This window comes from Ruegeria sp. BE3, assembly GCF_056538865.1.
The window spans coordinates 1-53,527 of sequence record NZ_JBQFTW010000016.1 but is presented as its reverse complement, the minus strand read 5'-3'; the positions used below and the strand labels follow the sequence as shown (position 1 = coordinate 53,527).

At 57.1% G+C, this 53,527-nt stretch carries 69 protein-coding genes, 1 tRNA gene and 2 pseudogenes (1 of these 72 cut by a window edge); 54 read left to right on the top strand and 18 right to left on the bottom strand.

The genetic code is table 11. From position 1 onward, the window contains the following. The 6 genes from rpsS to ACR0AZ_RS20845 all read left to right on the top strand — a co-directional run. Positions 1-185 carry the 3' portion of a 30S ribosomal protein S19 gene (gene rpsS, locus ACR0AZ_RS20870; RefSeq protein ID WP_005980699.1) on the top strand. It extends 94 nt beyond the left edge of the window, so only the last 185 of its 279 coding nucleotides appear in the window; the start codon falls outside the window, past its left edge; its stop codon occupies positions 183-185. Between the two features lie 3 nt (positions 186-188). Then, positions 189-569, top strand: a complete 381-nt coding sequence (gene rplV, locus ACR0AZ_RS20865) for a 50S ribosomal protein L22 (RefSeq protein WP_039538267.1) — start codon at positions 189-191, stop codon at positions 567-569. Further along, positions 569-1,279, top strand: coding sequence for a 30S ribosomal protein S3 (gene rpsC, locus ACR0AZ_RS20860; RefSeq protein ID WP_008758042.1), 711 nt, complete (start codon positions 569-571; stop codon positions 1,277-1,279). Before rplV ends, rpsC begins: the two co-directional genes overlap by 1 nt. 12 nt (positions 1,280-1,291) lie before the next feature. Further along, entirely contained in the window at positions 1,292-1,705 is a 414-nt protein-coding gene (rplP, locus tag ACR0AZ_RS20855) for a 50S ribosomal protein L16 (protein WP_480471830.1), read from the top strand. A gap of 159 nt (positions 1,706-1,864) precedes the next feature. After that, complete coding sequence (locus ACR0AZ_RS20850; protein ID WP_480668167.1) at positions 1,865-2,413, top strand: amino acid synthesis family protein; 549 nt, start codon at positions 1,865-1,867, stop codon at positions 2,411-2,413. 40 nt (positions 2,414-2,453) lie between these two features. Continuing rightward, positions 2,454-3,074, top strand: coding sequence for a 2OG-Fe(II) oxygenase family protein (locus ACR0AZ_RS20845; protein ID WP_480471832.1), 621 nt, complete (start codon positions 2,454-2,456; stop codon positions 3,072-3,074). A 105-nt stretch (positions 3,075-3,179) separates the two neighbouring features. On the opposite strand, the gene ACR0AZ_RS20840 is transcribed toward ACR0AZ_RS20845, so the two are convergent. Next, a complete protein-coding gene (locus ACR0AZ_RS20840; protein WP_480471833.1) occupies positions 3,180-3,500 on the bottom strand; it encodes a hypothetical protein in 321 nt (106 codons plus the stop codon). A gap of 291 nt (positions 3,501-3,791) precedes the next feature. Between ACR0AZ_RS20840 and rpmC the strand changes: the two genes are divergently transcribed. The 30 genes from rpmC to ACR0AZ_RS20690 all read left to right on the top strand — a co-directional run bounded on the left by rpmC (position 3,792) and on the right by ACR0AZ_RS20690 (position 26,813). Continuing rightward, complete coding sequence (rpmC, locus tag ACR0AZ_RS20835; protein WP_037311745.1) at positions 3,792-3,998, top strand: 50S ribosomal protein L29; 207 nt, start codon at positions 3,792-3,794, stop codon at positions 3,996-3,998. A 4-nt stretch (positions 3,999-4,002) separates the two neighbouring features. Next, positions 4,003-4,233 carry a 30S ribosomal protein S17 gene (rpsQ, locus tag ACR0AZ_RS20830; protein WP_008757253.1) on the top strand — a complete coding sequence of 77 codons (231 nt, stop codon included), beginning with the start codon at positions 4,003-4,005 and terminating at the stop codon, positions 4,231-4,233. A gap of 76 nt (positions 4,234-4,309) precedes the next feature. After that, a complete protein-coding gene (rplN, locus tag ACR0AZ_RS20825; RefSeq protein WP_025045929.1) occupies positions 4,310-4,678 on the top strand; it encodes a 50S ribosomal protein L14 in 369 nt (122 codons plus the stop codon). Between the two features lie 2 nt (positions 4,679-4,680). After that, positions 4,681-4,992 (top strand): 50S ribosomal protein L24, encoded by a 312-nt coding sequence (gene rplX / locus ACR0AZ_RS20820; RefSeq protein ID WP_010437096.1) that lies wholly within the window; start codon positions 4,681-4,683, stop codon positions 4,990-4,992. Beyond that, on the top strand, positions 4,985-5,545 hold the full coding sequence (gene rplE, locus ACR0AZ_RS20815) for a 50S ribosomal protein L5 (RefSeq protein ID WP_480661057.1): 561 nt from the start codon (positions 4,985-4,987) through the stop codon (positions 5,543-5,545). Before rplX ends, rplE begins: the two co-directional genes overlap by 8 nt. A 19-nt stretch (positions 5,546-5,564) precedes the next feature. Next, the gene (rpsN, locus tag ACR0AZ_RS20810; RefSeq protein WP_068340744.1) at positions 5,565-5,870 is read left to right on the top strand and encodes a 30S ribosomal protein S14; all 306 of its coding nucleotides are present in this window, start codon (positions 5,565-5,567) and stop codon (positions 5,868-5,870) included. 13 nt (positions 5,871-5,883) lie between these two features. Then, positions 5,884-6,276, top strand: a complete 393-nt coding sequence (gene rpsH / locus ACR0AZ_RS20805; protein WP_068340741.1) for a 30S ribosomal protein S8 — start codon at positions 5,884-5,886, stop codon at positions 6,274-6,276. An 11-nt stretch (positions 6,277-6,287) separates the two neighbouring features. Further along, a complete protein-coding gene (gene rplF / locus ACR0AZ_RS20800; RefSeq protein ID WP_480668166.1) occupies positions 6,288-6,821 on the top strand; it encodes a 50S ribosomal protein L6 in 534 nt (177 codons plus the stop codon). An 11-nt stretch (positions 6,822-6,832) separates the two neighbouring features. Then, positions 6,833-7,192, top strand: coding sequence for a 50S ribosomal protein L18 (gene rplR / locus ACR0AZ_RS20795; protein ID WP_039523386.1), 360 nt, complete (start codon positions 6,833-6,835; stop codon positions 7,190-7,192). A gap of 116 nt (positions 7,193-7,308) precedes the next feature. After that, complete coding sequence (rpsE, locus tag ACR0AZ_RS20790) at positions 7,309-7,878, top strand: 30S ribosomal protein S5 (RefSeq protein WP_155148691.1); 570 nt, start codon at positions 7,309-7,311, stop codon at positions 7,876-7,878. Positions 7,879-7,890: 12 nt separating this feature from the next. Beyond that, complete coding sequence (gene rpmD / locus ACR0AZ_RS20785; protein WP_170402795.1) at positions 7,891-8,079, top strand: 50S ribosomal protein L30; 189 nt, start codon at positions 7,891-7,893, stop codon at positions 8,077-8,079. A gap of 166 nt (positions 8,080-8,245) precedes the next feature. Further along, positions 8,246-9,751, top strand: a complete 1,506-nt coding sequence (locus tag ACR0AZ_RS20780) for an ArnT family glycosyltransferase (protein WP_480668165.1) — start codon at positions 8,246-8,248, stop codon at positions 9,749-9,751. A 150-nt stretch (positions 9,752-9,901) separates the two neighbouring features. After that, on the top strand, positions 9,902-10,117 hold the full coding sequence (locus ACR0AZ_RS20775; RefSeq protein ID WP_480471837.1) for a DUF1127 domain-containing protein: 216 nt from the start codon (positions 9,902-9,904) through the stop codon (positions 10,115-10,117). Between the two features lie 200 nt (positions 10,118-10,317). Continuing rightward, on the top strand, positions 10,318-10,791 hold the full coding sequence (gene rplO / locus ACR0AZ_RS20770; RefSeq protein ID WP_170592313.1) for a 50S ribosomal protein L15: 474 nt from the start codon (positions 10,318-10,320) through the stop codon (positions 10,789-10,791). Positions 10,792-10,900: 109 nt separating this feature from the next. After that, on the top strand, positions 10,901-12,265 hold the full coding sequence (secY, locus tag ACR0AZ_RS20765; protein ID WP_480471838.1) for a preprotein translocase subunit SecY: 1,365 nt from the start codon (positions 10,901-10,903) through the stop codon (positions 12,263-12,265). Next, entirely contained in the window at positions 12,262-12,906 is a 645-nt protein-coding gene (locus tag ACR0AZ_RS20760) for an adenylate kinase (protein ID WP_480471839.1), read from the top strand. Before secY ends, ACR0AZ_RS20760 begins: the two co-directional genes overlap by 4 nt. 200 nt (positions 12,907-13,106) lie before the next feature. Then, positions 13,107-13,475, top strand: a complete 369-nt coding sequence (gene rpsM / locus ACR0AZ_RS20755; protein WP_008757392.1) for a 30S ribosomal protein S13 — start codon at positions 13,107-13,109, stop codon at positions 13,473-13,475. 15 nt (positions 13,476-13,490) lie between these two features. Next, the gene (gene rpsK, locus ACR0AZ_RS20750) at positions 13,491-13,880 is read left to right on the top strand and encodes a 30S ribosomal protein S11 (protein WP_008757289.1); all 390 of its coding nucleotides are present in this window, start codon (positions 13,491-13,493) and stop codon (positions 13,878-13,880) included. 114 nt (positions 13,881-13,994) lie between these two features. Further along, the gene (locus tag ACR0AZ_RS20745; RefSeq protein WP_010437127.1) at positions 13,995-15,011 is read left to right on the top strand and encodes a DNA-directed RNA polymerase subunit alpha; all 1,017 of its coding nucleotides are present in this window, start codon (positions 13,995-13,997) and stop codon (positions 15,009-15,011) included. Between the two features lie 163 nt (positions 15,012-15,174). Continuing rightward, positions 15,175-15,597: a 50S ribosomal protein L17 gene (rplQ, locus tag ACR0AZ_RS20740; RefSeq protein WP_480668164.1), complete on the top strand. Its 423-nt coding sequence runs from the start codon at positions 15,175-15,177 to the stop codon at positions 15,595-15,597. Positions 15,598-15,755: 158 nt separating this feature from the next. Then, positions 15,756-16,811, top strand: a complete 1,056-nt coding sequence (locus ACR0AZ_RS20735) for a TauD/TfdA family dioxygenase (protein WP_480471840.1) — start codon at positions 15,756-15,758, stop codon at positions 16,809-16,811. Positions 16,812-16,890: 79 nt separating this feature from the next. Then, positions 16,891-18,276, top strand: coding sequence for a trypsin-like peptidase domain-containing protein (locus ACR0AZ_RS20730; RefSeq protein ID WP_480471841.1), 1,386 nt, complete (start codon positions 16,891-16,893; stop codon positions 18,274-18,276). 3 nt (positions 18,277-18,279) lie between these two features. After that, positions 18,280-19,590, top strand: a complete 1,311-nt coding sequence (locus ACR0AZ_RS20725; protein WP_480471842.1) for a replication-associated recombination protein A — start codon at positions 18,280-18,282, stop codon at positions 19,588-19,590. Between the two features lie 112 nt (positions 19,591-19,702). After that, positions 19,703-20,746, top strand: coding sequence for an RluA family pseudouridine synthase (locus tag ACR0AZ_RS20720; protein ID WP_480471843.1), 1,044 nt, complete (start codon positions 19,703-19,705; stop codon positions 20,744-20,746). Next, on the top strand, positions 20,743-21,417 hold the full coding sequence (locus ACR0AZ_RS20715; RefSeq protein WP_480471844.1) for an HAD-IA family hydrolase: 675 nt from the start codon (positions 20,743-20,745) through the stop codon (positions 21,415-21,417). The genes ACR0AZ_RS20720 and ACR0AZ_RS20715 overlap by 4 nt, the downstream gene beginning before the upstream one ends. Before the next feature lies 1 nt (position 21,418). Then, positions 21,419-22,126: an ATP12 family chaperone protein gene (locus tag ACR0AZ_RS20710; protein ID WP_480668163.1), complete on the top strand. Its 708-nt coding sequence runs from the start codon at positions 21,419-21,421 to the stop codon at positions 22,124-22,126. Positions 22,127-22,332: 206 nt separating this feature from the next. After that, entirely contained in the window at positions 22,333-23,349 is a 1,017-nt protein-coding gene (locus ACR0AZ_RS20705) for an amino acid ABC transporter substrate-binding protein (RefSeq protein ID WP_480471846.1), read from the top strand. A gap of 125 nt (positions 23,350-23,474) precedes the next feature. Beyond that, positions 23,475-24,707, top strand: coding sequence for an amino acid ABC transporter permease (locus ACR0AZ_RS20700; protein ID WP_480471847.1), 1,233 nt, complete (start codon positions 23,475-23,477; stop codon positions 24,705-24,707). 3 nt (positions 24,708-24,710) lie between these two features. Continuing rightward, positions 24,711-26,009, top strand: coding sequence for an amino acid ABC transporter permease (locus ACR0AZ_RS20695; RefSeq protein ID WP_480471848.1), 1,299 nt, complete (start codon positions 24,711-24,713; stop codon positions 26,007-26,009). A gap of 12 nt (positions 26,010-26,021) precedes the next feature. Continuing rightward, the gene (locus ACR0AZ_RS20690) at positions 26,022-26,813 is read left to right on the top strand and encodes an amino acid ABC transporter ATP-binding protein (protein ID WP_269149813.1); all 792 of its coding nucleotides are present in this window, start codon (positions 26,022-26,024) and stop codon (positions 26,811-26,813) included. Between the two features lie 45 nt (positions 26,814-26,858). On the opposite strand, the gene ACR0AZ_RS20685 is transcribed toward ACR0AZ_RS20690, so the two are convergent. From ACR0AZ_RS20685 to rpmH, 11 genes are all read right to left on the bottom strand, one after another. Beyond that, positions 26,859-27,356: a SixA phosphatase family protein gene (locus ACR0AZ_RS20685; protein WP_480668162.1), complete on the bottom strand. Its 498-nt coding sequence runs from the start codon at positions 27,354-27,356 to the stop codon at positions 26,859-26,861. Next, a complete protein-coding gene (locus tag ACR0AZ_RS20680; RefSeq protein WP_480668161.1) occupies positions 27,353-28,036 on the bottom strand; it encodes a ferredoxin in 684 nt (227 codons plus the stop codon). The genes ACR0AZ_RS20685 and ACR0AZ_RS20680 overlap by 4 nt, the downstream gene beginning before the upstream one ends. 20 nt (positions 28,037-28,056) lie before the next feature. Then, entirely contained in the window at positions 28,057-28,920 is an 864-nt protein-coding gene (gene argB, locus ACR0AZ_RS20675; RefSeq protein ID WP_480471851.1) for an acetylglutamate kinase, read from the bottom strand. 60 nt (positions 28,921-28,980) lie between these two features. Further along, the gene (gene yihA, locus ACR0AZ_RS20670) at positions 28,981-29,634 is read right to left on the bottom strand and encodes a ribosome biogenesis GTP-binding protein YihA/YsxC (RefSeq protein WP_480471852.1); all 654 of its coding nucleotides are present in this window, start codon (positions 29,632-29,634) and stop codon (positions 28,981-28,983) included. Next, positions 29,631-30,368, bottom strand: a complete 738-nt coding sequence (locus ACR0AZ_RS20665) for an MOSC domain-containing protein (RefSeq protein ID WP_480471853.1) — start codon at positions 30,366-30,368, stop codon at positions 29,631-29,633. The genes yihA and ACR0AZ_RS20665 overlap by 4 nt, the downstream gene beginning before the upstream one ends. Then, on the bottom strand, positions 30,365-32,188 hold the full coding sequence (yidC, locus tag ACR0AZ_RS20660; protein ID WP_480471854.1) for a membrane protein insertase YidC: 1,824 nt from the start codon (positions 32,186-32,188) through the stop codon (positions 30,365-30,367). Before yidC ends, ACR0AZ_RS20665 begins: the two co-directional genes overlap by 4 nt. Before the next feature lie 126 nt (positions 32,189-32,314). After that, entirely contained in the window at positions 32,315-33,853 is a 1,539-nt protein-coding gene (locus ACR0AZ_RS20655) for a putative bifunctional diguanylate cyclase/phosphodiesterase (RefSeq protein ID WP_480668160.1), read from the bottom strand. Positions 33,854-33,924: 71 nt separating this feature from the next. Further along, positions 33,925-34,818, bottom strand: coding sequence for a tRNA 2-thiocytidine(32) synthetase TtcA (ttcA, locus tag ACR0AZ_RS20650; RefSeq protein WP_480661125.1), 894 nt, complete (start codon positions 34,816-34,818; stop codon positions 33,925-33,927). Between the two features lie 38 nt (positions 34,819-34,856). Continuing rightward, entirely contained in the window at positions 34,857-35,087 is a 231-nt protein-coding gene (gene yidD / locus ACR0AZ_RS20645; RefSeq protein ID WP_480661123.1) for a membrane protein insertion efficiency factor YidD, read from the bottom strand. Next, the gene (gene rnpA, locus ACR0AZ_RS20640) at positions 35,084-35,506 is read right to left on the bottom strand and encodes a ribonuclease P protein component (protein ID WP_480668159.1); all 423 of its coding nucleotides are present in this window, start codon (positions 35,504-35,506) and stop codon (positions 35,084-35,086) included. The genes yidD and rnpA overlap by 4 nt, the downstream gene beginning before the upstream one ends. A gap of 25 nt (positions 35,507-35,531) precedes the next feature. Beyond that, entirely contained in the window at positions 35,532-35,666 is a 135-nt protein-coding gene (rpmH, locus tag ACR0AZ_RS20635; RefSeq protein ID WP_005980833.1) for a 50S ribosomal protein L34, read from the bottom strand. A 269-nt stretch (positions 35,667-35,935) separates the two neighbouring features. Between rpmH and ACR0AZ_RS20630 the strand changes: the two genes are divergently transcribed. The 4 genes from ACR0AZ_RS20630 to ACR0AZ_RS20615 all read left to right on the top strand — a co-directional run bounded on the left by ACR0AZ_RS20630 (position 35,936) and on the right by ACR0AZ_RS20615 (position 39,659). Beyond that, on the top strand, positions 35,936-36,694 hold the full coding sequence (locus ACR0AZ_RS20630) for a TVP38/TMEM64 family protein (protein WP_480668158.1): 759 nt from the start codon (positions 35,936-35,938) through the stop codon (positions 36,692-36,694). Between the two features lie 3 nt (positions 36,695-36,697). Next, entirely contained in the window at positions 36,698-38,116 is a 1,419-nt protein-coding gene (locus tag ACR0AZ_RS20625) for a dihydrolipoyl dehydrogenase family protein (protein WP_480668157.1), read from the top strand. An 18-nt stretch (positions 38,117-38,134) separates the two neighbouring features. Beyond that, positions 38,135-39,517 (top strand): ATP-binding protein, encoded by a 1,383-nt coding sequence (locus tag ACR0AZ_RS20620; protein WP_480471861.1) that lies wholly within the window; start codon positions 38,135-38,137, stop codon positions 39,515-39,517. A gap of 65 nt (positions 39,518-39,582) precedes the next feature. After that, positions 39,583-39,659: transfer RNA gene (locus ACR0AZ_RS20615), tRNA-Arg, on the top strand. Between the two features lie 670 nt (positions 39,660-40,329). Here ACR0AZ_RS20615 and ACR0AZ_RS20610 read toward each other — a convergent pair. Beyond that, positions 40,330-40,707 (bottom strand): hypothetical protein, encoded by a 378-nt coding sequence (locus ACR0AZ_RS20610; RefSeq protein WP_480471870.1) that lies wholly within the window; start codon positions 40,705-40,707, stop codon positions 40,330-40,332. An 82-nt stretch (positions 40,708-40,789) separates the two neighbouring features. Between ACR0AZ_RS20610 and ACR0AZ_RS20605 the strand changes: the two are divergent. The 4 genes and pseudogenes from ACR0AZ_RS20605 to ACR0AZ_RS20590 form a co-directional block, all read left to right on the top strand. Beyond that, a pseudogene (locus ACR0AZ_RS20605) lies at positions 40,790-40,963 on the top strand (helix-turn-helix domain-containing protein); the annotation flags it as partial. 301 nt (positions 40,964-41,264) lie between these two features. Then, positions 41,265-41,513, top strand: a complete 249-nt coding sequence (locus ACR0AZ_RS20600) for an EF-hand domain-containing protein (protein ID WP_480668156.1) — start codon at positions 41,265-41,267, stop codon at positions 41,511-41,513. A 26-nt stretch (positions 41,514-41,539) separates the two neighbouring features. Continuing rightward, on the top strand, positions 41,540-42,061 hold the full coding sequence (locus tag ACR0AZ_RS20595) for a hypothetical protein (protein ID WP_480668155.1): 522 nt from the start codon (positions 41,540-41,542) through the stop codon (positions 42,059-42,061). Positions 42,062-42,598: 537 nt separating this feature from the next. Continuing rightward, positions 42,599-42,760, top strand: coding sequence for a hypothetical protein (locus ACR0AZ_RS20590; RefSeq protein ID WP_480468790.1), 162 nt, complete (start codon positions 42,599-42,601; stop codon positions 42,758-42,760). Positions 42,761-43,077: 317 nt separating this feature from the next. Here ACR0AZ_RS20590 and ACR0AZ_RS20585 read toward each other — a convergent pair whose 3' ends face one another. Next, the gene (locus ACR0AZ_RS20585; protein WP_480468792.1) at positions 43,078-43,941 is read right to left on the bottom strand and encodes a LysR family transcriptional regulator; all 864 of its coding nucleotides are present in this window, start codon (positions 43,939-43,941) and stop codon (positions 43,078-43,080) included. Positions 43,942-44,302: 361 nt separating this feature from the next. Here ACR0AZ_RS20585 and ACR0AZ_RS20580 point away from each other — a divergent pair, with 361 nt between their 5' ends. The 6 genes and pseudogenes from ACR0AZ_RS20580 to ACR0AZ_RS20555 all read left to right on the top strand — a co-directional run bounded on the left by ACR0AZ_RS20580 (position 44,303) and on the right by ACR0AZ_RS20555 (position 47,407). Then, positions 44,303-44,491: an EF-hand domain-containing protein gene (locus tag ACR0AZ_RS20580; protein ID WP_480468793.1), complete on the top strand. Its 189-nt coding sequence runs from the start codon at positions 44,303-44,305 to the stop codon at positions 44,489-44,491. A gap of 455 nt (positions 44,492-44,946) precedes the next feature. Further along, on the top strand, positions 44,947-45,825 hold the full coding sequence (locus ACR0AZ_RS20575) for a LysR family transcriptional regulator (protein ID WP_480668154.1): 879 nt from the start codon (positions 44,947-44,949) through the stop codon (positions 45,823-45,825). Between the two features lie 53 nt (positions 45,826-45,878). Then, the gene (locus ACR0AZ_RS20570) at positions 45,879-46,088 is read left to right on the top strand and encodes a hypothetical protein (protein WP_480468795.1); all 210 of its coding nucleotides are present in this window, start codon (positions 45,879-45,881) and stop codon (positions 46,086-46,088) included. Between the two features lie 79 nt (positions 46,089-46,167). After that, a pseudogene (gene groEL / locus ACR0AZ_RS20565) lies at positions 46,168-46,385 on the top strand (chaperonin GroEL); the annotation flags it as partial. 389 nt (positions 46,386-46,774) lie between these two features. Continuing rightward, on the top strand, positions 46,775-47,023 hold the full coding sequence (locus ACR0AZ_RS20560) for an EF-hand domain-containing protein (RefSeq protein ID WP_480468796.1): 249 nt from the start codon (positions 46,775-46,777) through the stop codon (positions 47,021-47,023). An 18-nt stretch (positions 47,024-47,041) separates the two neighbouring features. Further along, complete coding sequence (locus ACR0AZ_RS20555) at positions 47,042-47,407, top strand: hypothetical protein (RefSeq protein ID WP_480468797.1); 366 nt, start codon at positions 47,042-47,044, stop codon at positions 47,405-47,407. Positions 47,408-47,454: 47 nt separating this feature from the next. On the opposite strand, the gene ACR0AZ_RS20550 is transcribed toward ACR0AZ_RS20555, so the two are convergent. From ACR0AZ_RS20550 to ACR0AZ_RS20535, 4 genes are read right to left on the bottom strand one after another with little or no spacing between them, the layout of a single operon-like run. Continuing rightward, entirely contained in the window at positions 47,455-48,489 is a 1,035-nt protein-coding gene (locus tag ACR0AZ_RS20550) for a succinylglutamate desuccinylase/aspartoacylase family protein (protein ID WP_480468798.1), read from the bottom strand. Positions 48,490-48,494: 5 nt separating this feature from the next. Continuing rightward, positions 48,495-49,400, bottom strand: a complete 906-nt coding sequence (rimK, locus tag ACR0AZ_RS20545) for a 30S ribosomal protein S6--L-glutamate ligase (RefSeq protein WP_480468799.1) — start codon at positions 49,398-49,400, stop codon at positions 48,495-48,497. Further along, positions 49,397-49,897 (bottom strand): ATP-dependent zinc protease family protein, encoded by a 501-nt coding sequence (locus ACR0AZ_RS20540; RefSeq protein ID WP_480468800.1) that lies wholly within the window; start codon positions 49,895-49,897, stop codon positions 49,397-49,399. The genes rimK and ACR0AZ_RS20540 overlap by 4 nt, the downstream gene beginning before the upstream one ends. Before the next feature lie 5 nt (positions 49,898-49,902). Continuing rightward, positions 49,903-50,181: a hypothetical protein gene (locus ACR0AZ_RS20535; protein ID WP_480468801.1), complete on the bottom strand. Its 279-nt coding sequence runs from the start codon at positions 50,179-50,181 to the stop codon at positions 49,903-49,905. A 95-nt stretch (positions 50,182-50,276) separates the two neighbouring features. On the opposite strand from ACR0AZ_RS20535, the gene mgtE reads away from it, so the two are divergent. The 4 genes from mgtE to ACR0AZ_RS20515 form a co-directional block, all read left to right on the top strand. Then, positions 50,277-51,641: a magnesium transporter gene (gene mgtE, locus ACR0AZ_RS20530; protein WP_480468802.1), complete on the top strand. Its 1,365-nt coding sequence runs from the start codon at positions 50,277-50,279 to the stop codon at positions 51,639-51,641. A gap of 356 nt (positions 51,642-51,997) precedes the next feature. After that, positions 51,998-52,411 carry a 2OG-Fe(II) oxygenase gene (locus tag ACR0AZ_RS20525; RefSeq protein ID WP_480561677.1) on the top strand — a complete coding sequence of 138 codons (414 nt, stop codon included), beginning with the start codon at positions 51,998-52,000 and terminating at the stop codon, positions 52,409-52,411. Between the two features lie 332 nt (positions 52,412-52,743). Next, on the top strand, positions 52,744-53,055 hold the full coding sequence (groES, locus tag ACR0AZ_RS20520) for a co-chaperone GroES (RefSeq protein ID WP_480468804.1): 312 nt from the start codon (positions 52,744-52,746) through the stop codon (positions 53,053-53,055). Positions 53,056-53,106: 51 nt separating this feature from the next. Then, the coding region (locus ACR0AZ_RS20515; RefSeq protein ID WP_480668153.1) for a TCP-1/cpn60 chaperonin family protein at positions 53,107-53,527 on the top strand (421 nt) is incomplete at its 3' end.

The following is a 53,527-nucleotide window of genomic DNA, read 5'->3' as shown; positions in this document are numbered from 1 at the left end:
AAATCTGGTCGCGTCGTTCCACCATTCTGCCCCAGTTCGTGGGTCTGACCTTTGGTGTGTACAACGGCCAGAAGCATATTCCCGTCAACGTCTCGGAAGACATGATCGGTCAGAAGTTCGGTGAATACTCGCCGACCCGGACCTATTATGGCCACGCCGCAGACAAAAAAGCGAAGCGGAAGTAAGTCATGGGCAAGGAAAAGAACCCCCGCCGCGTGGCTGAAAACGAAGCAATGGCGAAAACCCGCATGCTTCGCACCAGCCCGCAGAAACTGAACCTGGTTGCGCAAATGATCCGCGGCAAGAAAGTTGAGAAGGCTCTGACCGACCTGACTTTCTCGAACAAGCGTGTCGCGCAGGACGTCAAAAAGTGCCTGCAGTCCGCAATCGCCAACGCCGAGAACAACCACAACCTGGACGTTGACGAACTGATCGTCGCCGAAGCATGGGTTGGCAAAAACCTGGTCATGAAGCGCGGTCGTCCGCGTGCCCGTGGCCGTTTCGGCAAGATCATGAAGCCGTTCTCGGAGATCACCATCAAGGTGCGTCAAGTTGAGGAGCAAGCCTAATGGGTCATAAAGTAAATCCGATCGGCATGCGCCTGCAGGTCAACCGCACCTGGGACAGCCGCTGGTACGCCGACACCAAGGACTACGGTGATCTTCTGCTGGAAGACCTCAAGATCCGTGAGTTCATCAACAAAGAGTGCAAGCAGGCCGGTGTTGCCCGTGTGATCATCGAACGTCCGCACAAGAAGTGCCGCGTCACGATCCACACTGCACGTCCCGGTGTCATCATCGGCAAGAAAGGTGCAGACATCGAAGTTCTGCGCAAAAAGCTTGCTCGTATGACCGACAGCGAACTGCACCTGAACATCGTCGAAGTGCGCAAGCCCGAGCTTGACGCGCAGCTGGTTGCCGAGTCCATCGCTCAGCAGCTGGAGCGCCGCGTCTCGTTCCGCCGCGCGATGAAGCGGTCGGTTCAGAACGCCATGCGTATGGGCGCCCTGGGTATCCGGGTGAACGTCGCTGGTCGCCTGGGCGGCGCCGAAATCGCACGGACCGAGTGGTACCGCGAAGGCCGCGTGCCTCTGCACACCCTGCGTGCCGACATCGATTACGCACATGCCGAAGCGATGACCCCCTACGGGATCATCGGGATCAAGGTCTGGATCTTCAAAGGTGAGATCATGGAGCACGATCCGCAGGCACGTGACCGTAAAGCACAGGAACTCCAGGACGGCCCTGCACCTCGTGGTGCTGGTGGCGGTCGTCGCTAAGGAGGGAAAGATATGCTTCAACCAAAGCGTACTAAATTCCGCAAGATGCACAAAGGCCGGATCAAGGGTCTCGCCAAAGGCGGCTCTGATCTGAACTTTGGCACCTACGGCCTGAAAGCCATCGAGCCTGAGCGTGTAACTGCACGCCAGATCGAAGCTGCACGTCGTGCCATGACGCGTCACATGAAGCGTCAGGGTCGTGTCTGGATCCGCATCTTCCCCGACACTCCGGTCACTGCAAAGCCGATCGAAGTTCGTATGGGTAAAGGTAAGGGTTCGGTCGACCGCTGGGTTTGCAAGGTCAAGCCTGGTCGCGTGATGTTCGAGATCGACGGCGTCAATGACGACATCGCCCGCGAGGCCCTGCGCCTGGCCGCGATGAAGCTGCCGGTCAAGACCCGCGTTGTGATCCGCGAAGACTGGTAAGCGATTGGGGGCAACCCCGTTCGTGACAAGATCGACCCCCGTCGGGAAACCGGCGGGGGTTTTCCTTTGGCTGGAGGGTCTGTGATGTTGTGGGTCGTGAAAACCGTCGACCTGCCCCCGTGGCGCGCCTAGGCTGCTGGACAGGAATGGGAGAGTCTTTTGATTCAGCTGCGCAAGAAGATATTCGTCAAAGAAGTCATAACCACCGACCAGTTGGGCCAGCCTTGCGATCCGATCAGTCGGGTCGCGGCGTTGGCAGTGGTACAGAACCCGTTGGCTGGGCGGTTCGCCGACGACCTTTCAGAGCTGTTCGAAATCGGTGGCTCTTTAGGTGCGGAACTTGCAGCCGAAGCGATCTCGCAACTGGACGGACCGCCGATCTCTTACGGCAAAGCGGCGATCGTTGGCATGAACGGCGATCTTGAGCAGGGCGGGGCAGTGATCCACCCCAAGCTCGGCGCTCCCATGCGGGCGGCGGCCGGTGGGGGTGAGGCGGTGATCCCGTCAAACGCCAAGCTGGGCGCGCCGGGTTGCGCAATTGATCTGCCGCTTGGACACAAGGACAATCCTTGGTCGTTTGACCATTTCGACACGATGACGTTGAACATCCCGGACGCACCAAAACCGGATGAGATCGTGCTATGCCTTGCCTATGCAGATGGCGGTCGCCCTATTCCGCGCTGTGGTAAAGGGCCCATCAAGACCTAAGCGTCTGGTCTTGCAGAAAGGGCTAGGGTATGCCCGGCCCATGGCACAGATTGAATCACTCTTCGTTACCCGTCTTTATCGCGCAGCTTTGTCCGAGTTCGATCCCAAGATCGATGCGGGCGAATTGGAAAACTCCTGCCTTATCATCGCTGAGGATGATGAGGCCGGGCAAGATTGGTGTGAGGAGAACGGCTATCCGGGCTATACCAGCTATGCCTCGCTGACCGATCTGCCCTGGCGGTTCCCGATCTTCGCCGATCTGGTCAAAGTGCTGGACCAGCACGTGGCGGCCTTCGCCAAGGATCTGGAATTCGATCTGGGCGAGGGCGAACTGAAGCTTGAAGACCTCTGGATCAACATCCTGCCCGAGGGCGGCATGCACTCCAGCCACCTGCACCCGCACAGCGTGATCTCGGGCACAACCTATGTGGCGATGCCCGAAGGAGCGAGTGCGCTGAAACTGGAAGACCCCCGCTCAGGCCGCATGATGGCGGCACCCACGCGCCTCAAAGGCGGGCGACGTGATTTGCAGCCGTTCATCTATATGAAGCCTCAGGTGGGCGATGTTCTGTTGTGGGAAAGCTGGCTGCGTCACGAGGTGCCGATGAACATGGCTGAGGATGAGCGGATCAGTGTCAGCTTTAACTACAAATGGGAATAGTCTTGTTCGAGTGACCCAATGCAGAGTTTGGGTCACTCACGTGAGGTGGGGTGTGTAGATTAGTGTGACACACCGATGACTTCCAGGTTACCTATCGGCGAAAAGCTAATTTAGGCCGCACTTCTTTTTGGATAACCGCACCGTCTTTTTCATTTGGTTCACGGTTTTCCTTTGAGATTGCTTTAGGGCAAGCATCTCGTTTTCTCGGGACTCGCCTGAGTACATTGCTTCCGTCCATAGAACATAGAGTTCAGGTGACAAGTTTTGCTGAGCAACCGTTGCCATGCAGAGACATTGATCAACAGATGCACTATTCAAGCGGTTGTCTGTGTGGGCCCGGTCGCAGACTTTCTTGCTAGGAATAGCCTGAGCCTGCGCAGAGCCGACAATAAATATCAGTGAAATAGACCAGAGTATTTTCTTCATTATTTTATTCACCTGTGTAGTACATTAGTGATTTCCGGTTACTTTAACCCTGTTTATCGCGCAAGTTATGAGCGAAGATTTGACCGCCCGTTCGCCTTTCCTGTCTGTGTGTCAGTAGTTCTGGGCTCTGTCTGAATCTTTCCCTTGCCACGCACCCCCCGAACCCTTATACGGCGGCATCCTGCGATCTCCCGGCGTTGTCGGGCGATTCGTATGTCTATCATTCATCCACCAGGTCAAAGGTGACCCGTGTACGGGGCCTTCTGGTGTTTTGAGCAAAGGAAAAAGGCGATGAACGCCCAAGAACTGCGTGACAAGACCCCGGACCAGCTCCGTGAGGAACTGGCCAACCTGAAGAAAGAAAGCTTTAACCTGCGCTTTCAACAGGCAACCGGTCAGCTGGAAAGCACCGCCGGCATCAAAGCGGCCCGCCGCAATGCTGCCCGCGTCAAAACCATTCTGAACGAAAAGGCCGCTGCTGCGGCATCCGAGGAGTAATCAGATGCCCAAGCGTATCCTGTCCGGCACCGTAACCAGCGACGCCAACGAACAGACCGTAACCGTATCCGTCGAGCGCCGCTTTACGCATCCGGTTCTGAAGAAAACCATCCGTAAGTCCAAGAAATACCGGGCTCACGATGAAAAGAACGCCTTCAAGGTCGGCGATACAGTCCGCATCATCGAATGCGCGCCGAAATCGAAGACGAAACGTTGGGAGGTTCTGGAGGCGTAAGCCCCCAGGACTTTTCCATTTGTCGAAACCCTGGGGGATTTAACAAGACCAGCCCCCACAGGTCGGGAGAAACCACATGATCCAGATGCAGACCAATCTGGATGTCGCTGACAACTCCGGCGCACGCCGAGTTCAGTGCATCAAGGTCCTGGGTGGTTCCAAGCGTAAATACGCCTCCGTTGGCGACATCATTGTCGTCTCGGTGAAGGAAGCCATCCCGCGCGGCCGCGTAAAGAAAGGTGACGTCCGTAAGGCCGTCGTCGTGCGCACCGCCAAGGAAGTCCGTCGCGACGACGGCACCGCGATCCGTTTCGATCGCAACGCCGCCGTCATCTTGAACAACAACAACGAGCCAGTCGGTACCCGTATCTTTGGCCCCGTTGTTCGTGAACTGCGCGGCAAGAACTTCATGAAAATCATCTCGCTGGCTCCGGAGGTGCTGTAATTATGGCTGCTAAACTCCGCAAAGGCGACAAGGTCGTCGTGCTGGCCGGCAAGGACAAGGGCAAAGAGGGAACGATTACCTCGGTTGACCCCAAAGCCGGTAAAGCTGTTGTCGATGGCATCAACATCGCCATCCGCCACACCCGTCAGTCGCAAACCTCGCAAGGTGGTCGCCTGCCTCAGGCAAACCCGATCGAGCTGTCGAACCTGGCGCTGCTGGACAAAAACGGCAAAGCAACCCGCGTTGGCTTCCGCATGGAAGGCGACAAGAAGGTGCGCTTCGCCAAGACCACAGGGGACGTGATCGATGCTTGATAACGCAACCTACACCCCGCGTCTGAAAGCTCAGTACGTTGAAACCATCCGTGCCGCTCTGAAAGAAGAGTTCGGCTACAAGAACGACATGCAGCTGCCCAAGCTGGACAAAATCGTTCTGAACATCGGTTGTGGTGCTGAAGCCGTCAAAGACTCGAAGAAAGCGAAAGCTGCTGTCGAGGATCTGACTGCGATTGCTGGCCAAAAGGCCGTTTCTACCAAGGCGAAGAAATCGATCGCGGGTTTCCGCGTCCGTGAAGACATGCCGCTGGGTGCGAAAGTGACTCTGCGCGGTGACCGGATGTACGAATTCCTGGATCGTCTGATCACCATCGCGCTGCCGCGCGTTCGTGACTTCCGCGGTGTGAAGCCCTCTTTCGATGGTCAGGGCAACTTTGCCATGGGCATGAAAGAGCACATCGTGTTCCCGGAAATCGACTTCGACAAAGTCGACGAGGTCTGGGGCCTGGACATCGTAATTGCCACCACAGCGAAAACCGACGCTGAAGCAAAGGCATTGTTGAAAGCGTTCAACATGCCGTTCAACGCGTAAGCGCCGGAAGGATAGAGACATGGCTAAAAAAGCAATGATCGAACGCGAGAAGAAGCGCGAACGCCTGGTGGCCAAATATGCCGCAAAGCGTGCCGAGCTGAAAGAAATCGCGAATGACGAGAGCCGCCCGATGGAAGAGCGCTTCAAAGCGCGTCTGAAACTGGCGAAACTGCCGCGCAACAGCTCGGCTACCCGTCTGCACAACCGTTGTCAGCTGACCGGTCGTCCCCACGCTTACTACCGTAAGCTGAAGGTCAGCCGTATCGCGCTGCGCGAGCTGGGTTCTGCTGGTCAGATCCCCGGCATGGTGAAATCGAGCTGGTAAGGGAGACATAGATATGAATGATCCTATCGGCGATATGCTCACCCGTATCCGCAACGCGCAAATGCGCGGCAAGTCCACCGTATCCACCCCGGCTTCCAAGCTGCGCGGTTGGGTTCTGGACGTGCTGGCGGACGAAGGCTACATCCGTGGCTATGAAAAGACGACCGGTGAAAACGGTCATCCGGCCATCGAAATCAGCCTGAAATACTACGAAGGCACCCCTGTTATTCGCGAACTGAAGCGGGTCTCGAAGCCCGGTCGTCGCGTGTACATGGGCGTCAATGACATTCCGCAGGTCCGTCAGGGTCTGGGCGTGTCGATTGTCAGCACTCCGAAAGGTGTGATGTCGGACGCAAACGCTCGCTCCAACAATGTTGGCGGCGAAGTGCTCTGCACCGTCTTCTAAGGAGGTCTGCAATGTCTCGTATTGGTAAAAAACCGGTCGAGCTGCCCAGCGGCGTTTCCGCCTCTGTGTCGGGTCAGACCATCGAAGTGAAAGGTCCGAAAGGCACCCGCAGCTTCACCGCCACCGACGATGTAACCATCGCGGTTGAAGACAACGTGGTCAAAATCGATCCCCGTGGCATGTCCAAGCGTGCCCGCCAGCAGTGGGGCATGAGCCGCACCATGGTTGCCAACCTGGTAACCGGTGTGACCGAAGGCTTCAAAAAAGAGCTGGAGATCCAGGGTGTTGGTTACCGGGCTCAGATGCAGGGCAACACCCTGAAGCTGAACCTGGGCTACAGCCACGATGTCGATTTCACTGCTCCGGAAGGTGTCACCATCACCGCACCGAAGCAGACCGAAATCGTTGTGGAAGGTATCGACCAGCAGCAGGTGGGAGAAGTCGCGGCCAAAATCCGCGAATGGCGCCGTCCCGAGCCGTACAAAGGCAAGGGCATCCGCTATAAGGGCGAGTTCATCTTCCGCAAGGAAGGCAAGAAGAAGTAAGGACGCAAACAATGGCAAACAGCAAAAGAACCCTGTTTCTGAAGCGCCGCCTGCGCGTTCGGAACAAACTTCGCAAAGTCAACGCGGGCCGCGTACGCCTGTCGGTTCACCGTTCGAACAAGAACATCAGCGTTCAGCTGATCGACGACGTTCGTGGCGTGACCCTGGCATCGGCCTCGACCCTGGAAAAAGATCTGGGTGTTGTTGGCAAGAACAACGTCGAAGCGGCCACCAAAGTGGGCGCGGCCATCGCCGAGCGTGCCAAGAAGGCAGGCGTCGAAGAGGCCTATTTCGATCGTGGTGGCTTCCTGTTCCACGGCAAGGTGAAGGCAGTTGCCGACGCCGCGCGTGAAGGTGGTCTGAAGATCTAAGACTTGCGGGCGGGTTTCGATCCGCCCCGATGATCCGGGGGCCTCGGCAATAGTCGGGGCTCACTTGGATTGAAGAAAACGGCGCCGTATGCGCCACATGAGAAAAGGGATGCCAAATGGCAGAACGTGAAAACCGTCGGGGCCGTGGCCGCGACCGTGAAGAAGCACCGGAATTTGCAGATCGCCTGGTCGCAATCAACCGCGTGTCGAAAACCGTAAAAGGTGGTAAGCGCTTTGGCTTCGCCGCTCTGGTGGTTGTCGGCGATCAGAAAGGCCGCGTGGGCTTTGGCAAAGGTAAAGCGAAAGAAGTACCTGAAGCCATCCGTAAGGCGACTGAACAAGCCAAGCGTCAGATGATCCGTGTGCAACTGCGCGAAGGTCGTACTCTGCACCACGATATCGAAGGCCGTCACGGCGCCGGTAAAGTGGTTATGCGCACCGCACCTGAAGGTACTGGTATCATCGCCGGTGGTCCGATGCGTGCTGTGTTCGAAATGCTGGGTGTTAAGGACGTTGTGTCCAAGTCGCTGGGCTCGCAGAACCCGTACAACATGATCCGCGCCACCATCAACGGCCTGCAGAAAGAGCAGAGCCCGCGTTCGGTTGCCGCACGTCGTGGCAAAAAGGTTGCCGACATCCTGCCCAAGCGGGACGAAGCACCAGCTGCTGCTGAAGCAGAAGCATAAGGAGAGCGACCCATGGCAAAAACCATCGTCGTCAAGCAGATCGGCTCCCCGATCCGCCGCCCCGCCGAACAGCGCGCAACCCTGATCGGCCTGGGCCTGAACAAGATGAACAAGACCCGTGAGCTGGAGGACACCCCTTCGGTCCGCGGCATGGTCAACAAGATCCCGCATCTGGTTGAGATCATCGAAGAACGCGGCTAAGCGCCAGCTTCTAAAAGAACAAACGCCTCCGATATTTTCGGAGGCGTTTTCTATTTTGGCGACAGCTTTTGAACAAGAGCGATACCGCGCACATATCGCCGTAAGTGATTGCGGGCCCGTCCAACCAGATATACTGAACGCATGCAGATATATTTATGTTGGCACTATGGCTCAGATTGAACAAAAGACCTTTGGACCTCACTACGCAAGCATTTACGCGGCGCTGATCTGTGTCACTATCGTCGTCGCCGCTATCTTCTGGCACGCGCAGAATCTGGGGGGCGGCGACCTCTGGCGATATGACGAGTTCTATACCCACGACCGGACCCTGGGCTTTGCCGCGTTTCAGGACTGGTTCACCGTCTACAGCCTTGGCAAGCCCACGCTGGAAAAGCCGCCGCTTCAGTACTGGATTTCGGCCGGTCTGATCGAGGCGGGGGTAACAGACCTTGTCGCGCTGCGCATTCCATCCCTGATCTTTGCTGCCGGTGCGATGATCACCACGGCCGCGCTCGCCTGGGTCATGTTTCCGCGTCAGGTGTGGTTGATGCCCGCCTCGGTGCTGCTGTTGTCGACCTCCGACCAGTTCTGGCAGTATTCGACCTCGGCCATGCTAGATGCAGGTGCTGTGTTCTTCACGACGCTGGGTGTGCTGTCGCTGTTTTTGTCTTTCAGGAATCCGCGCTATTGGCCGACCTTCCCGTTGGCCGTCTTTCTGGCGGGGTTGCAGAAAGGTCCGACACCGCTGGCGTTTCTGCTGATCGCCTTGATTGGGGTGGCGCTCACTTCGCGGATTCACGGTGACCGGGTGCGCGACATCTGCAGTGACCGGCGCTTCGCCTATTCGGTTCTGGCGGCGTTCTTTCTGGGGTTCTTCTGGCAGATTTTCCAGCACGTCAAATACTGGGGGCAGGACCGGCTGAGCGGTTCTATAGAAGGTGAGATGCTAAATCGCTTCATCCCTGAAAACATGGAGTTCGTTTCGCGCCTGATCGCCGGTTTCGATGCGCTGATTCTGTATGACGAACCGGTGATCAGGCTTGCCGGTTTGGCGGGGCTGCTGTTGATACCGTTTGTTGCCAGGCGATCGGCCTATTTTGCCATGTCTTCCATCGCGTTCTTTTTTGTGCTGGTCATGATCCTGGCGCAGGAAAACGTGTATGATCGTTATACCCTTACGATTTTGCCGCTGCTGTGCGTCGCGGCTGCGTGGCTGATCTTTTATGTCTGCCGCAAACCGGTGGTCGGCATCGTCGCAACCATCCTGATCGCGGTCATGCTGGGTGGTCCCTTGCGGCCTGCAGATGTTCTGGCACAGTCCAAATCGCGAAACTACGGGATGCCGATTGGCGAAATCCTTGGGCAGTTGAACGCGACATTCCAACCCGGTGAGACGCCTGTTTTCTGCAGGCTTGAAAACAAGCTGTTTCCCCGGGGCGCGGTTCATGTCCATGCGCCAAAAGCGGGGGCCGGGCAGCATATCTATATCAAAAGTACTGACTCGGTCGAACGAGACATGCGTAAATACAAAGGCGGGCCGATACGCGGGCTATGCCTCAAGACCGAGATTGATGCGCTGCGGCCCTATTTTGCGGACGTGACAACCGAACCTGCGGGTGGCGCGTTTCACATCTGGACGGCTTCGGCATTTCGCCCGGCACCTGCTGATTGACGGGCTGCCCGGGCCATTCCCCAAACGCATACCGGCTAGACCAAAACCTTCGTTGTTAGCGGTACCCAACACTCCTATCTGAGCGTTGTCCACAAAGGAACACATGGAAACGCCCGGGGAATACGCCTCGGTACAGAAAGGATTAGAAACATGGCACATACAGCTACTCTGACACATGGCGGCTTCAATCTGCGGGGCCGTATCGCGGCCTTCGTTGAAGGCATGAAAGAAACCCGCGCGCGCGCGATCGAATACAACCGCACCTATTCCGAGCTTCAGCGCCTCAGCAATCGCGAGCTGGACGATATCGGTATTCGTCGGTGCGACATTGCTGATATCGCGCGTGAACACGCGTACTGCTCGTAAGACACCTACCACTCACGAAGAAAGGGGCGCCGGACCGGCGCCTCTTTTGGTTTTGGCAGTTGTAATACAACAAACCTTGCAACCGAAGGCGCGACGCTGTAGAGCGCTCCGGTGGCATCGCGCCACGAGAATCAAAACCAAGAAACGCCGTGGTTGGCCCATCACGCTTCGGGGGTCACATCCGGCATAGGAGAAGCGATATGAAACTGAACGAATTGCGCGACAATCCCGGCGCTGCACCGAAACGCACTCGCGTTGGCCGTGGTCCCGGTTCCGGCAAAGGTAAAATGGGTGGCCGTGGTATCAAAGGCCAGAAATCCCGTTCGGGTGTGGCCATCAATGGCTACGAAGGCGGCCAGATGCCGCTGTACCAGCGTCTGCCTAAGCGTGGCTTCAACAAGCCGAACCGCAAGGAATTCGCCGTTATCAATCTGGGCCTGATCCAGAAATTCGTCGACGCCGGCAAGCTGGATGCCAAAGCTGCGATCACCGAGGACGCGCTGGTTGCATCCGGTCTGGTCCGTCGCAAGCTGGACGGTGTCCGCGTTCTGGCGAAAGGCGAGATCAGCGCGAAAGTGAACCTGGAAGTCACCGGTGCTTCGAAAGCTGCTGTTGAGGCAGTTGAGAAAGCGGGCGGTTCACTGACGGTCACAAAAGCTGCTGCGGCAGAGTAAGCGCTTGTGAGCGGGCCAAGACCCGCTTACATAGACCTCAGAGTTTTCCAAGACGCCGCCCGAGCCGGAAAACGGTTCCGGGCGGTGTTTTCATAAGAGAGACCGATTTATGGTATCAGCAGCAGAACAAATGGCAGCCAACACAAGCTGGGCTGCTTTGGGCAAAGCTACCGATCTGCGCAACCGCATCCTGTTCACGCTGGCCTTGCTGATCGTCTATCGTCTGGGCACCTTCATTCCGGTTCCGGGCATCGACGGGCAGGCTCTGCGCGAGTTCATGGAGCAGGCAGGGCAGGGCATCGGCGGCATGGTTTCGATGTTCACCGGTGGGGCGCTGGGTCGGATGGGTATCTTTGCCCTCGGCATCATGCCCTATATCTCGGCCTCGATCATCGTGCAGCTGCTGACATCGATGGTCCCCGCGCTCGAACAGCTCAAGAAAGAGGGCGAGCAGGGGCGCAAGAAAATCAACCAATACACCCGTTTTGGTACCGTCGCGCTGGCCACCGTTCAGGCTTATGGTCTGGCCGTATCGTTGGAATCCGGTGATCTCGCGACCGATCCGGGCATGTTCTTCCGGATGTCGACCATGATCACTCTGGTCGGTGGTACCATGTTCCTGATGTGGCTGGGTGAGCAGATCACCGCACGCGGCATCGGCAACGGTATCTCTCTGATCATCTTCGTCGGCATCATCGCCGAAGTTCCCGCCGCTCTGGCGCAGTTCTTCGCAAGCGGACGCAGCGGCGCGATCAGCCCTGCCGTGATCGTGGGTGTGATTGTCATGGTCATCGCCGTGATCACCTTTGTGGTGTTCATGGAACGCGCTCTGCGCAAGATCCATATTCAATACCCGCGCCGTCAGGCCGGTATGAAAGTCTATGAAGGCGGCTCCAGCCACCTGCCGGTCAAAGTGAACCCGGCGGGCGTGATCCCGGCGATCTTTGCCAGCTCGCTGCTGCTGCTGCCGGTGACGATCTCGACCTTCTCTTCGGGGGCGACCAATGGACCGATCATGTCATGGCTGCTGGCCAACTTTGGCCCCGGACAGCCGCTCTATCTGCTGTTCTTCGCCTCGATGATCGTGTTCTTTGCCTATTTCTATACGTTCAACGTGTCGTTCAAACCGGATGATGTGGCGGACAACCTGAAAAAGCAGAACGGATTTGTTCCCGGCATTCGTCCCGGCAAGAAAACGTCTGAGTACCTGGAATACGTGGTCAACCGCGTGTTGGTTCTGGGTTCAGCTTATCTGGCAGCCGTCTGTCTGTTGCCGGAAATCCTGCGGAACCAGTTTGCCATTCCGTTCTATTTCGGTGGCACCTCGGTTCTGATTATCGTCTCTGTGACCATGGACACGATCCAACAGGTCCAGAGCCATCTGCTAGCGCATCAATACGAAGGTCTTATCGAAAAGTCCCAGCTGCGTGGTAAGGGGAAGAAACGTAACAGGAAGGGACCTTCTCGTAGATGAACATCATTCTTCTCGGCCCCCCGGGGGCAGGCAAGGGGACGCAGGCACGTCACCTGGTTGAAACACGCGGCATGGTACAGCTGAGCACAGGCGACATGCTGCGCGAAGCAAAAACCTCGGGCACCGAAATGGGCCAGAAGGTTGCGGCCATCATGGACGCAGGCAAGCTGGTCACCGATGAGATCGTGATCGGCCTGATCGAAGAGAAACTGACCTCGGAAACGGGTGCCGGTTTCATCTTTGACGGCTTCCCCCGCACGCTGGCGCAAGCCGACGCGCTGGCGGCGCTTCTGACCAAGCTGGGGCAATCCCTGCACACCGTGATCGAAATGCGCGTGGATGACGATGCATTGGTAGATCGTATCACCGCACGCTCGACCTGCGGCGGATGTGGTGAAGTCTACAACGACATCACCAAACCGATCCCGGCCGATGGCAAGTGCACCAATTGCGGTAAAGAGAATGACTTCCAGCGTCGTGCAGACGACAACGAAGACAGCCTGCGCACGCGTCTGATGGAATACTACAAGAAGACGTCGCCGCTGATTGGCTATTACTATGCCAAAGGCGATCTGCGTCCGGTGAACGGACTGGCGGATATCAAGGAGGTCACGGCGTCGATCGAAGCCATTCTTGGCTGATTTTGATATGGGCTTGACGCCAACGCCAAAAGCCCATATCGACCCCCATCCCTAAAGGGAATCAAGACCGCATGCGGGATTCGTCCCAACTGCCCCGACCACCTCGAATAATGCTGAACCCTCTGGCCACACTGCCACGGTAAAGCGTTGTGAAAAAAGGTTCTGGAGCTACGGAACCGCAACGAAAAGGAAAGTGACACGTGGCACGTATTGCCGGCGTAAACATCCCGACTGCAAAGCGGGTACCAATCGCCCTCACATATATCACCGGTATCGGAAACACCTCGGCCAAAGCGATCTGCGAAGCCGTAGGTATTGAAGCGCACCGTCGCGTCAACGAACTGTCCGACGCCGAAGTTCTGGCCATCCGCGAGCACATCGATGCAAACTTCACCGTTGAAGGTGACCTGCGTCGTGAAGTTCAGATGAACGTCAAGCGCCTGATGGACCTGGGCTGCTATCGCGGTCTGCGTCACCGCCGCAACCTGCCGGTTCGCGGTCAGCGTACCCACACCAATGCTCGTACCCGCAAAGGCCCCGCAAAGGCCATTGCCGGTAAGAAGAAATAAGGGAGGGTCTGACCGATGGCACGTGACAAGACTCGCGTTAAGCGCAAAGAGCGTAAGAACATCGCATCGGGCGTTGCCCATGTGAACTCGACCTTCAACAACACCAAGATCCTGATCTCGGACGTACAGGGCAACGCCATTTCGTGGTCGTCTGCCGGTACCATGGGCTTTAAGGGATCGCGGAAATCGACACCCTACGCCGCTCAGATGGCTGCAGAAGATGCAGGCAAAAAGGCGCAGGAACACGGCGTCAAGACGCTGGAAGTCGAAGTTCAGGGCCCCGGTTCGGGTCGTGAATCGGCTCTGCGTGCGCTGGCTGCAGTGGGCTTCAACATCACGTCGATCCGCGACGTGACACCGATTGCTCACAACGGCTGCCGTCCGCCGAAGCGTCGTCGCGTCTAAGCGATTTTGAATTAGGCTGGGGCTGTGTTTTTGCACGGCCCCAGCACGTCATTTTGAACCTCGGGCGTCTGCACCTTGTTGGTCATGGGGCGCGGACAGGAATGGAGGGATTACATGATCCACAAGAATTGGGCAGAATTGATCAAGCCGACCCAGCTGGACGGCAAGCCGGGCAACGACCCTGCACGTCAGGCAACCCTGGTTGCCGAGCCGCTTGAGCGTGGCTTTGGTCTGACCCTGGGCAACGCGCTGCGTCGCGTTCTGATGAGCTCGCTGCAAGGTGCGGCCATCACCAGCGTTCAGATCGACAACGTCCTGCACGAGTTCTCCTCGGTTGCAGGCGTTCGTGAAGACGTCACCGACATCATCCTGAACCTCAAAGGCGTGTCGCTGCGCATGGAAGTCGAAGGGCCCAAGCGCCTGTCGATCAATGCCAAAGGCCCCGCCGTTGTCACCGCTGGCGACATCAGCGAAAGCGCTGGCATCGAGGTTCTGAACCGCGATCACGTCATCTGCCACCTGGACGATGGCGCGGACCTGTTCATGGAACTGACCGTCAACACCGGCAAAGGTTACGTCTCGGCTGAGAAGAACAAACCCGAAGATGCACCCATTGGCCTGATCCCGATCGACGCGATCTATTCGCCGGTCAAAAAGGTTGCCTATGACGTTCAGCCGACCCGTGAAGGTCAGGTTCTGGACTATGACAAGCTGACCCTCAAGATCGACACCGATGGTTCGATCACGCCGGAAGACGCGCTGGCCTTTGCCGCTCGGATCCTGCAGGATCAGCTGTCGATCTTCGTCAACTTCGACGAGCCGGAATCGGCTGGCCGTCAGGACGAAGACGATGGTCTGGAGTTCAACCCGCTGCTGCTGAAGAAAGTGGACGAGCTGGAGCTGTCGGTCCGTTCGGCAAACTGCCTGAAGAACGACAACATCGTTTACATCGGCGATCTGATCCAGAAGACCGAAGCCGAGATGCTGCGCACCCCGAACTTCGGCCGCAAGTCGCTGAACGAGATCAAGGAAGTGCTGTCCGGCATGGGTCTGCACCTCGGCATGGATGTCGAGGACTGGCCGCCCGACAACATCGAAGATCTGGCGAAGAAGTTCGAAGACGCCTTTTAAGTCAGTGCCGGGCTGAAGCCCGGCCTGCAAGGTTGTACAACACGGACGCTCCGCCCATTGCGGGGCGTACAACACGAAAGACCCGGGCAATCCTGCCCCAAGGAGAGCCGGTGACACGCATCGCCGGCCAGACAAAGCAAAACGCGAAAGAAGGAATTAGAAAATGCGTCACGCACGTGGTTACCGCCGCCTGAACCGTACTCATGAGCACCGTAAAGCTCTGTTTGCAAACATGGCTGGCTCGCTCATCGAACATGAGCAAATCAAAACAACTCTGCCCAAGGCAAAAGAACTGCGCCCGATCATCGAAAAGCTGGTCACTCTGGGCAAGCGTGGCGACCTGCACGCCCGCCGTCAGGCTGCATCGCAGCTGAAAGAAGACAAAGATGTCGCCAAGCTGTTCGAAGTTCTGGGCCCCCGCTACGCCGAGCGTCAGGGCGGTTACGTCCGCATCCTGAAAGCAGGCTTCCGCTATGGCGACATGGCTCCGATGGCGATCATCGAATTCGTTGATCGTGACGTTGACGCCAAAGGCGCGGCTGACAAGGCCCGCGCTGCCGCCGAAGAGGCAGCAGACGAAGAATAAGAAAGTCATTCTTTCTGACTTGAGCCCCTGCGTTTCAGACGCGGGGGCTTTTCTTTTGCGATCAGCCGGTGTCGCAATCAGGTTATTTTCGACGAATTCTGGTGATGAAACCAAGCCTGCCTTGTTCCACTCTGAAAAACAGCTGAGGAGGTTGGATCATGACAGTGCTTTCCGAGATACCCGCGCAATTAACCGGTCCTTCGGTTTGGACTGGGGCCGAGATGCGCGCGCGTCAGGCAGACTGGATTGTGGACCTGACGCCGGATGATGTTGCCGATCTTGAGCAGGCGGCACACCACTACCTGTCTCTTGGGCGTGACATCGGCCAAATGACGAAGGCTGATTTTCCACTAAAGCACTTCGACCAACATCTGGCTTACCTGCGCGACAAGTTGATCAATGGCATTGGGTTCGAAGTCCTGCGCGGTCTGCCAACCGGGACCTATACGCAGGAAATGGCAGCCGCGATTTTCTGTGGCGTCGGGGCGCATCTGGGGTCGGCCCGTTCTCAGAATGCACAGGGACATATCCTCGGGCATGTCCGCGACATTGGCGCGGATGCAAACGATCCTAATACCCGTATCTACCAGACCCATGAGCGCCAGACCTTCCATACTGACAGCGCCGATATCGTTGGCCTGTTATGCCTGCGTGATGCCAAAGAAGGTGGTGACTCGCTGCTGGTGAGTGCAGAAGCGATCTATAACCGGATGCGGGCTGAATGCCCCAACCTGCTGGAATGCTTGTTCGATCCTGTCGCAACCGATCGGCGCGGAGAAGTCCCTGAAGGGATGGAGCCGTTCATGACCATCCCGCCCTTCACATGGCATAATGGCAAGCTGACGGTGTTTTATCAGAGACAGTATATCGACAGCGCGCAGCGCTTTCCGGAAGCAATGCGGTTGAGCGATGATCACGTTGCGGCCTTGGATACATTTGATGCCCTTGCCAATGACCCCGAGATGCATCTGACCATGCGGTTGCAGCCCGGCGATATGCAATTTGTTTATAACCACTCTCAGCTACATGATCGCACAGGGTTTACGGACTGGCCCGATCCCACTCAGCGCCGCCACTTGTTCCGCCTCTGGCTGTCGCCCGAAGGCGACCGGGAACTGCCCGAAGTGTTCACGCAACGCTACGGCACGATTGAGGTTGGAAATCGGGGTGGGATCATAACCAAAGGAACCCAGCTACACGCGCCGTTGGACTGAGACGACACCTGTCAGGGTATGCTTGCATTATCGCCTGCATAGACGCATATCCAACGCAGTCTTGCAGGTAGAGGTAAAGATGGTTCGTGCGTCCCTTCTGGCTTTTTTCATGATCAGCGCGTCGGTCGCGTCCGCTGAGACACGCGTGCCGACATCGCAGGCGGAAATCTCATTGGGGTTTGCGCCGGTTGTGAAGCAAGCATCGCCCGCTGTGGTTAATATTTACGCCAAGATCGTCAGAGAGGGGCGGGTCAATCCGTTGTTTTCTGACCCGTTCTTTCAGGATTTCTTTGGCCGGGGTTTCAACCAGCCGCAGCAGCGTGTGCAGAATTCATTGGGATCGGGGGTGGTCCTGTCTGAAGACGGTTATGTGGTCTCGAACTACCATGTCGTCGGGACCGCCACTGAAATCCGGGTGGTGACGACGGATCGGCGCGAATACTCGGCAGAGGTCGTGCTGGGCGACAAGGAAAGCGATATTGCGATCCTGAGGCTGGAAGAAGCGCAGGACTTGCCATTTCTGAAGCTGCGCGACTCTGATCATGTTGAAGTGGGCGAGCTTGCCCTGGCCATCGGCAACCCTTTTGGAGTTGGGCAGACAGTGTCGTCAGGCATCATCTCGGGGCTGGCGCGCACCGGGACGGCGACGGGTAATGCGCGGGGATATTTCATTCAGACGGATGCGGCGATCAACCCGGGTAATTCCGGGGGCGCCCTCATCGATGTGAATGGGGATTTGATCGGCATCAATACTTCAATCCTGACCCGTTCAGGCGGATCAAACGGGATCGGCTTTGCGATCCCGGCAAATCTGGTGGCCGAGTTTTTGCGGCAAGCGCAGGGCGGTAATGACAGTTTCATCAGCCCCTGGGCCGGGATTTCCGGCCAGCACATGAGCGCAGATATTGCCGAGTCGCTGGGTCTGACATTCCCCATGGGCGTGGTGGTTTCTGATATTCATCCGCTAAGCCCGCTGGGCGAGGCCGGGTTGCGCGTGGGTGATGTGGTGACACATGTGGACGGGGATGAAGTGAACTCACCCGCCGAAATGAAATTCCGCATGTCTGTGGCAGGGGTCGGCGGGACGTCCGTGCTGACCCGTCTGCGCGGCGATCAGAGAGATGACGTCAGCGTGGAGCTGGTCAAGGCGCCGGATACGCCTGCCGCGGACGAAACGACTCTGACCGACCGTACGGTGATGCCGGGTCTGACCGTATCGCGCATCAATCCCGCAGTGATTACGCGGTTGCGGCTGCCCCTGTCTGTGGACGGTGTTGTGGTTGTCGATGCCGGTCGCTATGGCGGACGCTCGGGCCTGCGGGTCGGAGATGTGCTGAGCCGTATCAACGACACCGATATCGCCGCCCCCGATGATGTGATCGAAGCGCTCACCAATCCGGGCCGCCGCCTGCAGTTTGAGCTGCAGCGGGACGGGCGCACCGTGTCCCTGCGGTTCCGGTTGTAAATCTTGGCGGATCTGTTTGATACCGGTTCCTCTGAACCTGCGGCTTCTCCGCACCGTCCGCTGGCCGATCGGCTGCGCCCGCAATCGCTGGCTGAGGTGATAGGACAGGAACAGGTTCTGGGCCCGGATGCTCCGCTGGGGGTCATGCTCGCTTCTGGCAGTTTGTCGAGCCTGATTTTTTGGGGGCCGCCAGGGGTCGGTAAAACCACCATCGCGCGTTTGCTGGCGCAAGAGACGGATCTGCATTTTGTTCAGATCAGTGCCATCTTCACCGGCGTGCCTGATCTGAAGAAAGTCTTTGAGGCCGCGAAAATCCGGCGTCAGAACGGGCAGGGTACGCTGCTGTTCGTCGACGAGATCCACCGGTTCAACAAGGCACAACAGGACGGGTTCCTGCCGCATATGGAAGACGGCACCATCCTGCTGGTGGGTGCCACGACCGAGAACCCCTCGTTCGAGTTGAACGCCGCTGTGCTTAGCCGGGCGCAGGTGTTGGTGCTGGAGCGGCTCAGCCTTGCCGATCTCGAACGGCTGACCCAACGCGCTGAGAAAGAGCTGGGCCGCGCCTTGCCTCTGACCGGACAGGCGCGCGAGGCATTGCAGGAGATGGCGGATGGCGACGGTCGGGCGCTGTTGAACCTGATCGAGCAGGTGGCGGCCTGGACGGTCGATGCGCCTTTGGACCCCGACGCACTGTCGACAAGGCTGATGCGGCGCGCGGCGAAATATGACAAGTCGGGGGATGAGCATTACAACCTGATCTCGGCCCTGCACAAATCGGTGCGCGGTTCGGACCCGGACGCGGCGCTGTACTGGTTCGCGCGGATGCTGACCGGGGGCGAAGACCCACGCTATCTGGCGCGTCGGATCACCCGTATGGCCGTCGAAGATATCGGGCTGGCTGACCCGCAGGCACAGGCGATCTGCCTGCAATCGTGGGAGACCTACGAACGGCTTGGCAGTCCCGAGGGTGAACTGGCACTGGCACAGGCGCTGGTCTATCTGGCCCTGGCCCCAAAATCGAACGGAACCTATGTGGGTTATAAGGCGGCGATGAATCTGGCCAAGCAATCGGGCAGCGAGCCACCGCCCAAACATATCCTGAACGCGCCGACGTCGTTGATGAAGGATCAGGGCTATGGCGCAGGCTATGCCTATGATCATGATGCCGAAGACGGGTTTTCGGGGCAGAACTATTTCCCCGACGGTATGGAACGACCCGCGCTCTATCAGCCAGTCGAACGCGGGTTCGAGCGTGAGTTGAAAAAGCGGTTGGATTATTTCGCGAAGCTACGGGCGCAGCGGAACACGTGATAGGCTCGGCTTGACTCTTCGCGCGAGGCGCGCGACAGACGCGCATGTTTTCTAAGACACTGAAACGGGTAAATTCCGGGCGGATCGACCGCGCGGGGCAAGGGGCAATGGCATGAGTGGCGTGCAGATGATCACAGTCGCAGAGGGCGATGGCGACCAGCGGTTGGATCGTTGGCTGCGCCGCCTGTTCCCGCATGTCAGTCAGGGCCGGATCGAGAAGATGTGCCGCAGGGGCGAGCTGCGGGTTGATGGCGGGCGCGTCAAGGCCTCGACCCGGCTTGAGGTTGGGCAGTCGGTGCGTGTGCCACCGCTGCCGGATGCCGATCATAAGCCGGCCGAGGTGCGGCGCAGCATCTCGGATGCGGATGTGAAGATGATCCAGTCCTGCGTGATCTACAAGGACGACCACGTTCTGGCGCTCAACAAGCCGCATGGCCTGCCGGTGCAGGGTGGAAGTGGTCAAACCCGCCACGTCGATAGTCTGTCCGAGGCGCTGCGCTTTGGCTATGATGAGGACCCGCGCCTTGTGCACCGGCTGGACAAGGACACGTCCGGAGTTCTGCTGATGGCCCGCACGCGTGAGGCCGCCAAGGGGCTGACGGCGGCGTTCCGGCATCGCAACACGCGCAAGATCTATTGGGCGTTGGTGGCCGGCGTGCCGACGCCTTATCTGGGCGAGATCAAGACCGGGCTGGTCAAGGCCCCCGGCCATGGCAAGCAGGGTGAAGGCGAGAAGATGATCGCCGTGCATCCGAGCGAAGTGAACGATACGCCCGGCGCAAAGCGTGCGCATACGCTCTATGCAACGCTTTATCGTGTGGCAGGGCGCGCGGCCTGGGTGGCGATGGAGCCGGTCACAGGCCGTACCCATCAGTTGCGCGCGCATATGGCGGCCATCGGACATCCGATCATCGGCGATGGTAAATATGGCGGCTCGGGGCAGGAGAACCTGGGCGATGGCTGGGGCGCGCAGTTGGGTGGCATCATCAGCAAAAAGCTGCATCTTCACGCCCGCAGCCTGTCCTTTGAACATCCGATGACGCGCAAACCCATCTCGCTTTCGGCGCCGCTGCCTGATCATATGAAGCACAGCTGGGATACGCTGGGCTGGACAGAAGACCTTGCGGCGGATGATCCGTTCGAGGAACTGCGATGAGCGCGCCTCTGCGGCTGGTTCTGTTCGATGTGGATGGCACGCTGGTCGACAGTCAGGGGGCGATCGTTTCGGCGATGACCGCCAGTTTTCAAGCGCTTTCGCTGCCTGTTCCGGATCGGTTGGCAATTCTGTCCATTGTAGGTTTGTCGCTGCCACATGCTATGGCACGCCTTGCACCGGATCAGTCGGTGAATGTGCAAGATCGATTGGTCGAGGGCTACAAGCAAGCCTATCACGCGCAGCGTTTGGAACAGGGTGCTGCCAGCTCACCACTCTATCCCGGTGCCCGCGAGGTGATCGAGGAACTGCATGAGCGTGACGAGATCCTGCTGGGTGTTGCCACTGGCAAATCCCAACGCGGTCTCGATGCGTTGCTAGAGGCGCACGGGCTTGAGCGCTATTTCGTCACGCGGCAGGTGGCAGACCATCACCCTTCAAAGCCGCACCCTTCGATGATTGAAACTGCTCTTGTGGAAACCGGCGTCGCGCAACAACAGGCGGCGATGATTGGCGATACCAGCTTCGATATGGAGATGGCCGCAGTCGCGCAGATCGCGGGTATCGGGGTCAGTTGGGGTTATCACGATCAATCCGCGTTGCGCGCCGCGCACACCGTGATCGACAGTTTTGAGCAATTGCCAGACGCACTGGCCAGAATCTGGGGCATTTAAGATGAGCGACTGGAAACCCAAACGCTTCTGGACTTCAAGCACGGTCGTGGAGGCCGAAGATGGCCATACGGTCGAGTTGGATGGCCGCCGGGTAAAAACACCCGCCAAGGCAGCTCTGGTGCTGCCCACCCGCGCAATGGCTGAGGCCGTTGCCGCCGAATGGGATGCGCAGGAAAACGAGGTCGATCCGAGCACGATGCCATTCACCCGCTCGGCCAACGCGGCCATTGATAAGGTACGTCATCAGCATGCCGAAGTTGCCGACATGCTTGCGGATTACGGCGATTCGGACTTGCTGTGCTATCGCGCAACCCATCCCGAAACGCTCCAGACGCGGCAGGCCGAGGCATGGGATCCAGCGCTTGACTGGGCGGCTGAGGCGCTGGGGGTGCGGCTGGTTCCACTGGCCGGTGTGGTGCATCAACCGCAGAATACCGCTGCTTTGGAGGCACTGCGCGCGCGGGTTCACGGTCTCAATCCGTTCCAGTTGGCTGCGTTTCACGATCTCGTGAGTCTGTCGGGTTCATTGATTCTTGGTTTTGCCGCCGCTCAGAATTGGCGCAAACCGGACGAGATATGGCGCATTTCGGGGCTTGATGAACTGTGGCAGATCGAACAGTGGGGGCATGACGAGGAAGCGGACGCCGCCGCCCGGATCAAAGAGGCCGCCTTTTTGCACGCAAAACACTTCTTTGATCTCTCTTCCTGAGACTTGATTGGCAAAAATAGCCTTTTTGAGCGCAATTTCTGCAACATCGACCTATCGATTTCGCTGATCCGGCCCTTGACGTTTGTTGATGAATACGCCCAAACTTGGGCCACTAAAGGGGAGACACCTTTTGGGTAACCTTTCTGGCGCGCCTGCGCCGGATCGAACCGTCCCTGAAAGGGATGGAAAATCAGGAAGAGGTAAAAATGAAAAAATCCGTAATCTTGGGCGTGGCGACTATTGCCGGCCTGGCCGCTGGCGCAGCTGCGGCAGGGACCGTTGACGATGTCAAAGCACGCGGCAAGCTGAACTGCGGTGTGACCACCGGTCTGGTCGGCTTCGCTGCACCCGACGCAAATGGCGAATGGCAGGGTTTTGACGTCTCGCTGTGCCGTGCCGTTGCCGCTGCTGTTCTGGGCGATGCAAACGCTGTTGAATTCGTTCCGACCACCGGTAAGACCCGCTTTACAGCTCTGGCTTCGGGCGAGATCGATATGCTGGCCCGTAACACCACCTGGACCTTCAGCCGCGACGTCGACCTGAAGTTCGAATTCGTTGGTGTGAACTACTATGACGGTCAGGGCTTCATGGTTCCCAAGGCACTGGGCGTGAGCTCGGCCAAGGAACTGGACGGCGCAACCGTCTGCATCCAGACCGGCACCACCACCGAGCTGAACCTGGCGGATTTCTTCCGCTCGAACAACATCAGCTATGAGCCGGTTCCGATCGAAACCAACGCTGAAGCGCAGCAGCAGTACCTGGCTGGCGCATGTGATGTTTACACCACCGACGCATCGGGCCTGGCCGCAACCCGCGCCACGTTCGAAAACCCCGGTGATCACGTCCTTCTGCCCGAAATCATCTCGAAAGAGCCGCTGGGCCCGCTGGTCCGTCACGGCGATCACGAGTGGGGCGACGTTGTCCGTTGGACCCTGAACGCGCTGGTCTCGGCTGAAGAGCTGGGCGTGACCTCGGCCAATATCGATGAGATGAAAGCCGGCACCGACAACCCCGAAGTGAACCGTCTGCTGGGTACCGAAGGCACCCTGGGCGAGATGCTGGGTCTGGACGCCGACTGGGCGGCCAAGGCAATCAAAGCCGGTGGTAACTACGGCGAAGTCTTTGCCAAGAACATCGGTGAAGAAACCCCGATCGGTCTGGCACGCGGCCTGAACGCACAGTGGACCGACGGCGGCCTGCTGTACTCGCCGCCGTTCCGCTAAGACATTCGAAGGAGAGGGCGCGGGGCAACCTGCGCCCTCTTCTCATCAAAATGCTGCGGACAGCTAATGAGCAGGGAAAACCCTGCCGATAAAGAAGAGTCCGCAAGCCACGGGGATCCCAAAATATGTCGACTATGACTGACCCACCGAAAGCTGATTTTCGGTTGTCAATGCTCATAAACGATACCCGCTATCGCTCTCTTACCTTTCAGGTGATCGCGGCCGTCGTTATTGCGCTTTCCATCTGGTATCTTGGCAACAACCTGATCCAGAACCTCCGGGCCGCAGGGCTCAATATTTCCTACTCATTTCTGGGCGACCCTTCGGGGTACGACATCAACCAGCGCCTGATCGAATATGACAGCCAGTCCTCGCATGGACGCGCCGCTGTTGTCGGTATCCTCAACACTCTGCTGGTTGCATTCCTGGCCTGTATCACTGCCACTGTTTTCGGTGTGATCGCGGGCGTGTTGCGTCTGTCGAATAACTGGCTCGTCTCAAAGCTGATGGCGGTCTATGTCGAGATCTTCCGGAACATTCCGGTCCTGATCTGGATCATCATTATCTTCACCATCATGACGGCTGTGCTGCCGGGGCCCAGGGCGTTCCGTGGTGACAACCCGACCTCCAGCATGTTGTTCGATCTGTTCGCCTTTACCAATCGTGGGGTCTATATTCCGCGACCCGAATTCGCGAATGGCTTGTTCAGCGTTAACATTCTGAACTGGCTTCTGGTCATTGCCGTGTTGGTCGGCTCATGGTTTGCAACGCGTGAAATCGAAAAACGCGCGACCCTGAAACAAGAACAGACTGGTGATCGCCCCAAGACCGGCATGGTGAAGCTGGCCGTCTGGCTGGTTCCGTTGGCCATCCTGATGGTGATCATGGGTCTGACTTGGGATGTGCCCGCGCTGAAAGGTTTCAACTTCAGCGGTGGCATCAAGATCGGTGGGCCACTGATTGCCTTGTGGTTCGCGCTTTCGATCTACACCGGCGCGTTTATCGCGGAAAACGTGCGCGCGGGTATTCAGGCGATCAGCAAAGGTCAGACCGAGGCCGCAGCCGCTTTGGGTCTGCGCCCGGGTCGGATCATGAACCTTGTGATCCTGCCGCAGGCGCTGCGGGTAATCATCCCGCCGCTGATTTCGCAATATCTGAACATCACCAAGAACTCCTCTCTGGCGATTGCCGTGGGTTACGCGGATATCACTGCGACTCTTGGCGGTATCACGCTGAACCAGACCGGGCGTGCGATCGAGTGTGTTCTGCTGTTGATGCTGTTCTACCTGACAGCCTCGCTGCTGATCTCGATGGCGATGAACATCTACAACGCATCCGTCAAGTTGAAGGAGCGCTGAGCCATGGCTGATCAAACAACAAATCCGATCGCCTTCGTGGCCGAGGGCACCATCCCTCCGTCGCCTCCACCGGCTAACCAGACGGGTATCGTAAAATGGCTGCGCGAGAATCTCTTCTCGGGCGTGTCCAACACGATCCTGACGGTTCTGTCGCTGATGCTGATCTATGTGCTTCTGAAGAATACGTTGCCATGGATTATGAACGGTGTTTGGAACGCGAACTCGCTGGCGGAATGCCGCGAGATCCTTGCTGGTAAAACAGGGGCGTGTTTTGCGGTACTGACCGAACGCTGGCCTCAGCTTATCTATGGGTTCAAGTATCCTGACGATGCGTATTGGCGGCCTAATCTGGCTTTCGTATTGATGCTTGCGGCCGTTGCGCCGGTCCTGTTCTTTGACCTTCCGCGCAAGCTACTGATCTTTACAGCCCTCTATCCCTTTATCGCTTTCTGGCTGATTTGGGGTGGCACGATCTTGGTACCCTTCGTGGCCCTACTTGGCTGCGTTGCGGCGGGTGCGGTCTTTCAGAAGCTCGGGAAGAACAGCTTTGCCGCTGGATTCTTCGGGGCCATTATCGTTGCTTTGGTTGTCTGGAAGCTTGGCGGTGCGTTGATCCCAGAAGATGCGTCCGAAGGGGCATGGCTTTCAGCTGTTCCCAGCCGCGATCTGGGGGGCTTCATGCTCAACATGATGCTGGGCTTGGCCTGCGTTTCGTTGTCTGTCCCGTTGGGGATTGCGCTTGCGCTGGGCCGTCAGTCGAACATGCCGCTGATCAAGTGGGTCTGCGTTATCTTCATCGAATTCATCCGTGGCGTGCCTCTGATCACGCTGCTGTTCGTGGCTTCGGTGATGTTGTCGTATTTCTTCCCGCCTGACAGCACGGTCGACCTGTTCTTGCGCGTTGTGATCATGATCACCATGTTCTCCGCCGCCTATATCGCCGAGGTGATCCGCGGTGGTCTGGCCGCGCTTCCACGTGGACAGTATGAGGCAGCAGACAGTCTGGGTCTGGATTACCCGCAGGCGATGCGTTTGATCATCCTGCCGCAGGCTCTGAAGATCTCGATCCCCGGGATCGTGAACGTGGCCGTTGGGCTGTTCAAGGACACCACACTGGTTTCGGTCATTTCGATGTTCGATCTGGTGGGCATGATCCGGGGCCCGATCCTGGCGTCAACCGAATGGAACGGCGTCTATTGGGAGCTTCTGGGCTTTGCCGCGCTTCTGTTCTTCGTCGTCTGTTACGGCATCTCTCAATATTCCCAGTGGCTCGAGCGTCGCCTTGCCACGGATCATCGTTAAGGAGTTCAACACATGTCTGAACTTGCAGTAGAACGCGAAATCGATCGCTCCAAGATGCAGGTGAGCGACGAGGTCGCCATCGAAATCAACGGCATGAACAAGTGGTACGGGTCCTTCCACGTGCTGCGCGACATCAATCTGACCGTCAATCAGGGCGAGCGGATTGTTATCGCTGGGCCGTCAGGGTCGGGCAAATCCACCCTGATCCGCTGCCTGAACGCGCTGGAAGAACACCAGCAGGGTACGATCGTCGTCGATGGGACCGAGCTGTCGAATGACCTCAAGAACATCGACAAAATCCGGTCCGAGGTTGGCATGGTGTTCCAGCACTTCAACCTTTTCCCGCATCTGACCATTCTGGAAAACTGCACGCTGGCCCCGATCTGGGTGCGCAAGACGCCCAAGAAAGAGGCCGAAGAGCGCGCGATGCATTTTCTTGAAAAGGTGAAGATTCCGGATCAGGCGCTGAAATATCCCGGCCAGCTTTCGGGTGGTCAGCAGCAACGTGTGGCGATCGCGCGCTCGCTTTGCATGATGCCGCGGATCATGTTGTTCGATGAACCGACATCGGCGCTGGACCCGGAGATGATCAAAGAGGTGCTCGACACCATGATCGAACTGGCCGAAGAAGGCATGACCATGCTCTGTGTGACCCACGAGATGGGCTTTGCCCGTCAGGTCGCCAACCGCGTGATCTTTATGGATGCCGGTCAGATCGTGGAACAGAACGAACCCGAAGAGTTCTTCAACAACCCGCAAAGCGAGCGGACCAAGCTGTTCCTCAGCCAGATTCTGGGACACTGATCCAAGCGAAGCGATTGAAAAGGCGGGGTTTCAACCTCGCCTTTTTCATTCCAGTAGTTCGCGCGGAATGGCAAATCCTTCTACTGTGCCGCTGTGCCAAGTCACGTTTGGCCAGTTCTGAACTTCAAACCGGATCACGGTCGTCGCACAAGTCGGGTAGTCGTGAAATCTGAGATGATCCGGCGCTTGCCGTACAATCCTTTTAGCAAAATCCCCGATACCGGGATTGTGCCCGATCATCAGAACCTTTCGTCCTCGGGCTCCGTTCAAAACGGAGAGCATATTATCTGACCCAGCATGGTAGAGGCCTTGGGTGAACTCCACACTGGCGGCCTCAAGCCCCATCCTGTCCCAGGTTTCGTGCGTACGCGCAGAACTCGAACTAATCACCTCATCCGGCAACCAGCCATTCTTGCTAAGCCATCCGCCAATTGCTGCGGCTGATTTGCGTCCGCGGTTATTCAGCGGCCGATCATGATCGTTCAGGAACGGGTCGTCCCAACTCGATTTGGCATGGCGTGTTAAGATCAGTGTGCGGGTCATGAGGGATGAAACGCCCTCATATGGTGTGCAGACTGTCCCGGATCGCGCTCTGCGCCCGCGCTGAGCGGGCAAGCCAGTCGTGCAAGGCATCCTCCGGTCATGCAGGTCTGCCCTTCGTCTGTGTTCAGATGATCATGGCAGGCCGTAACATTATAGAAACTATGAGGATTGAGCGCGCCAACCGGGCACGTTGTGGTGCAGGGCGCGGGGCAAGTGGTACAGGGCGAGGCGGAAATAGCTTCAGGGATCGCAAATTCTTCCGGGAAGTGCAGCGCCCCTCGGTACGAGATCAGCATCCCGACTGTATCGTGCACCAGCGCTCCGACCGGGCTGCTGAAGGTGCGACCGGAATTGAGCGCCCAGTCGATGAAAGGCGCATAAGGCGGGCCGCCGAATGGGAAGTGAGCTTCAGCGCCAAGCTCCTGCGCCATCTGGCCAACAACGCGGGTTGACCACCGATCCACCGGATCTGTGTGTTGCCACTCAGGGGCGGCTTTCAGTACTGGCCAGAAGGCACCGGCAGTCCCCAGCATTATCAGTGTGCCGGTCTCCAGCTGTTTGGTTTCAGTCACGCGGGGGTGCAAAGCGCCCATGATGATGAGGCCTGCAGCCTCAGCAGCTTGCGCGACGCGCGTGAATTTTGGGCAGATATCTGAAGAGGTGTCTGATTGGTCAGTCATCGAAACCCTCAACGCATCGATCAGTCAGGTCGGATCAGCGAGCCTGCGCCATGTTCCGTGAACAGCTCCAGCAAAACCGCATTGGGCGCGCGCCCGTCAAGGATGACAACGGCTCGAACACCGCTGTGCAGGGCGTCCAGAGCTGTCTCTGTCTTTGGGATCATACCGCCCGCAATCGTGCCTTCCAGCGTCATTTCACGAATTTGCCCGGCTTTGAGTTCGGTCACGACCTCTCCGGCGGCGTTCTTGACGCCCGAAACATCGGTCAGCAGCAGAAGACGATCCGCCTTGAGCGCTGAGGCGATCGCGCCCGCCGCCGTGTCGCCGTTGACGTTGAATGTCTCACCCTCGCGGCCAGCACCCAAGGGGGCGATTACCGGGATCACGTCATGTGAGAACAGATCGTGCAAAATTTTGGGGTTCATCTCGGATGGTGAACCGACAAACCCGAGCGAAGGGTCCGTTTGGTTGCAGATCATAAGGTTAGCGTCCTTGCCCGACAGACCAACGGCCGAGCCTCCCTGGCCGTTGATCGCCTGCACAATGCGCTTGTTGACGAGACCCGAAAGCACCATCTCAACCACCTCTACGGTGGCTTTGTCGGTCACGCGCTTGCCGCCCACGAATTCAGACTGGATGTCCAACTTGTCCAGCATTGCATTGATCATCGGGCCACCGCCATGAACGATGACCGGGTTCACCCCGACCTGGCGCATCAGAACCACGTCGCGGGCAAAGCTTTCCATTGCTTCGTCACTGCCCATGGCGTGGCCGCCCAGCTTAATGACGACAATCGCGCCGTCATAACGCTGCAGGTAGGGCAGGGCGCTGTTCAAGGTGGCTGCTGTGGCGATCCAGTCCCGATTCATATCTCGTGTCTTCATGGCTAAAGTCCCTCTGACACACCGTGTTAGGGCCTTTGCCCGGCGCTGCCAAGGGCGAAGCTATTCCAGATGCGCGATGATCGAGCGCAAGGTCGGAATCCCGTCGCCTTTCTCGGACGAGGTCAGCACGATTTCAGGGAATGCCGCAGGGTGTTTCGACAATGCGCTGCGCACCTGTTCCAGAACCTTCTCGCGATCTTTGGCCTTGACCTTGTCGGCCTTGGTCAGCACGCATTGAAAGGTTACGGCGCTGGTGTCCAGCAGCTTCATGATCTCGGCATCGACCGGTTTCACCCCATGGCGCGAGTCGATCAGCACAAAGGCACGGCGCAGGGTTTGACGACCGCTCAGGTATTGCTTCAGCAACCGTTGCCACTTCTCAACCACCTTGACCGGTGCGTTGGCATAGCCATAGCCGGGAAGGTCCACCAGATAGAGCTCTGGGCCTTGGGTAAAAAAGTTGATCTCTTGTGTGCGGCCCGGTGTGTTGGAGGCACGTGCGAGACCTTTGGTGCCGGTCAGTGCGTTGATCAGGCTGGACTTGCCCACATTCGAACGCCCGGCGAAGCAGACTTCCAGCCGGTCAGGGGCAGGCAATCCGTCCATAGCGACGACGCCTTTGACAAACTCTGAAGGTCCGGCAAACAGCTTGCGCCCGATTTCCGCTGCAAACTCGTCGGGCGTCTCGGCCAGTGGGAATGGCAGCGCGGTCATAGCAGTTGAACCTTGTCACCGGCGCGGATGATGCCACCTTCCCGCACCTCTGCGTAGACACCGAAATCCTGATGATCCCAGCTGTTCAACGCACCCAGCGTGTCGGCATCCCGCTCGCCCGTTTCAGGGTTGGCGGTGGTCGCCATGCAGCGTGTAATACGCTCGCGGACGTGAAAGACCACCTCACCAATGCGGATATCGCGGTCAATCCAGTCGAACTCTTCCCACAGCGGGAGCCCATCGAACCAGATATTGCCGCGCCAACGGGTGATGGATAGGTCGCGACCCAGCTTCTGTTCGACTGCTCGATGCGAGGCCATGCTGCACAGGCTGATTGATGGATAATCGCTGTCCGTCATGCCGCGACCGGGAACGCGGATAATACGAGCGGATGCAGCGCGATCGGCAGGCATCAACGGCTTGACCCACTCCAGAAACGCTTGCTGTTGCGTATCAGGCTCAAAGCTCAGGTCGGGCCTGTTTGGATGGCGCAGCGTGACGGTGTTGCCGTGCAATTGCGCCGAGATTGCCATCAATTGAGGTGCCTTCGAACCTCGGCTGAAATTGGTGCAGGGCACCCATTCCGACCCGTCTGCCTTGGAAACCTCATGCGCCACTGCCCAAACACGATCCCCGGGCATGGTCTGCCCGGGGGTCATGGTGACTTGATCAAGGCTTTCACGCCCGTGGCTTTTGATCGGATGCCGCCACAGCGCGGTAACTGCGCCGCTCATTTATCGTCCGTTTTTGGCGTGCGCTTGAAGCCGGATTTGATGTTGCCGAACACATCAGGCGTATAGCCCTGGCTGCGCATGATCAGATATTGTTGGGTAAAGGTGATCGTGTTGTTTGCAATCCAGTAGACAACCAGACCGCTTGCAAAGCCACCCAGCATGAACATGAACACCCACGGCATCCAGGCAAAGATCATCGCCTGCGTCGCGTCGGTTGGTGCCGGGTTCAGCTTCTGCTGCAGCCACATCGAGATACCCAGCAACAGCGGCAGGATACCGATGAAGATCAGCGCCATGAAGCTCTCGGGCTGCGGCGCTGCCCAAGGCAGCCAGCCAAAGAAGTTGTAGATCGAGGTTGGATCCGGCGCGCTGAGATCCTGGAACGGGCCAAACCAGGGCGCTTGACGCAGTTCGATGGTGACGAAGATCACCTTATACAGCGAGAAGAAGATCGGGATCTGCAGCAGGATCGGCAAACAGCCCGCGGCGGGGTTCACCTTTTCCTTCTTGTAGAGCTCCATCATGCCCTGTTGCATCTTCTGGCGGTCATCGCCAGCAGCCTCTTTCAGGGCCTCCATCTGTGGCTGGAGTTCTTTCATCTTCGCCATCGAGACATAGGATTTGAATGCCAGCGGGAACAGGATCGCCTTGATGATCAGCGTCAGACCGATGATCGACCAGCCCATATTGCCGATCAGAAGGTTGATATTATGAAGCAACCAGAAGATCGGTTTGGTCAGGAAGAAGAACCAGCCCCAATCGATGCTGTCGATGAATTTCTGCACGCCTTCGGACTGATACTCGCGAATGGCTTCCCATTCCTTGGCACCCGCGAACAGACGCGTGCTGACCTCTTCGGTCGCGCCAGCGGCAACGGTCAGCGTCGGCAATACGGTTTCCGTCTGATAGATCTTGCGGCGCGAGTCGTATTTGGCCGCGGCTTTGAACGCCGATCCGGGGTCGGGGATCAAGGTGGTCATCCAGTAATGGTCGGTAAAGCCGATCCAGCCGTCCTGTTTGACCTGATACACCTCGGCCTGTGCGCGCTCAGTGGAGTCGATGTCAAAATCGCGCACATCGCCATAATCGACCTCGGACAATGTGCCGTCCGCCATGCCGATCACGCCTTCATGTAGGATGAAGAAGTTCTTGAGACCCGGCAGATCGCCATCTTCGCCGATACCGTGACGCGCCAGAATGCCGTAAGGAGCCATGCTGACCTCGGACGCAGTGGCGTTTTCGACCGACTGGGTCACCGAGAACATGTAGTTTTCATCTACCGAAATGGTGCGTCGGAAGGTTAGGCCGTTGCCATTGTCCCAAGCCAGGGTGATCGGAGTGTCCACACCCAGCGCGTCGCCCTGCTCAAGCGTCCAGAGGGTGTTGGGACCGGGAACATCAGTGCCGGATACGCCAGAACCCGGGGCCCAACCGTAGAGGGCGTAGTAGGCGGATTCAGAGCCTACAGGGGACAGCAGCTCGACAATGGGAGCACCTTCGTCGATGGAAACTTTGTAGTCTTTCAGGAACAGCTCATCAATGCGGCCGCCCGACAGTGACAGGCTGCCTTTCAGACGCGGTGTGTCGATCTCTACGCGCGGGGCTTGTTCTTCGGGCAGTGTTTCGTCAGCGGCGGCGCTTGCCTCACCAACAGTGCCGGAGGCACTGGGCGTTTGAACCTCGTCACCTTCAAGAGCAGCGATCGTGGCCTCTTCCTCTGTCGCCGTCGGTTCCGGAGGTGGGAACAGTACGAACCAGACAAGGATCACCAGAAAGCTGAGCGCGGTTGCGAGGATAAGATTCTTATTCTGATCGTCCATCGGGGACAGCCACCTTAAGCAGTGAAACACACCCGGTGGGTTCAACAGAGTGCAGGCCCAAAGGTCAAGCGGAATCGCCAGCCAATTCGCCGCAATGGCGGATTCAATCCACCAGTTACATCGAATTCATCCCATTTTGCGCCCGATCTTGGGGGTGCCCTTGATCTTGGCCCGGTGCGCGGCGATCCACTCTTGCGTCTGTTCATAAGGCATGGGTTTGGCGATGCCGAACCCCTGTACGTGATCACTGCCCAATTGCGCCATCAATGCGTGCTCACCAGCCGTCTCGATACCTTCAGCAAGGGTTTCCAGGTTCAGCCGCTCTGCCATCGTCAGAATGGCGCTGACCAGTTGTTGTTGACTAGGGTCCTGATCTGCCCTGGTCACGAAAGAACGGTCAATCTTGATGCGTGAAACGTCAAAGCGCTTGATGGATGCGATCGAGGCATGGCCGGTTCCGAAATCATCCAGATCGATGCAGCAACCCAGGGCCGCTAAGGCGGTTACATTTCGGGTGATCACGTCGTCGGGACGGCGGGAAAAGACAGTCTCTAACACTTCGACGGCCAGCCTGTCAGGGGTCAGGTCAAACTGATCCAATTCCCATCTCAGCCGATCAACAAGGCTGGGATTGCGCAGCTCGTCTGACGAGAAATTGATGCCGATCCGAGGCACCACGAGGCCGGCGCGATCCCAGTTTCGCATTGCATCAAAAGCGTGATGCCGCAAGACCTGCCCCAGTTGCTCCATCAGGTCGGCCTGCTCGGCGAAAGGTAGAAAGACCTGAGGACCGAGGACTCCTTTGCTTGGGTGTTCCCATCGGGCAAGCGCTTCGAACCCGGTGATGTTGCCCGTATCCGTGGAGATCTGTGGTTGGAACCAAGGGCGTATCTCACCATGGTCCAGCGCGGCCTCGAAATCCCGCCGCAGGTTGGCGCGAACCAGGGACCGCCGCCGAGTCTCGGTAGAATAAGCGCGGATCGTCGAAGGCCCGCTGCGCTGGGCCTCGGTGAGCGCGGAGCAGGCGGCTTCGATCCATTCCCCGGCATCTGCATCCAGCACATCGGAACGCAGACAAAAACCCACTGAACAGGACAGATAAACGCTGGCACCGTTGAGCAGAACAGGATCTTCGATCGCGGTCTGAAGACGACCTGACATCTGAATACAGGCCTCAAGATCGAGGTGGGGCGAGGGTTGCAGCCCGATCAGATACCGATTCTGGTAAATGTGGGTAAAGACATCGTGGCTTCGGATGATGGCAAGGATGCGATCACTGAATTGCAGTGTGATATGGTTCGCTGCGGCCTGACCATGGGCATCCATCAGATCGGCGAAGTCATCCAATGCCACCGCGATACAGGCAGCATTGTCGCCGCTACCTTTTGCGGTGTCGCTCAGAACCTGCATCTCGGCCTGGAACACGTCGTTCGCAACCAATCCGGAGGGGCGAGCCCCCGGGCTTGTTGCCCGATGCAGCTGGTTACCCCAACCGCACGTTGCGCTCAGCAGCGGCAAACCAAGCGCCGTGAGCAGCAAAGCGACCTCGCCACCCAGCCAGAAGGCAGCGAGGCAGGCGGCAGGAACAAATGCAAGCGCCTGCGGCCCGCTGAGGCCGGTGCGCAGCAACTCAAGGATTCGGTCAACAGAGACAATATTCCGCATCGGTTTCGACGGCCTTCGGCTTGTGCATGGGTCGCGCAGGCCGAGCGTAGGAAACCAATCTGAGTCAGTCGTTAACGCAGCTGTGGAATTTCGTCCGAATTTTCGTTTTTTTGAATCGGATCGAGCGAAAGATTTGCAAAATCAAAGAGTTTTGGATCCAGCAGGTGCGACGGACGCGCGTTGGTCAGCGCCCGGAACATCACCTGCCGCCGTCCGGGGCTGTTCTTTTCCCATTGATCCAGAATCTGTTTGACCTGTTGGCGTTGCAAACCATCCTGACTGCCACACAGGTCACAGGGGATGATGGGATAGTTCATCGCCCTGGCGAATTTCTCGCAATCGGCCTCGGCCACATGGGCGAGGGGGCGATAGACGAACAGGTCGCCCTCTTCATTCACCAGCTTGGGCGGCATGGTTGCCAGACGCCCGCCATGGAACAGGTTCATGAAAAAGGTTTCAAGGATATCGTCACGGTGATGGCCCAGAACAACCGCCGAACAGCCTTCCTCTCGTGCAATCCGGTAGAGGTTGCCTCTGCGCAGGCGTGAACACAGCGCGCAATACGTGCGCCCTTGCGGGACCTTGTCCATCACGATGGAATAGGTGTCCTGGTATTCGATGCGATGGGGTACGCCCATGCGGTCCAGAAACTCGGGCAGCACAGTCGCGGGAAATCCAGGCTGTCCTTGATCGAGGTTGCAGGCCAGCAGATCGACAGGCAGCAAGCCCCGCCATTTCAACTCGTATAGCACCGCCAACAGGGTATAGCTGTCCTTGCCTCCGGACAGACAGACCAGCCAGCGTGGGGGCTTGCCGTCCTTGTCATGCGCGGACGGGTCGACCATCCCATAATGTTCGATGGCTTCGCGTGTCTGGCGCACGATGCGTTTGCGCAGTTTCTTGAACTCGGTGGTCGAGGGGGCACCGGCAAAGAGCGGATGGATATCGTCGGCTTCATCAAACATGGGCGGGGCCTATCGCAGAAGGGTGAACCGGGCAAGGGTCAGGGTTTTTCGTCTGGCACTGGGTCATAGCCATCGCCGCCCCATGGATGGCAGCGTCCGATGCGCCGGGCGGCCAGCCATGTGCCCTTGACGGGGCCGTGCTTCTCCAGCGCCTCCAGCGCGTAGGCTGAACAGGTGGGTTGATAGCGGCAGTTGAAACCGACCCACGGGCTGAAGATCAGCCGATACGCCCGGACGGGCAGGGCGAGGAGATGCGCAAGCAGTGTCATTTGCCGCCATGCAATTTGCGCAACGCATAGCGCAGATCGTCTAGTAGCGCGTCGAAGGGGCGGGCAGCTGTGACCTCGGCACGTCCGATGAGAACGTAATCCCAACCCTCGCGGCCCTGAACGGGCAGAACGGCACGCGCAACCTCGCGCAGGCGACGCTTGGCGTGATTGCGGGCCACTGCATTGCCGACTTTCTTGGAACAGGTGAACCCGACGCGAATGCCGGACGCTTCATCGGTACCGCGTTTGCGTGCTTGCACCATCATTGAGGCCGTACCCTGACGTTTCGCCCGCGCGGCCTTCAGAAAATCCGAGCGATTCTGCAATACGATCAACGTTTCGGGCGCGCAAACGGACGCCGCCGGGGGCTTCACCCTCGGCTGGTTGCTACCATCCTCAGGGGCCTCCGGCGGCGTCATGTTCATAACCTGATCAGTGAGCGGTTTACGCGCTCAGCGATTTGCGGCCACGTGCGCGGCGCGCGTTCAGGATTTTGCGGCCGGCTTTGGTGGCCATGCGCGCGCGGAAACCGTGGCGGCGTTTGCGAACCAGGTTCGAAGGCTGATAGGTGCGTTTCATCGCTCCGTCTCCAATCTATAGCGGTGGGTGCGGCGCGGATTCGCCTGGCCCTAATGTTCGAAGCCCGTCCTCTACTGGGTCACGGGTGCTAAGTCAAACCCCTAGGTGGGTGTTTTGCGGCCTTTTGCAACAATTCTGTAACCGGTACCAGCAAAAGGTTTCAAATCGCGGGTTATAGTGCCTGAATCCCTCACATTCCCTGCCATAAACATCAACGCCGCGTGAGGTCTCTGTTGCGGGACCCGCAGGCGTCGCATGTTGTAGCCAGAATGAAACGTACAAAACCGGACAACCTGATGAGTGATGCAACTCAGGCCCCGCGCAGCGGGCTTGCGCGCCATATTCCATTGCTGGTGATTCTCGCCGTAGCTGCGGTGGGGTTTTTCACCTTGGGTGATTACCTGACGTTTGAGACCCTGCGCGACAACCGCGAGGCGTTGTTGGAATGGCGTGACGCCAATTACTGGGCCATGGTTGCTGCATTTGTTGCGATCTACATCGTAATCGTCGCCTTTTCGTTGCCCGGGGCGGCCGTGGCCTCGATGACCGGAGGGTTCCTGTTCGGTCTCTTCGCCGGGACCGCATTCAACGTTGTCGCCGCCACCATCGGCGCATCGGCCATCTTCCTGGCAGCACGCTGGGGGTTGGGCGCATCGCTGACAGCGCGGCTGGAATCCTCGGAAGGGGCGGTCAAGAAGCTCAAGGACGGGCTGCGCGAGAACGAAATCTCAGTTCTGTTCCTGCTGCGTCTGGTTCCCGTCGTGCCGTTCTTTGTGGCCAATCTGGTGCCCGCGCTGGTGGGCGTGAAGTTTCGTAATTTCCTGATCACGACCGCGCTGGGCATCATCCCGGGCGGCATTGTCTACACCTGGATCGGTGTCGGGCTGGGTGGCGTTTTCGACCGGGGCGAGACGCCGGATGTCTCGCTACTGTGGGAACCGTTTGTCATTGGCCCCATCATTGGCTTGTGTGTTCTGGCCGCTTTGCCGATTGTCATCAAATCCCTCCGTGGCCGAAAGGACGCTTGACCCATGCAAGAGTTGAAGACCGATATCCTGGTGATCGGCGCCGGGTCGGGTGGGCTGTCTGTGGCCGCCGGGGCCAGTCAGATGGGGGCGGATGTCGTCCTTCTGGAAGGGCACAAGATGGGCGGCGATTGCTTGAATTTCGGCTGCGTCCCCTCAAAGGCTCTGATCGCCAGTGGCAAGGTAGCCTATGGACAGGCGCATGCGTCCGCTTATGGTATCTCGGATGTGGTGCCGCAGATCGACTATGCCGCTGCCAAGGATCACGTTCATGATGTGATCGCTCAGATCGAGCCGATGGACAGTCAGGAACGTTTCGAAGGCTTTGGCGTCAAAGTGATCCGGGAATATGGCAGCTTTGTCTCGCCTACGCAGGTGCAGGCCGGAGACCATCTGATCACCGCCCGCCGTGTCGTGGTGGCCACCGGCTCTGCGCCTTTGGTGCCGCCTCTGCCCGGGTTGGATCAGGTGCCATATTACACCAACGAGACCTTATTCGACCTGCGCGACAAGCCCGAACACCTGCTGATCATCGGCGGCGGCCCCATCGGCATGGAGATGGCGCAGGCGCATATCCGGCTGGGGTGCAAAGTCACAGTCATCGAGGGCATGAAAGCGCTGGGCAAGGACGACCCCGAGGCAGCTTCAGTTGTGTTGGACAGCCTGAAGGCTGAGGGTGTTGCGATCCACGAAAACGCCATGGTCGCTCAGATTCGTGGCAATGCGGATTCTATCGAGGTCGTCACCGAGAACGGAGAAATCTATGCAGGCTCTCACCTGCTGCTGGCGGTTGGGCGTAAGGCCAATATCGACAGGCTGAACCTTGAAGCTGCCGGGATTGATCGGACACGCACAGGCATCAAGGTCAATGAGTCTCTGCGAACATCCAATCGCAAAGTCTACGCAATCGGTGATGTGGCTGGCGGGCTGCAATTCACTCATGTGGCAGGATATCAGGCCGGGGTCATTATCCGCTCGGCCCTGTTCGGACTGCCGTCAAAGGCGAAAACGGCGCATATTCCTTGGGCCACATATACCGACCCAGAACTGGCGCAGGTCGGTCTGAGCGAGGCGCAGGCCCGCGCACAGCACGGCGACAGGCTGGAAATCGCGCGCTTTGACTTTCATCACAATGATCGCGCCATTTCCGAGCGGAAGACGAAGGGTTTCATTAAGGTGATGGTCGTAAAAGGCCGACCCGTCGGCGCAACAATCGTAGGGCATCAGGCCGGAGAATTGATCAACTTGTGGTCGCTGGCCTTGGCCAATAACCTCAAGATGGGTCAGATTGCTGCAATGGTCTCACCCTATCCGACGATCGGAGAGCTTAACAAACGGGTGGCGGGCGCTTATTTCTCGCCAAGGCTGTTTGAGAATCAAACGGTTAAAAGAGTGGTCAGATTTATCCAGCGCTGGATTCCCTGACCCGAGGAGGAGCGCAAAGTGAACTCGCTGTCGGGCCGATTTCTGATCCTGACGACGGTCTTCGTCATGTTGGCCGAAATCTTGATCTTTGTGCCCTCAATCGCGCGCTTCCGTGAGGATTTCCTGCTCAACCGATTGGAGCGGGCCCAGATAGCATCGCTCGCACTGCTGGCCGATGATATGCTGGCCGATGATCTTGAGGCTGAATTGCTGGCCAATGCCGGCGTCTACAACGTTGTATTGCGTCGCGATGAGGTGCGCCAATTGATGCTGTCGTCGCCCATACCAGACCGGATCACCAAGACCTATGACCTGCGCGATGCCAGTGCCTGGGTATTGATCCGTGACGCCACTTCGCGGCTCTTTACGCCTGAGAATGAGGTCGTCCGTGTGATTGGCGCCCCGGTGAAAGACGCAGGCCTGCTGATCGAAGTGACCATGGACAGCGATCCCCTGCGCATGGCGATGACGGATTACGGCTTGCGCATTCTCGGGCTATCTTTCGTAATTTCGATTATCACGGCATCGCTCTTGTTTCTCGCCGTGCGCGTGGTGCTGGTTCGTCCGATCAAAGGCGTGGTCGGCTATATGCAGCGCTATGCAACCGCACCAGAGGACGCGCGCGGTATCATCTCCCCCAGCTCCAAAGTGACCGAACTGCGTGAGGCGGAAGAGGCGCTCCAGACGCTTCAAACCGATCTAACGCAGGCCCTGAAGCAACGCGAGCGGTTGGCACAACTGGGCGGGGCGGTCGCCAAGGTCAGCCATGATCTTCGCAACATCCTGACATCGGCACAGCTGTTCACTGACCGGATCGAGACCAGTGACGACCCGCTGGTGCGTCGCTTGGCGCCCAAGCTGGTCAACTCAATTACCCGTGCGGTGTCTTTATGCGAAAGCACGCTGGCTTTCGGTCGCGCCGAAGAGCCGGCCCCGACCCTGACCATGGTGCACCTGCAGGACGTTGCCGCTGATGTTGTTGCCAGCGAACAGCTTGCTATCGCCGATGCCTGTGTCGAAATCGTCAATGACGTCCCCAAGGAGTTGGTGATCCGCGCCGATCCCGAACAGATTTACCGCGTTATTCTGAACCTCGTACGCAATGCCCGTCAGGCTCTTATTGCTGCGGGCAAGCCGGGTCGGATCACCGTCTCCGCTGTGGAACAGGACACCGAGTGGTGTATCGAAATCAGCGATACAGGACCTGGCCTACCACCCAAAGCACGTGAGAATTTGTTCACGCCATTTCAGGGTGGGGTTCGAAAGGGTGGATCCGGTCTTGGCCTTGCAATATCGCAGGAATTGGTGCGTGGCCATGGTGGCGATCTATTCCTGAAGGATACCGGAGCGCAGGGAACTGTCTTTGAAATAAGGCTTCCCCGGGGCGGCGTGACTTTTTGAAGATTTTTTTGCAGAATCCGCTTGCACGCGCTCAGCCCCGGGTCTACATAGCGCCTCACCAACGCGGACCGATAGCTCAGCTGGATAGAGTACTTGACTACGAATCAAGGGGTCGGGGGTTCGAATCCTCCTCGGTCCGCCACTTTTACCGTGTGTCAGGCGACACATAGTTCTGCCACCAGCGACAGAACCTTGCCATTTTCGCCACACTTCCTTCATCCAGCACCTAGACCGATTTCAATGATCCTGACTTCCCTTTCGGGAAAATCAGGGCTGATTTGCAGATCAGACGCCGAAGGCGCTTGTTCCTGCTGATCTGCCACGTGGCGAACGCGGATGGGGGCGAGGCAATGCTATTCGACAATAGTGGTGCGGCCCGCAGGCGCAGCCGAGGACACGGTGTTGTCTAATAGGGTTGCCCGAGGGGGAAGGCAGCGTCTTACCCCTGATGGACAGGGGCGTTTGGCTTGTCCAAATCCCACTGTCCCCAAAAGATGTGCGGCGGTGTGGGCTGCGCGAGTACTGTTTGCGCGAGGCAGCCTTTTGTACTCGTTCCACTGAATGGCCACTACTCAACCAGAGATCGCTTCACATAAAACCGCTTCAGTGAGATGCGCGGTTTATTACGACGCTGTCAATCATCCGTTGGTTGCGAAAATCTGCCTTTCGAGGTCCGGATCGACGAAGACTGCAATGCGGACTTTGCTGTCATTCGATCTGTGGCTTTCGCTGACGCAGCATCGTCTCGCAGGAGCAGCACTGAATTAGCCATGTCACAGCAAGTGTTGCCACAGCGGCCGTTCAAACCGCGTTCAACGACCATATTCCAAAACGTACCGTCGCCACGTGGCAGGTTTATGCGAACGACGTGGGACTTTGCCGCCATCGTCCCTGCGGGTATTGGCTGGCGCAGTACTTGCTCGCGTGTGCAACACCTTAGTTTGGGCTTCCCGAAGCATCGGGAGCGCATCGATCAGCAGCTTGTGCCACAAACTCGGTACGGCACCGAATTCCAACAACATGTCACAGACGACCGGCAGAGAGACATCGAGCCGTGCTTGAGACCAGGTTCGCACCAACGCCTGGGCGGGGCGATGAAACTGGCTTCCTGCGGGCGTTAACTTTGCTCCGCTCTTCCCGCGTTCGAAGACAGGCTGACCAAGCTGATCTTCCAGAGGACGAACGCGAATGCTGACCGTTGATTATGTGTAAAACACACGACTTGATCTGACATTTCTGCTCTTTTGGAGCGCAAGCAAGGAGTGTCGATCAATGACAAGCATTCAGGAAAAGATCATCAAGCCGAAGCTGGGGCTGCTGGAATTGGCCAAGCAACTCGGCAGCGTTTCACAGGCCTACAAGGTGATAGGTTATTCGCGGGACAGCTTCTACCGGTTCAAGGAACTGTATGAACAAGGCGGCGAAGAAGCCCTGATGGATCTCAGCCTCCTTGGGGAATGTCCGTGCAAATTCAATGCCCATACTTATCTATTTGTAATTCTGATATCAGCGTCAACATAAATTTGTTTTTCAAACCAAACGATTGACCCCATATTGTCTGTGTAGCGGTCTGGAGCCGTCACATGTTCGGAACACGATCCATGATATTGTGAAAAGTGTCGCTTCCTATCTCTCGTGACGCCGACACCTGAGTGAGGAGTTTTCACGGTCCCGCTCTTGGGCCGCCGCATCAAGAATGAAGATCTCAACCTGGGATCCTATGGATGCCCCATTCATGGAGAAAATCATGAGCCGCGTATCAATAGGTGCACTACTCGCGATGCTGATGGTGACATCGGCTTTTGCAATGCCCGCCGAAATCGACACCGATGGCGATGGAATGGCGTCTTTTGCCGAAATCCAGGCGTTTTATCCTCAAGTGACAGAAGAACTATTCGGAGAGATCGACCTTGATGACGACGGATACGTCAATGATGAAGAATTCCTGCAAGCGGTCGGAGAAGAACTCGTCCCTGACCCGGTAACTGACGCATAATCCGGTCGTCGCGGAGTGATCGACACATGTCTAACAGCACACGGATCAAAAGACTGTTCCTAGGTGCCGCAGGCCTCTCGCTACTCTTGTCCCCCTTCGTCATGCTCAGCCAGGCCAGCCTGTCCATTGGAACCTCGGCCCTGGTGGTTCTTGTTTCGATGTCCATAGGTTTTCAGGCGTTGGTGACCGCAGTATTGAATTCGCAACATTATTGCTGGGTTCGTGGTGCCTTGGGAATAGCATTGGGAATTGAAATACTGGGAGGTACGTCGGCGCTCGGCTACGCCGAACAGTACACGGTCGCGCTAAGTGCCAGAATCGTAGGGGTTGCGCTCATCTCAATCGCAGTTGCCGAGTGTTTTGATAACAATCAACACGGCGGCTCCCAGGCAGGTGAAGGGCGGGAAATTGCCCTGTATTCATTGCGCTACTGGCGCCGGCTGGGTGAGCCTCGGAAGGCTCCAGAGACGATCTTGGCCTTCAGGTCAAGCTGTCAGAGGTCTGGTAAGCCGACAAAATCGATTCACCCTGTGACGATCAGCGGTTGACGTCCCGGCAACTGGTGCTTTGCCGTCATGAGACCTCGTAAGAAAACCACGCCGACAAGTTCACCGAGATCGTTAACTATGTATGGATGCCGGCTGCGATAGCGCTCAAAATCGCCTTCGTCCGAGGCCAGGCCTCGCAGGAATTTGCCAACGGTCTCTGTACACGAACAGTTCCAACTTGCAGCCACCGCACAACCTCAGGAACCTCGTTGAACTGGACCCACAATCAGCACCAAAGGGCTGAAACGAAAAGCTTGACCAATTGACGCGACACCTGTGATCGGCCCAAATCCCGATTTTTTTTAACACTATCCAGGCAAAGAAAACCTTCGCTGCAGTCACGCCAATGGCCGCTTCAGGAATCGGAAACTTTATTTCACCCCGTCAACTTCGGAGCCAGATGTCCGAAAATAGACTGCGTCTAAGGAGGGTGTATTGACAAAACAAATATCAACGCGCAGATAAATTCGCTTCTCAGAATTCCGTGGCGCGCGTAGCTTTGAGCAATGATGAAATCGTTGGTCTGAGGAATCAGAGATGGCTAAGCAGAAACCCGTAGATAAGTATATCCGCGACCAGGATCGCAGCCCTACGAGCATTTTGTCTCGCTTGAAGTCAAAAAAACAGTTGCGCAAGTTTGCCAAGAAACATGCCAAAACCCGGCGTGAAGATTTTAACGATTCACCCGCCCAGAACTAGCTTTCCGGCTACCACTTGAGTCCAACAGCGGGCTTGAGGCCTGCATGTCGCTAAAAAGCGTATGCAGGCATCTTTTGCTGCATTATCCGAAAATTTGGCTTCAGCGATTGACACACTCACCATGAAAGACAGACGTCTATGGATTGCGGGTGTCGCGGCGACCGTTGTTCTTGTCGTCGCTGTCGCTTTCGTCAGCGGCTGCTTCGGCGACGGAGAAACTGAGACACTGATCCCTACCAGCCCTGAGGTTTCGTCACCGGAGGGATGATCGACTAGCTTGGTGATCGGATGCGCTGACGCAGTATGCGTCAACGCATTCACTTTGCACCGACCAGCAAGGATCTTGCGACTTCCTTCAGGTAACTGGCCGCCTGGCCTGGAAAGCTGTCACTTTGTTCTTTGTTAAAAACAGCATGAGCTGCGTAGGCAAACCTAGGTGCATTATTTACGATTCGTAGCGATCCGTCCTTGATCCCTGTTTCAACAATTCGGCGCGGAAAGTAACCCGACGCTGGTGTGGACATCAGGTATTGCAGCCCAAGTGTTCCGATTTCCAGGTGCAAGCCTGGCGTGACAAGGTCAGGAAAATTCAGTAGGTGATCCGCCCGAAATTCGGGTCCCCAATCAACAAAAATGTAACGGCCGCCGAGTGGGTTTCCCAATTCTTCCATGTCGCTACTGACGAGGACAAATTCGTCTTCAAAGAGCTGCAGTGCAACAAGCCCAACCGTATTTCTGGGACGGTACATGACTGCGAGGTCTAGAATACCATCTTCGACTTGCTGGTTCAGATCGACTGCGTTGGCCCAGGACGCTTTGACGGCCACGTTTGGCAACGTGTTCTCCAAGCCTGGCATAGCTGTGGTCAAGAACCCATCCCACAGGCTGGGGAATGCACCGATTTCAAGTGAGGCATAGAGTTCGGCAGGCAATGCGGCATCCAGCTTTGCCTGCGTCCACGTTCGCACAAGCGTGACTGCATGCCGCTGAAAATGCACTCCGGCTGGCGTCAAAGTTGCCCCTGTCTTGCTCCGTTCAAAGACGGGGTGCCCAAGCTGTTGTTCAAGGGTTCTGATGCGCATGCTTACCGTCGATTGGGTAACGTGCACCTTATCTGAGGCTTCGAGAAAGCTACCGGTTTCGACGACAGCAAGAAAGGTTCGGGCGAGTTCGATATCCATTCGGCACCTATTTGCATCTACGATAACATCGTCATGTTAAGTTCGTTATTCAAGTTTGAACGAATGTGAGAATTTGATCCTGCGAGCGACTCTCGCTCGCTGTGATCAGGAGTATTTCACATGAAATCGACATCCAAACCCAAGCCCAAGCCCAAACCCGCGTCGAAACCGGAGTCCAAGGACAAACCAACGGTCGGCGCTGCCAAAGCCGGACACAACTCGGATCGCTAAGCGCCTCCGAGATCGCCCAAAAAACAACAAGGGCTGCTTGAGGGCAGCCCAATCGAGAAAGGAGAATACAATGAATCGCATTTTCTACGCTATTTTCCTCGCTTCTATTCTTGCCACAACGGCAGGCGCAATGACCGCCGATGTTGACACGGATGGCGACGGCTTCGCGTCGATGGCGGAACTTCAGGTGGTCTACCCTGACCTGACAGAAGAGGTGTTTCAGGAAATCGACACTGATGGTGACGGCCTCGTCAATGACGAAGAGATGCTCGTTGCGATCGATGACGACCTGATCGCTGATCCCGAAGGCGATAAGTAAAGCCGACCAGGGAACGCTTGCCATGCAAACGTTTGATCTGTTCCGATGGCTCGATACCACATTTGGGCTCTGGTTGACCCTGTCCCCCTTTTTGATGTTCAACCAGGCGCCCTGTTTCAAGGTGTGGTAACCAATGAAGCGGTGACCTTGATGGTATTCGGCCTGCTTGCCCTTGTTATCGCGGGTTTCTGATACAAGAGGCACCGTGCAATTCAAATTGCCATTGGCAGTATTCTCGGAGCTGGACTGATCACGTCGCCCTGGTTGTTCGGATTTTCCGGCAATGTCGTGGCGGCTTGGTACACCGGACTGATCGGTCTTGGTGTTTTGGTGACAACTCTGTTTGCACTGGTGAAGTCTCAAACCGAGTTGAGTTCTTAGTAAGTTTGTCACCGAGGGGTGGGAAACCGCCCCTCACTCCTTTGGACCATTCCGGAACGCATGGAAGTAGCTAGATGGACATTAAGTTTGCACGAGCATTTGTCGCGATTGTCGAAACCGGCAGTTTCCGTAAGGCCGCGGCAAGACTGAGCCTGGAGGAAGCGACGGTGCGCGATCAAATCGCTGCTATGGAACGTCTGCTGGGCAAGCAGGTTTTCAAGGAAAACGGATCTGCCCCAAACCTCACGCCAGCTGGTCGGCATTTCCTGCCGCATGCTAGGGCGTTGATACGCACCTGGACAAAGGCAAAACTGGAAGTTGCGTTGCCAGAAGACATCGAAGTTGCGCTGGAGATTGGAACGACCTCCTATCTGTGGGAGCATATACTTCTGCCGTCCTTCTTCAGGATCAGAAATGAGCTACCAAAGACTGCGATCAAGACGGTCGTTGGCACCCCGGAAACGCTTGCCCAACAGTTCAAATTTGGAAGCCTGGATGCTGTCATTACGCATGATGCCTCGCTCTTTGATGTGGGTGAACGTGCGCATCTGTTTCGTGATGAATATGTCTTGGTGGGCCATGACAAGAAGCAGTCATCGCCAGACAATTCTTATGTGTTCCTCGACTGGGGTCCGCAGTTCAGGGCCGAGCATCTTCTGTACTTTCCACATCTTGTGACACCGAACCTGCAGTTGGATGCTAGCCCGGCCGTTGTCGATTATGTGGAGGACGTTGGAGCCAGTGGCTATTTTCCGTATCGATTGATCTGCGAACACCTGTCAGATTTGGAGTTCGATGTTGTCACGGACGCACCACGCATTCCCTATTCCGCCTACGCAATTTTTGATCGCGAGATGAGCCAGAATGTGATGGCCGTTCTGAAAGCGATCCTAACCGAGACGTCCAACCCTGCAGTGACAGCAATCCAGCGCAAGATGACACTCGTTCATTAGGGTGCTGAAGACGGCCAGCCACCTTGACCAGTAGATGCTCCCAGGAGGAAACGATGACTGCTTTTGATCGACCAATCCCGATGTTCGCCAAGTATCCATTCGAGGTGATCAGGCGTCTGTATGACCGCCCGCTGCGGAAAGATACAGCTCAGGAAATCGACGATTTCGAGTGCCTCGATGACGCGCCAGACCTGGATTATTGGGAACCTGCAGAGACCTTGCAAAGGGAGGCTGATTGGGGGTCGGAGACTATGCGGCTCTAGTTTCGGCGAAAATTGAGGTGTCCTCAGAATTTTCCCTGAAGGCCTATTGTAGTCGATTTCGGCGATAGCCATTTACCACGTTTTGGCACATGCCATCGTCAAAGAGGGCATGAAAGCCGTGGCTGCGGGCATGAACCCCATGGATATCAAACGCGGGATCGACAAGGCCGTCGCGGCTGTTGTGACCGAAGTGAAATCGATGTCTCGCCCCCGTCGGTGACACAGCCGAGATCGCAATAGTCGGCACAATCTCTGCCAATGGTGAGGCTGCAATTGGTCAGCAGATAGCTGATGCGATAAGGAAACGCCGAACTGCAGGCGTGAGTGTCGCGCCGGATTTTCCGCGCTTGAGCAGCAGCATCGAAGAAAGTACCCGTTTCAACAACGGCCAGGAAGGTCCGGGCAAGTTCAATGTCCATGGGTCACCTATTCGGATATTCGATATTATCCGCGAGAAAAATTCGTTATTCAATAGGGTACGTTTGTGCCATATCCATTGCGTAGCGCGGAAGTGTCCCCACCAGGTCGGAACGCAAATCAACCGTTCTCATATTGTAGTGGAGGTCCCGATCTGCGGAGCCGTTGCAATCTGGGTAACAGAGAAGCCCAACCGACGCCCACGCGCTACACCAACCTCAAACTGGGCGCGCCATGAAAGGTAGCCCATATTCTCATGGAGAAGAAAAATGAGTCGAGTTTCTATTGTTGCTCTGCTCTCTTCAGTGTTTGCCCTTCCGGCATTCGCAACGCCTGCCGACTTAGACATGGACGGTGATGGTATGGCGTCTTTGGCTGAGCTTCAGACAAAGTACCCTGAAGCCTCGGAAGATTTCTTCCTGGAGATTGATGCGGATTCCGATGGGTTCATCAATGACGGCGAATTCGTTACCGCTGTCGATGCAGAACTTCTTCCCGGCCCAGTAGGGGATCAGTAAACAAAGGTCGTCACGGTTATGAGAAAGCCAATCCCACCCCAGAAATGGCTGCTTGCCGCGATGGGTATCTGGCTGGTTCTGTCCCCATTTCTCCTGTTTCGTCAGGAAACCCTGTTACAGGGTATGGCTGAATCTGAAGCTCTCGTCTTCATGGCCACTGGCTTTGGTGCTTTGGTCATGGCTGGCGCTGGCGACCGGAGCCACCTTCTCGCACGGGTGGCTCCGGTATCGGCACTTGGGGTTTCTCTAATTGCCGCACCTGCGGCCCTGAGCTTTACCGGCCACATTGTGGCGACGGCAAATGCATGGCTAACGGGATCGGCGCTGATCGCGCTCGCAGTTTGGGAGGTAAAAGCGAGCCGCGTATTGCGTACAATCTCGTAATCTGGCGCGGGGCAGGCAACTGCCCCGCGTTCTTGTTTTCTGACCACCTAGATGATCTCATCCTCATCAAACATTGGATCGCCGTCGAGCTGATTGGCGATCATGTCGACCCGCATTTCAACATCGGCGCTCGTCGTTTTGGCGATATGAAACAAGGCATCACCCTCGTGCACAAATGGCAAATTGGTGCGGCCCACAATGATACCGTCCGCTTCTCCAAGAACATCCATTCTGATTTCACCAAAAGGGTCCGAGATCCGGCCAAGCAAGTCGCCGACCTCCACATATTCGCCTGCCGCCTTGAACGTTCTAAGCAAACCACCGACCGGAGCGCGCACCCAGGAACTCGTCCGTGCGTGAACCGGCGCTTCACGCACGGGAGCGATGCCACGCTTGGCGACCATGCCCATCGCGTTCATAACCCGAAGAATACCTGCGAGACCCGCCCGAGCCGAAAGCTCGTCGAAACGCAACCCTTCTCCCCCTTCGAACAGCAGCACATCGACACCTCGCTCTTGTGCCGCTTTTCGCAGGGACCCGTCGCGCAGCTTGGAAATCATGACGACCGGTGCACCGAACGCATCGGAGTATCTGATCGTCGCATCCGAAGCCGGAGAAACTCGAATTTGAGGCAAGTTGGTGCGGTGGATCGCGGCAGAATGAAGATCGATACCGAGATCGGAACGCTCAACAATTTCGGTCATAAAGATATGTGCGAGGCGGCCCGCCAATGATCCGCCCTCGCTGCCGGGAAACGACCGGTTCAGGTCGCGCCTGTCCGGAAGGTATCTCGATTGGGTCATGAAGCCGAACGCGTTCACGATTGGCACAACCAGCAAAGTGCCCGCGATCTTGTCGAGTTGAGGTGCCCGTAGCAATCGCCGTGCGATTTCGACGCCAATCACCTCATCGCCATGAATTGCCGCGCTGACAAATAGGACTGGTCCTGGGCGGCGGCCATGAACCACATGCACTGACATGCTGACAGGCGTATGATCGGACATCACGCTCACCGGCAGATCGAGCGTAGCCCGCGTGCCTGCCGGGACGGTGAAACCACCGATTTCAAATGGCTCGCGCATAGCCGTTATCCGCGCCCTCTGGTCTTGGTGTTTCCCTTGGTGGCGTTCTTTTCCAGAAACTCGATGATCTTGCCCGCAACATCAATGCCGGTTGCCTTTTCCACCCCTTCAAGTCCTGGTGAGGAGTTCACCTCCATGACAACCGCTCCATGATTGGCGCGCAGCATATCTACGCCGCAGACATTCAGCCCCATCGTCTTGGCTGCACGCACGGCGGTAGAGCGTTCCTCGGGCGAGATCTTGATGGGTTGGGCACTTCCACCCCGGTGCAGGTTGGATCTGAACTCTCCCTCGGCCCCCTTCCGCTGCATCGCCGCGATAACACGGCCACCAACCACAAGCGCACGAATATCTGCGCCGCCCGCTTCCTTGATGAACTCCTGGACCATGATGTTAACTTTCGCGCCGCGAAAAGCCTCGACAACGGATTTTGCCGACCGGTTTGAGTCGGCAAGAACCACCCCGATGCCCTGCGTACCCTCCAGCAGCTTGACCACCAGTGGAGCGTCGCCCGCGAGTTTGAGAACTTCGCCGGTCTGTTTCGGATCATGAGCGAAGGTGGTGACCGGCAAACCAATGCCGTCCCGCGCCATGAGCTGCATGGAGCGCAGCTTGTCGCGCGATCTGCCAATCGCCACTGACTCGTTGAGTGGGAAAACACCCATGATTTCGAATTGCCGCAGCACGGCCAATCCATAGAACGTGACCGACGCTCCTATCCGGGGGATCACCGCGTCATAACGCCCGAGCTTCTTACCATCGTAATAGACCTCCGGCCGGCGTGAAGCGATGTTCATGTAGCAGCGCAGCGTGTTCACGATATCAAGCTCGTGGCCGCGCTGCTCGGCGGCTTCTTTCAGACGGCGGTGCGAATAAAGGTCCGGGTTCCGGGCCAGCATGACAAATTTCATTGGCGTTGTCCTTCCGGGTCCTTGCGTCTGGCTTTCTTCTTGATCCCTGTTGGAGCTTCTCCGGAACCCAGCAGATAGGAGTGACCCGGATCGACTAAAATCCCCCGCCTGCGAATGGCGGTGCGGCCAAGGATCAGATCAAATTCCATCTTCGCACGGTTGGCCAAAGAGACGTCGATCTGCCAACGATGCCGTCCAAGCAAAAGCTGCGTTCTAACGATCAGTCGACGTTCTGGGACACCACCTGTGTTCTTGATCTCGCGTTCGTCGACAACTCTGGTTCGAACCCGGTTTGGTGAACGGCGGTTTTGGACTGGTATCATGAACTCAACCCATCGCTCGCCGTCAATTTCAAACACTGTCTGATCTACAGCATGGAGTGCTGCGGTTCTTGCACCGGTGTCTATCTTGGCCGGGATATTCTCTATTCCGAAGTCGGGCAGGCTGATGCGTTCACGCCAACCTATGATTTCTGGGTGTGCCGCACGCTTCACCATAGCGTCTACTCTATGCAGTCATCGTTGGCACGTCTGTAGTTCACAAACGAATTGGCGCTCATCACGACATAAAACGTGTCCATATCGATTAACACGTACCCAAGTTCGAAAAGCGAGACCGACAATGCACGGATGTCAGTTTCGTATAAACGCCTGCGCCCTGCGATCCGACGCACGAGCTTATCCGGAATTCGATAACGTCCATTTGCCTTACCGCCAAAGTCCTGATCGTAAAGTTCCGCCAAGCGTTCAGCGGTCATGGATATCCAGTCATTTTCACGCATGACTTTTCCTATATTGGCAATAATTATTTGTCTATAGACAAATAAAATCTGCTATAAGTCCAACATTGACCAGAATCCCCATCAAAGAATTGAATATGAGCGACACAGATACTTTCCCAAAGGAACTGGAAATGCAGTTGCAGCAGGCTTTGTCAGAGCGTGACGGGGCTGAACTCGCAAACCTGCTTGATCCTCTTCCGTTGAGCGATGCATTGCGTGAGTTACTCAATCTTCCAGGAGAACAGCGGAGCATCGCACTTTCGTTGCTGCCACCGGAATTGGCTGCCGAACTTGTCGAAGAGGCACCGAATGCGCTGGCAGTCGATCTTGTCGAGCGCATGGGGTCGGAGCAAGCCGCAGAGGTTATCGAAGAGCTGGATTCGGATGTTCAGGCTGATGTCATTGGAGAGCTTGAAGACGCGGATGCGGAGGCGATCCTTACTCGGATGGATCCCGAAGATGCCGCAGAAGTTCGTCGTTTGGTCGAGTACGAGGACGATGTCGCGGGCGGCCTCATGGTTGCAGAAGCCTTCACATTTTCCGAGACCGATACAGTGGGAAGAGTGCTCAGGCGCTTCGCCAACGAAGAATATGACCTCGAACGGTATCGGGGCCAGCATCCCTACGTACTGAACTCAAATGGCACTCCAATTGGTGTGGTCTCATTACGCAGCCTCGTGTCCACTCGCCGAAGCGCGCGTTTGACTGATATCATGGTGCCCCCAATTACCGTCCAGGCCAACATGCCGCTGGAGAAGCTGGAAGACTTGTTCGGTGAACACCCGTTTCTTGGGTTGCCGGTCGTCGAGGCGGACGGGCATCTGGTGGGTGTCGTCTCACGTTCAGCCGTCGATGAAGCTCTGCTGAAACGCGCGGAATCGTCCAGCCTGAAACGTCAGGGTGTCTTCGGCGATGAACTTCGGTCGATGCCGATTCCACTTCGGGCGCGGCGGCGTCTACAATGGCTGTCGGCCAATATTGTTCTTAACGTGATCGCAGCTAGCGTGATCGCCGCCTACGAACAAACCCTCGCTGCTGTGATCGCGCTCGCTGTTTTCCTGCCGATGGTGTCCGACATGAGCGGCTGCTCGGGCAATCAGGCCGTCGCCGTGAGCATGCGCGAACTGTCCCTCGGCCTTGCCCGACCGATTGATGCCATGCGGGTCTGGATCAAGGAAGTGTCGGTCGGAGTGATCAACGGGTTCGTTTTGGGGCTTCTGATCGGCGCCGTTGCGTGGATGTGGAAAGGCAATCCGTTTCTGGGTTTGGTGATCGGAGGAGCGCTTGGGCTCAACACAATCATAGCTGTGTCAATCGGCGGCGTCCTGCCTTTGCTGTTGAAGCGCATCGGTCAGGACCCAGCGGTCGCCAGCGGCCCTTTGCTGACGACGATAACTGACATGGCAGGGTTTTTCCTCGTCTTAAGCCTCGCGACGGCAATGATGCCGCTTTTGGTCTGAATGTGACGTGAGACTTTAGTCCGACGGGCATTTGCCATTCCGAAACCCAGTATGAATCATGGTTGAACAGGCACGTGGTCTTGGAACCGCAAATCCCAAATAATTTTGCGTCTCACAAACAAAAAAGCGTCGCTTTCGAACGCTTTGGTCGAAAACGGCGCAGCGACATGAGCAGGTTGTCGCAATATTCAGCGGCAATCTGACAAATGGTGTTCAGGATGATGGAAATACATTCGATTCCCGGAGCGTTCACCTCCCGGGAATGCGAGCAAATTGTTGCCGCATCGAAGCAAGCCCCGGCAAATGAGGCCTTGCTGGTCGGCCAGAACAGGGATCACAACTTGCGCAGATGTGATGTGACCTGGCTGGACGACGTCAATGGAACCGGATGGGTCATGGCGCGTCTCATTAGCCTGGTGCGCCGTTCCAACACTGACAAGTTTGACTTTGATCTGCGGGAGTTCTCCGAGAGCCCGCAGGTTGCGTGCTACAAGGCCTCTGATGGGGGTCATTTTGCCTGGCACTCCGATATAGGAGATGGCCCGACCGCTCGAAAACGGAAACTGACGCTGGTTGTTCAGCTCAGCAAGCCGGGAATGTATGACGGGGGCGACCTTGAGATCATGCCTGATGCCTACGCAGTGACAGCCAGTCGGTATCAGGGAAGCGCGACAGTCTTTCCCAGCTTCTTGCTACATCAGGTGACGCCGGTTGAGCAGGGCGAGCGATACTCTCTGACAGTATGGGCGCATGGCCCGGCCTTTCGTTGAGCCGGCATATCATGGGCTTCTTTTTGCTCTATGTGAGGAGGCTTGAATTTATCAATCGTCGGGTGTGAGACTATCGGCAGCGAAGCGCCCCGCGAACCTGTGCTGATCGGCAGTCGGGAAGTAACATTGCTTCGTATTAGATGTTAATTTTTGAGCTACCCATTTTTATTTATTAAGTTGATTTATAACGTTTTTATCTGAGCGCCGCGACACCAAAAATATTTACAGTCAAACCTCTTGAAACAGTGATTTACCCTTCCGAAATCTCGCTTGTTAGCACTCTCCAGCTGGAAGCGCTAATAGGATGAATCGCCAATTGAGGAGAATTCAGAATGGCCTTCAAACCTCTACATGACCGTGTGCTGGTTCGTCGCGTTGAGAGCGAAGAAAAAACCGCTGGCGGCCTGCTCATTCCAGACAGCGCAAAAGAAAAGCCCAGCGAAGGCGAAGTTGTTGCAATCGGCGAAGGCGCACGCAAGGACAACGGCGAGCTGATCGCAATGGCCGTTTCCGTAGGTGACCGGATCCTGTTCGGCAAATGGTCGGGCACCGAAGTCAACATCGGCGGTGAAGAACTGCTGATCATGAAAGAAAGCGACATCATGGGGATCATCGAGGATTCTGCTGCGGCAAAAGCCGCCTGACGCCTCAGGTTCACCAGGTAACAACAAACAACATACTAAGGAGCAAGTCACATGGCTGCTAAAGACGTCAAGTTTACGACCGATGCCCGCAATCGCATGTTGCGCGGTGTAAATATTTTGGCTGATGCCGTTAAAGTGACGCTGGGCCCCAAAGGCCGCAACGTGGTTCTGGACAAATCCTTCGGCGCGCCGCGCATCACCAAGGATGGCGTAACCGTTGCCAAAGACATCGAACTGGAAGACAAGTTCGAAAACATGGGCGCGCAGATGGTGAAAGAAGTCGCCAGCCGCACCAATGACGAAGCCGGCGACGGCACCACCACTGCAACCGTTTTGGCTCAAGCCATCGTTCGCGAAGGTCTGAAGCAGGTTGCTGCTGGCCTGAACCCGATGGACCTGAAGCGCGGCATCGATCTGGCGACTGCCAAAGTTGTTGCAGGCATCAAAGACGCATCGCGCGAAGTCAAAGACT

Coding starts and splice junctions, on each gene's coding strand:
- rplV (WP_039538267.1), top strand. CDS start 189: ATGGGCAAGGAAAAGAACCCCCGCCGCGTGGCTGAAAACGAAGCAATG.
- rpsC (WP_008758042.1), top strand. CDS start 569: ATGGGTCATAAAGTAAATCCGATCGGCATGCGCCTGCAGGTCAACCGC.
- rplP (WP_480471830.1), top strand. CDS start 1,292: ATGCTTCAACCAAAGCGTACTAAATTCCGCAAGATGCACAAAGGCCGG.
- ACR0AZ_RS20845 (WP_480471832.1), top strand. CDS start 2,454: ATGGCACAGATTGAATCACTCTTCGTTACCCGTCTTTATCGCGCAGCT.
- ACR0AZ_RS20840 (WP_480471833.1), bottom strand. CDS start 3,500: ATGAAGAAAATACTCTGGTCTATTTCACTGATATTTATTGTCGGCTCT.
- rpmC (WP_037311745.1), top strand. CDS start 3,792: ATGAACGCCCAAGAACTGCGTGACAAGACCCCGGACCAGCTCCGTGAG.
- rpsQ (WP_008757253.1), top strand. CDS start 4,003: ATGCCCAAGCGTATCCTGTCCGGCACCGTAACCAGCGACGCCAACGAA.
- rplN (WP_025045929.1), top strand. CDS start 4,310: ATGATCCAGATGCAGACCAATCTGGATGTCGCTGACAACTCCGGCGCA.
- rplX (WP_010437096.1), top strand. CDS start 4,681: ATGGCTGCTAAACTCCGCAAAGGCGACAAGGTCGTCGTGCTGGCCGGC.
- rplE (WP_480661057.1), top strand. CDS start 4,985: ATGCTTGATAACGCAACCTACACCCCGCGTCTGAAAGCTCAGTACGTT.
- rpsN (WP_068340744.1), top strand. CDS start 5,565: ATGGCTAAAAAAGCAATGATCGAACGCGAGAAGAAGCGCGAACGCCTG.
- rpsH (WP_068340741.1), top strand. CDS start 5,884: ATGAATGATCCTATCGGCGATATGCTCACCCGTATCCGCAACGCGCAA.
- rplF (WP_480668166.1), top strand. CDS start 6,288: ATGTCTCGTATTGGTAAAAAACCGGTCGAGCTGCCCAGCGGCGTTTCC.
- rplR (WP_039523386.1), top strand. CDS start 6,833: ATGGCAAACAGCAAAAGAACCCTGTTTCTGAAGCGCCGCCTGCGCGTT.
- rpsE (WP_155148691.1), top strand. CDS start 7,309: ATGGCAGAACGTGAAAACCGTCGGGGCCGTGGCCGCGACCGTGAAGAA.
- rpmD (WP_170402795.1), top strand. CDS start 7,891: ATGGCAAAAACCATCGTCGTCAAGCAGATCGGCTCCCCGATCCGCCGC.
- ACR0AZ_RS20780 (WP_480668165.1), top strand. CDS start 8,246: ATGGCTCAGATTGAACAAAAGACCTTTGGACCTCACTACGCAAGCATT.
- ACR0AZ_RS20775 (WP_480471837.1), top strand. CDS start 9,902: ATGGCACATACAGCTACTCTGACACATGGCGGCTTCAATCTGCGGGGC.
- rplO (WP_170592313.1), top strand. CDS start 10,318: ATGAAACTGAACGAATTGCGCGACAATCCCGGCGCTGCACCGAAACGC.
- secY (WP_480471838.1), top strand. CDS start 10,901: ATGGTATCAGCAGCAGAACAAATGGCAGCCAACACAAGCTGGGCTGCT.
- ACR0AZ_RS20760 (WP_480471839.1), top strand. CDS start 12,262: ATGAACATCATTCTTCTCGGCCCCCCGGGGGCAGGCAAGGGGACGCAG.
- rpsK (WP_008757289.1), top strand. CDS start 13,491: ATGGCACGTGACAAGACTCGCGTTAAGCGCAAAGAGCGTAAGAACATC.
- ACR0AZ_RS20745 (WP_010437127.1), top strand. CDS start 13,995: ATGATCCACAAGAATTGGGCAGAATTGATCAAGCCGACCCAGCTGGAC.
- rplQ (WP_480668164.1), top strand. CDS start 15,175: ATGCGTCACGCACGTGGTTACCGCCGCCTGAACCGTACTCATGAGCAC.
- ACR0AZ_RS20735 (WP_480471840.1), top strand. CDS start 15,756: ATGACAGTGCTTTCCGAGATACCCGCGCAATTAACCGGTCCTTCGGTT.
- ACR0AZ_RS20730 (WP_480471841.1), top strand. CDS start 16,891: ATGGTTCGTGCGTCCCTTCTGGCTTTTTTCATGATCAGCGCGTCGGTC.
- ACR0AZ_RS20720 (WP_480471843.1), top strand. CDS start 19,703: ATGAGTGGCGTGCAGATGATCACAGTCGCAGAGGGCGATGGCGACCAG.
- ACR0AZ_RS20715 (WP_480471844.1), top strand. CDS start 20,743: ATGAGCGCGCCTCTGCGGCTGGTTCTGTTCGATGTGGATGGCACGCTG.
- ACR0AZ_RS20710 (WP_480668163.1), top strand. CDS start 21,419: ATGAGCGACTGGAAACCCAAACGCTTCTGGACTTCAAGCACGGTCGTG.
- ACR0AZ_RS20705 (WP_480471846.1), top strand. CDS start 22,333: ATGAAAAAATCCGTAATCTTGGGCGTGGCGACTATTGCCGGCCTGGCC.
- ACR0AZ_RS20700 (WP_480471847.1), top strand. CDS start 23,475: ATGTCGACTATGACTGACCCACCGAAAGCTGATTTTCGGTTGTCAATG.
- ACR0AZ_RS20695 (WP_480471848.1), top strand. CDS start 24,711: ATGGCTGATCAAACAACAAATCCGATCGCCTTCGTGGCCGAGGGCACC.
- ACR0AZ_RS20690 (WP_269149813.1), top strand. CDS start 26,022: ATGTCTGAACTTGCAGTAGAACGCGAAATCGATCGCTCCAAGATGCAG.
- ACR0AZ_RS20685 (WP_480668162.1), bottom strand. CDS start 27,356: ATGACCCGCACACTGATCTTAACACGCCATGCCAAATCGAGTTGGGAC.
- ACR0AZ_RS20680 (WP_480668161.1), bottom strand. CDS start 28,036: ATGACTGACCAATCAGACACCTCTTCAGATATCTGCCCAAAATTCACG.
- argB (WP_480471851.1), bottom strand. CDS start 28,920: ATGAAGACACGAGATATGAATCGGGACTGGATCGCCACAGCAGCCACC.
- yihA (WP_480471852.1), bottom strand. CDS start 29,634: ATGACCGCGCTGCCATTCCCACTGGCCGAGACGCCCGACGAGTTTGCA.
- ACR0AZ_RS20665 (WP_480471853.1), bottom strand. CDS start 30,368: ATGAGCGGCGCAGTTACCGCGCTGTGGCGGCATCCGATCAAAAGCCAC.
- yidC (WP_480471854.1), bottom strand. CDS start 32,188: ATGGACGATCAGAATAAGAATCTTATCCTCGCAACCGCGCTCAGCTTT.
- ACR0AZ_RS20655 (WP_480668160.1), bottom strand. CDS start 33,853: ATGCGGAATATTGTCTCTGTTGACCGAATCCTTGAGTTGCTGCGCACC.
- ttcA (WP_480661125.1), bottom strand. CDS start 34,818: ATGTTTGATGAAGCCGACGATATCCATCCGCTCTTTGCCGGTGCCCCC.
- yidD (WP_480661123.1), bottom strand. CDS start 35,087: ATGACACTGCTTGCGCATCTCCTCGCCCTGCCCGTCCGGGCGTATCGG.
- rnpA (WP_480668159.1), bottom strand. CDS start 35,506: ATGACGCCGCCGGAGGCCCCTGAGGATGGTAGCAACCAGCCGAGGGTG.
- rpmH (WP_005980833.1), bottom strand. CDS start 35,666: ATGAAACGCACCTATCAGCCTTCGAACCTGGTTCGCAAACGCCGCCAC.
- ACR0AZ_RS20630 (WP_480668158.1), top strand. CDS start 35,936: ATGAAACGTACAAAACCGGACAACCTGATGAGTGATGCAACTCAGGCC.
- ACR0AZ_RS20625 (WP_480668157.1), top strand. CDS start 36,698: ATGCAAGAGTTGAAGACCGATATCCTGGTGATCGGCGCCGGGTCGGGT.
- ACR0AZ_RS20600 (WP_480668156.1), top strand. CDS start 41,265: ATGAGCCGCGTATCAATAGGTGCACTACTCGCGATGCTGATGGTGACA.
- ACR0AZ_RS20595 (WP_480668155.1), top strand. CDS start 41,540: ATGTCTAACAGCACACGGATCAAAAGACTGTTCCTAGGTGCCGCAGGC.
- ACR0AZ_RS20590 (WP_480468790.1), top strand. CDS start 42,599: ATGGCTAAGCAGAAACCCGTAGATAAGTATATCCGCGACCAGGATCGC.
- ACR0AZ_RS20585 (WP_480468792.1), bottom strand. CDS start 43,941: ATGGATATCGAACTCGCCCGAACCTTTCTTGCTGTCGTCGAAACCGGT.
- ACR0AZ_RS20580 (WP_480468793.1), top strand. CDS start 44,303: ATGACCGCCGATGTTGACACGGATGGCGACGGCTTCGCGTCGATGGCG.
- ACR0AZ_RS20575 (WP_480668154.1), top strand. CDS start 44,947: ATGGACATTAAGTTTGCACGAGCATTTGTCGCGATTGTCGAAACCGGC.
- ACR0AZ_RS20570 (WP_480468795.1), top strand. CDS start 45,879: ATGACTGCTTTTGATCGACCAATCCCGATGTTCGCCAAGTATCCATTC.
- ACR0AZ_RS20560 (WP_480468796.1), top strand. CDS start 46,775: ATGAGTCGAGTTTCTATTGTTGCTCTGCTCTCTTCAGTGTTTGCCCTT.
- ACR0AZ_RS20555 (WP_480468797.1), top strand. CDS start 47,042: ATGAGAAAGCCAATCCCACCCCAGAAATGGCTGCTTGCCGCGATGGGT.
- ACR0AZ_RS20550 (WP_480468798.1), bottom strand. CDS start 48,489: ATGCGCGAGCCATTTGAAATCGGTGGTTTCACCGTCCCGGCAGGCACG.
- rimK (WP_480468799.1), bottom strand. CDS start 49,400: ATGAAATTTGTCATGCTGGCCCGGAACCCGGACCTTTATTCGCACCGC.
- ACR0AZ_RS20540 (WP_480468800.1), bottom strand. CDS start 49,897: ATGGTGAAGCGTGCGGCACACCCAGAAATCATAGGTTGGCGTGAACGC.
- ACR0AZ_RS20535 (WP_480468801.1), bottom strand. CDS start 50,181: ATGCGTGAAAATGACTGGATATCCATGACCGCTGAACGCTTGGCGGAA.
- mgtE (WP_480468802.1), top strand. CDS start 50,277: ATGAGCGACACAGATACTTTCCCAAAGGAACTGGAAATGCAGTTGCAG.
- groES (WP_480468804.1), top strand. CDS start 52,744: ATGGCCTTCAAACCTCTACATGACCGTGTGCTGGTTCGTCGCGTTGAG.